The organism is Enterobacter sp. KB-280D8 (genome assembly GCF_041399405.1).
GTDB lineage: Bacteria > Pseudomonadota > Gammaproteobacteria > Enterobacterales > Enterobacteriaceae > Enterobacter > Enterobacter cloacae_N.
The window spans coordinates 455429-513099 of sequence record NZ_JBGKEC010000002.1; the positions used below are offsets into that span (position 1 = coordinate 455429).

Sequence of the window (57671 nt, forward strand, 5' to 3'; positions counted from 1 at the left end):
TTAACAATATTGCCTTTCTTTTGCATGACAAAGCAAAACGCGCGGCAATTGTGTTTTATATACTAAACAAGATAGCGAATCCGGAGTGAAAAGTCACCGGGAATAGATGGGCAGAGCATTTGTTGTCGCGCAGATAGCAAAAAGGCGCCTTTAGGGCGCCTTTCTACACTGGTGGGTCGTGCAGGATTCGAACCTGCGACCAATTGATTAAAAGTCAACTGCTCTACCAACTGAGCTAACGACCCCTTGCGGGATGTACTTCAAATTTATTCAGGCTGGTGGGTCGTGCAGGATTCGAACCTGCGACCAATTGATTAAAAGTCAACTGCTCTACCAACTGAGCTAACGACCCATTTGGGTGTTGCCTGAATTATCACTCGGAACCAATAAAATTGGTGGGTCGTGCAGGATTCGAACCTGCGACCAATTGATTAAAAGTCAACTGCTCTACCAACTGAGCTAACGACCCGAGTGGTGGGTGATGACGGGCTCGAACCGCCGACCCCCTCCGTGTAAAGGAGATGCTCTACCAACTGAGCTAATCACCCACTCTGTACTGCCGGTAATGCGTTAAGTGGTGGGTCGTGCAGGATGACTCGGCTTCGCCTCGCCCTACGGGCCGTTGCTTACGCAACGTTATCCTTCACGGTTTACTACTACTTCCACCTGACTTAGTGGTGGGTCGTGCAGGATTCGAACCTGCGACCAATTGATTAAAAGTCAACTGCTCTACCAACTGAGCTAACGACCCACTTTTACGCTGTTTTCACGTTGTTTGATATCCCGTGGCAACGGCGGCATATATTACTGATTTAAGAATTCTGCGCAACAAAAATTTCGATGAAGATCACTTAACTGCTTACGAATCATGCTGCACGACCAGAAATAACGCGATTTCTGGTCATGCGATAATCATCCCATCGAATTCAGGCGTTTTTGCGCCTGCTTAGCACCTTCGGTGCCCGGGAATTTTGCGACCACCTGCTGATAAACCGCTTTGGCTTTCGCCGTGTCGCCTTTGTCCTGCATGATCACGCCAACTTTATACATCGCGTCTGGCGCTTTCGGCGATTTCGGGTAATTTTTCACCACTGAGGCAAAATAAAACGCCGCATCGTCCTTTTTACCCTTGTTGTAATTCAGCTGACCGAGCCAGTAATTGGCATTTGGCTGGTAGGTTGAATCAGGGTATTTCTTAACAAAGTTCTGAAACGCAGCAATCGCGTCGTCCTGACGAGACTGATCCTGCACCAGGGCAATGGCCGCATTGTAGTCCGTATTTGCGTCACCACTCTGTACAGGCGCCCCTGTTGAGGCTGAAGCATCAGCAGACGGTGCGGGTGCGGAGGTCGCTGCACCGCTCTGATCGCCTGTCGCTGGCTGTGCTGCTGCACCACCGCTGCTCAGGCTATCTATCTGCAACAAAATTTGCTTCTGACGTTCCACAACCTGGTTAAGCTGATACTGGCTTTCCTGAATCTGACCGCGGAGAGAGTCAATATCATTTTGGTTATCGGAAAGTTGCTGCTGGAGTTGGGTTAAAAGCTGACTGTGAGCGTTAGAAATACGCTCGAGCTGAGTGACCCGGTCTTCTACCGAGCCTGAGCCGACACTACTGATTGGTGCCTGAGCAAAAGCGGCCCAGGGGGCCGCTATTCCAACCAGTAACGACAGACTCAACAGATGATGTCTGAAGTTACTGCTCATGCAATTCTCTTAGTAAACCAGTACGGCACGACGGTTTTTGGAGTAAGCCGCTTCGTCGTGACCCAGTACTGCAGGTTTTTCTTTACCGTAAGAAACGATGGAGATCTGGTCAGCAGAAACGCCTTTACCCTGCAGGTACATCTTAACGGCGTTAGCACGACGTTCACCCAGGGAGATGTTGTACTCTGGAGTACCACGTTCGTCCGCGTGACCTTCTACGGTGACTTTGTAAGATGGGTTGCTACGCAGGAAGTTAGCGTGAGCATCCAGCATCGCAGCGAAGTCAGAACGGATGTCGTATTTATCCAGATCGAAGTAAACGATGTTGTTCTGCTGCAGCTGCTGCATCTGAAGACGCGCTTGCTCTTCAGAAGACATGTTGCCATTGCCGTTCGCGTCCATACCGGTACCGGCACCCATCATGCCTTCGCCGCTCTGGTCATTGCTGGCGTTCTTGTTAGAAGAACACGCTGCGATTGCCATTACAGGCAGAGCGATCATCAGCCCCTTCAGCACTTTGTTCAGTTGCATTTCTATGATTCCTTTAGTAATCAATTAATTATTATTTACAGATACGGCGACCAGGCAGGTGATTTTACCTGTCCATCAGTAGCCGGAATACGCGCTTTGAAACGCCCATCTGTAGAAACCAGATTCAGCACAGATCCCATCCCCTGAGAAGAGCTGTAGATTACCATAGTGCCGTTAGGTGCCAGACTTGGCGTTTCATCCAGGAACGTTGACGACAGAACTTGAACGCCACCCGCTACCAGATCTTGTTTGGCAATGTGCTGCTGCCCACCATTGGAGCTGACCATTACCATGAATTTACCGTCGCTGCTCACGTCTGCGTTCTGGTTCTGAGAACCTTCCCAGGTAATACGCTGCGGAGCGCCGCCGTTGATGTTCACTTTATAGATTTGTGGACGGCCGGCCTGGTCAGAGGTAAACGCCAGGTTTTGACTGTCCGGGAACCATGATGGTTCGGTGTTGTTGCTGCGACCATCGGTCACCTGACGGATCTGGCCGGAGCCAATGTCCATCACGTACAGGTTAAGGCTACCGGTTTTAGACAGCGCAAACGCCAGTTTAGACCCATCCGGAGAGAAGGAAGGCGCACCGTTGTGACGTGGGAACGACGCAACCTGACGAACCGCACCGTTAGCCAGCGTCTGGATAACCAGCGCAGAACGACCGCTCTCAAAGGTAACATACGCCAGTTTAGACCCGTCCGGAGACCAGGCTGGAGACATCAGCGGTTGTGAAGAGCGTTTTACCAGGAACTGGTTGTAACCGTCGTAGTCAGAGACGCGCAGCTCGTACGGGAACTGACCACCGTTGGTCTGCACCACATAAGCAATACGGGTACGGAACGCACCTTTAATGCCGGTCAGTTTTTCGAATACCGCATCGCTAGCCGCGTGTGCCGCGTAGCGCAGGTACTGTTTCGTGACCTTGTAAGAGTTCTGTGCCAGAACGGTACCCGGTGCACCGCCGGTATCCACCAGCTGCCAGGCCACGTTGTATGAGCCGTCCGGGTTAGGGGTAACCTGACCCACAACCACCGCATCAATACCCAGCGCAGACCATGCAGCAGGCTGTACTTCCTGCGCACTACCCGGCTGCTGAGGCAGACGAGAACGATCTAACGGGTTGAATTTACCGCTGTTACGCAGGTCAGCCGCCACGATGCCGCCAGCATCTTCAGGTGCAGCGCCAGGACCGGCCCACTGGAACGGAACAACACCGATTGGGCGTGCCGAGTCCACCCCCTGGGTGATCTCGATACGTACTTCTGCGTGCAGGACTGCTGCCCACAGCATTAAAAAACCAAATGCTACACGTAATGCCTGCTTCATCATATCTCCCTTATCCGGGTAACCTTACCCACGATAATTTAGCAGAATGTTAACAAACTCAAATAGACAAAACTACCAGAACCCTGTGACTAAACCTGGTCTATTTTTCCCCGTTTGCACGGGGAAAATGTAACTTAAGGTTTGAAGTCCAGCGGTGCATTTTTGAAGACTTCGTAGACTGCCTGCGAAGGCGGTTTAGGCATCTTCGCCTGACGCGCTGCAGCCAGAGCCGCAGTACATAAAGCCGGGTCGCCACCTTCAGACTTAATGTCAAGCAGCATGCCGTCCGGAGCCAGTTTTATGCGCAGCGTACACGTTTTACCGGTATAGGAAGACGCGTCATAGAACCGGCTTTCAATCGCCGATTTAATCTGCGCGGCATAGCCGTTGATTTCAGCCCCTGTCGCACCGTTACTCTTAGTGTTACCACTTCCGGTCGGCGCTGCGTTGTTTCCTTTCGCCCCGCCGCCCGTTTTCGGCGCATTCTTACCGGAGCTTAAATCCCCCAGCAGATCGTCAACCCCTGCGGCAGCAGCGGCTTTTTCAGCGGCAGCAGCCTTTTTCGCAGCCGCTTTTTCAGCAGCAGCTTTCTTATCGGCAGCGGCCTTCTCAGCTGCAGCTTTTTTATCTGCAGCGGCTTTTTCCGCGGCGGCAGCTTTTTCTGCAGCAGCCTTCTCGGCAGCAGCAGCTTTCTTCGCAGCCTCGGCAGCCGCTTTCTTCTCTGCTTCCTGAGCGGCTTTTTTCGCGGCTTCGGCTTCAGCTTTCTTCTGAGCATCAGCAGCGGCTTTCTTCGCGGCCTCCGCTTCGGCTTTTTTCTGAGCATCCGCAGCGGCTTTCTTCGCCGCTTCCGCTTCAGCTTTTTTCTGAGCATCCGCAGCCGCTTTCTTCGCCGCTTCTGCCGCTAATTTCGCCTGGGCATCAGCCTGCGCTTTGGCATCTGCTGCGGCTTTGGCAGCCGCCTCTTCCGCCTGCTTTTGCTGTTCCTGCGCTTTCTTCGCGGCCTCTTCGGCTTGCTTCTGCTGTTCCGCCTGCGCTTTCGCTGCTTCCTGCGCCTGCAAACGTTCTTTCTCAAGCTGCTTCAAACGCTCCTGCTCGGCGGCCTGCTTTTCACGCAGCTCTTCCGCCTGCTGTTGCGCCTGTTTTTCACGCTGCTCTTCAGCCCGTTTGGCACTCGCCTTCTGCTGTTGTTCGCGATTATAGTTCTGCACTACCGCACCGGGATCCACCATTACGGCGTCAATGGAAGATCCTCCACCGCCGCCTGCTGATGCATCAATATGCTCGTCGAACGAACTCCAGATCAGCGCTGCAAAAAGAATAACATGCAGCACTGCGGAGACGATTATCGCTCGCTTAAGCTTGTCGTTCTGTTCGGTTGCCTTTGACACTATCGGTTCCCAAAAACTACGCGGATGATCAAATAGGTTGAGTCATTAAGCCAACTGACTTAACACCCGCACTATGTAGCAAGTTCAGCGCTTTAATAATTTCATCGTAGGGTACGTCTTTCGCGCCACCGATTAAGAAGACCGTTTTCGGATTTGACTCGAGGCGACGCTGCGCCTCAGCAATCACCTGCTCGGGTGGAAGCTGATCCATGCGATCTTTTTCTACCACCACGCTGTACTGCCCTACGCCGGAAACTTCAATGATGACCGGAGGATCGTCATTGGTGCTCACCGCCTGTGATTCTGTCGCATCCGGAAGATCCACCTCCACGCTCTGGGTAATGATTGGCGCTGTTGCCATGAAGATCAGCAGCAGTACCAACAGGACGTCCAGCAGTGGAACGATATTGATTTCGGACTTGAGCTCGCGACGACCTCGTCCACGCGATCTGGCCATGGTTTACCCCTTGTTGCTCTCGGTGCTGGTAAACGCCTGACGGTGCAGAATCGCGGTGAACTCTTCCATAAAGTTGTCGTAGTTCAGTTCCAGTTTGTTCACGCGCTGGTTCAGACGGTTGTAAGCCATAACCGCCGGGATAGCCGCAAACAGACCGATAGCGGTCGCAATCAGTGCTTCAGCGATACCCGGTGCAACCATCTGCAACGTCGCCTGCTTCACCGCACCAAGTGCGATAAAGGCGTGCATGATCCCCCACACGGTACCAAACAGACCGATATACGGGCTGATGGAGCCGACAGTGCCGAGGAAAGGAATGTGCGTTTCAAGGTTTTCCAGCTCACGGTTCATAGAGATACGCATCGCACGCGAGGCGCCTTCCACGACCGCTTCCGGCGCATGATTGTTTGCACGATGCAGACGAGCAAACTCTTTGAATCCGCTATAGAAAATTTGTTCGGAGCCGGTCAGGTTTTCACGGCGTCCCTGGCTCTCCTGATACAGACGAGAAAGCTCAATACCCGACCAGAACTTATCTTCAAACGCTTCCGCTTCACGGCCAGCAGCATTGAGGATACGCGTTCTCTGGATGATGATGGCCCAGGATGCGATTGAAAAACCAATCAAAATCAACATGATAAGTTTAACCAGAAGGCTTGCCTTCAGGAACAAATCAAGGATATTCATGTCAGTCACTGCTTAAACTCCGCGACAATAGACTTAGGAAGCGCACGAGGCTTCATTATGGTTGGATCAACACAAACAATCAGTACTTCAGCTGAGTTCAGTACGGTGTTCTCTGCGTTGACTATCCGCTGCGTGAATACCAGTGAGGTCCCGCGCATTGATGTAATTTCAGTTTGGACTTCGAGCATATCGTCGAGTCTGGCAGGCGCAAAATACTCAAGCGTCATCTTGCGTACCACGAAGGCAACTCGCTCAGCCAACAGCACCTGTTGACTAAAGTGATGATGGCGCAGCATCTCTGTGCGTGCCCGTTCATAAAAAGCAACGTAGCTGGCGTGGTAAACCACACCACCGGCATCGGTATCTTCGTAATAGACACGAACCGGCCATCGAAACAGCGTTGTATTCACTTTACATCCTGGTAATGCAATAAAAGTTAATGCTTTTAAACTTCGCTACTATACGCGCGGGAAAGATGGTTTGGAATGGGAGAAAGTAAACGGAGAGTAAATTTTTATGGGCTCGGGTAAGCCCATAACGTTATAGGACGTTTCTTATTCAGAAGAAGAAGAAAATCAATCCGGCGAGAAGGACCAGATCGGCAATGAGCGGGCAGAAAATGCCCTGCCAGTGAACCGCTTTTGGACGAAAGCCCACGCCGTGGATCACCCCGGCACACACCGCCCACATGATGAGGAAGCCGTGCCAGATCTCAAGCTCGCTGGTCTTTGCCGCAAAGCGCGACGGGTCCCAGAAGATACAGCCTGCCAGCAGTAATGCCATCACTAAAGAAAGCGCCCGTAACGGGCGCTTATCCATTACCGCGTAAAGTTTCGCGATAATATTCATCAGTGTTTTTCTTCACCCGCTTTGGTCGCTTCTACGTGCTCAAGCGCCAGGGCAGTAATGACACCAAAGGCACAGGCAAGAAGCGTCCCTAAAATCCATGCGAAATACCACATATTCAGCTCCTTACTTAGTACATAGAGTGGGTGTTGCTTTCGATATGTTCTTTAGTGATACGACCGAACATTTTCCAGTAACACCAGATGGTGTAAGCCAGAACAATCGGAACGAACACGCAAGCAACGTAAGTCATTAAGTTCAGCGTCATATGGCTGGAGGTTGCATCCCACATGGTCAGGCTAGCATTCAGCATGGTGCTGGACGGCATGACGAATGGGAACATGGCAATACCCGCCGTCAGGATGATGCACGCCAGCGTCAGTGAAGAGAACACGAACGCCAGAGCACCTTTCTCCAGACGAGACGTCAGCACGGTCAGCAGCGGCAGCAGTACACCCAGAGCCGGGATCGCCCACAGCGCAGGGGTATTGTTGAAGTTCACCAGCCAGGCACCAGCCTGACGCGCCACTTCTTTGGTCAGCGGGTTAGACGGTGCCGAGTGGTTAATCGCGGACGTCACCACGTAACCATCAATGCCGTAGACCACCCACACGCCTGCCAGAGCAAAGCAGACCAGCGTCACCAGTGCCGCAACCTGAGCAGTAGCACGAGAGCGCAGGTGCAGTTCTCCGACAGTACGCATCTGCAGGTAGGTTGCGCCCTGAGTGATGATCATCGCCACGCTCACCACACCGGCCAGCAGACCAAACGGATTCAGCAGCTGGAAGAAGTTACCGGTGTAGTAAAGACGCATGTATTCGTCGAGGTGGAACGGTACGCCCTGCAGCAGGTTACCGAACGCCACGCCAATCACCAACGGTGGAACGAAGCTACCGATGAAGATGCCCCAGTCCCACATGTTGCGCCAGCGGGTGTCTTCAATCTTGGAACGGTAGTCGAAACCGACCGGACGGAAGAATAAAGAGGCCAGCACCAGAATCATCGCCACGTAGAAGCCGGAGAACGCAGCCGCGTAGACCATCGGCCAGGCAGCGAACAGCGCGCCGCCTGCGGTGATCAGCCACACCTGGTTACCGTCCCAGTGAGGGGCGATGGAGTTAATCATGATTCGACGCTCGGTGTCATTGCGACCGAGGAAACGGGTGAGCATCCCCACCCCCATGTCGAAACCATCCGTGACGGCGAAACCGATCAGCAGAACGCCAACCAGCAGCCACCAGATAAAACGCAATACTTCATAATCGATCATTTGATGACTCCTGTCTTAGCGTGCCGGCTGAGTAGTCACAGTGGACTGCTCGTAGTGATAGCGACCGGTTTTCAGGCTGCTTGGGCCAAGGCGCGCGAACTTGAACATCAGGAACAGTTCAGCCACCAGGAACAGGGTGTACAGACCACAAATCAGCAGCATGGAGAAGATCAGGTCGCCTGCGGTCAGGGACGAGTTCGCTACCGCCGTTGGCAGCACCTCACCGATCGCCCATGGCTGACGGCCATATTCCGCCACAAACCAGCCGGACTCAATCGCGATCCACGGCAGTGGAATACCGTACAGCGCGGTGCGCAGCAGCCATTTTTTCTCGCCGATGCGGTTGCGAATCACGGACCAGAAGGACGCCGCAATGATCAGCAGCATGATGATGCCGCAGCCCACCATGATACGGAATGCGAAGTACAGTGGCGCAACGCGTGGAATTGAGTCTTTGGTTGCCATCTGGATCTGCGCTTCCGTCGCATCAGAAACGTTCGGGGTATAACGCTTCAGCAGCAGACCGTAACCCAGATCTTTCTTCACGTCGTTAAACTGATCGCGAACGGCCTGGTCGGTAGAACCGGCACGCAGCTGTTCCAGCAGCGAGTAGGCTTTCATACCGTTACGGATACGCTCTTCGTGCTGCACCATCAGCTCTTTCAGACCCGTCACCTGCTTATCAACAGAACGGGTGGCGATGATACCCAGCGCGTAAGGGATTTGAATAGCGAAGCGGTTTTCCTGCGCGTCCTGATCGGGAATACCGAACAGCGTAAAGGCAGCAGGTGCCGGCTGGGTTTCCCATTCGGCTTCGATAGCGGCCAGTTTGGTTTTCTGCACGTCACCCATTTCGTAACCGGATTCATCACCCAGAACAATAACGGAGAGAATCGCAGCCATACCGAAGCTTGCAGCGATAGCAAAGGAGCGTTTAGCAAACGCGAAGTCACGACCGCGCAGCATGTAGTAAGAACTGATACCCAGTACAAACATCGCGCCGCACACATAGCCAGAGGCGACGGTGTGAACGAATTTAACCTGAGCAACCGGGTTCAGGACCAGCTCGGCAAAGCTGACCATCTCCATACGCATGGTTTCGAAGTTGAAATCAGACGCGATAGGGTTCTGCATCCAGCCGTTCGCGACCAGGATCCACAGCGCGGACAGGTTCGAACCTAATGCCACCAGCCAGGTCACCGCCATATGCTGGACTTTACCCAGACGGTCCCAACCGAAGAAGAACAGACCTACAAAGGTGGATTCAAGGAAGAATGCCATCAGACCTTCAATGGCCAGCGGCGCACCGAAGATATCCCCTACATAGTGGGAATAGTAAGACCAGTTAGTCCCGAACTGGAACTCCATGGTCAGACCGGTTGCCACGCCCAGTGCGAAGTTGATACCAAACAACTTGCCCCAGAACTTGGTCATATCTTTATAAATCTGTTTGCCGGAGAGAACGTATACCGTTTCCATAATGGCCAGCAGGAACGCCATACCGAGCGTCAGTGGCACAAACAGGAAGTGGTACATCGCGGTCAAGGCAAACTGTAAGCGCGACAGTTCGACTATATCTAACATCATGACTCCTTGCTCATCGCATGAAGACTCCGAGAGTGAACCCCGTCAGAAAGAGATCCACACGCATGCCCCAATACAAATTATTCGCATCCTTGTCGTCGTTATTACCCTGAATGAGGATAAAAACGATGACGTGAGGTTACAAATACGTTAATAAAAAACTCAAATTGATACCGCAAATATAATACGCTGCAAAACCCTTACAATAAACAGGTTTTTATTGAATCACATTTACGTTTTTCGACGGTGATCAATTTATAGCAAAATTACCACTTTTCGGCCATTTTGATCGGGAACAATTTAGCGCTTTTCAGCACCTTTTTCCAAGGATTAAACTTTGATTTAAATCAAAAACAAACCTTGATGTTAACTATGTTTAATCGTGGTGAGAATGGTAAAAACCATGTTAATGATATGTGCATGTAAAGATGTGATTGGTTATCGAAGACGAAAAAAAATATAAACAGAAGTGATTTTAATTAACGCGAAACAAAAGCCTCATTTCGATGCGCGGCAAACAATAAAGCATAGTCGGGCCGGGTTATTTTTCCATGGTATTTATGCAACCCTTCGTAATTACATTTATTTTACTTTTGTCACCCCATAACTTAACACCACGGAGTGACTATTTAATGAAAAAGGCCGCAAACAGTGCAGCCTTTTAATGATATCAGCGATTCTCAGGCAAGAAGAAGGCTAAAGGTTCGCGACTGTCCCGGTCTGAACGCCCCGACAATGCCTTCGTCTTCACCGTGGTCCATCAGCCGTTCATTCATGTCCGTTTCGCAGCACCGCTTCACCGCCGGATTGACGGATAGCGTCGCGTCACATGCGCTGGACTGTGAAGGGTTGAACAGACGAAGAATGAGCTCGTCTCGATCTTCAGCCTTTTTGAGCGTACTGAGCACGCATCCCGTTGGCGAAAGCGCCAGCAGACTGTAACTTTCCGGCGTGGTAAACGACGAGCAATTGAGCTTCATCGCGTCCCAGGGAATTTTGTTATAGCACTGCACCGGTGTTAACCACGATTTAGCCTGCTGCGCGACGCCCGCGTTTTCCGGCGTTCCACTGAAGCTGAAGAGGCTAAAGCGACAGCTTAACGAACCGCGCACCTGGGAGTCAGGAACAGGCATTTTGATTCCTGAAGGTCTACCGGGGCGCAACAGCAAATCTTCTTTGCCGAGTAACCCCACGCCGCGCAGCAGGGTCAGGGCAAAGGCTTTTTTATCCTCGCCTACTACTTCAAACTCGCGTAGTCCTTCGGTGAACAGCGCAAGCCCGTTTCGTTTTTCCTGCAGGACGGCATAGTTGAGTAAGTTCCAGACCGGAACCGGCGCTTCTTTCCACCCCTCCTCCTGCCAGTTTTCCATCGCCGCGTCCTGCACCGGGCGAGTGAGAGTGCCAAACTGCGTATCCGCTAACACTTCCTCTGTCATAAACGGCGTTGGGATCAGCACGCGAACGCGGTGGTCGTCAGCCTGATTGTCCAGACGCACTGCCACATCAATACGTCTGCTGTGGTGGCTAAGCGTGATTTCAAACTCAGCGCCGAGAGACCCGTTTCGCTGACCGGCCGCGCGTTCGGCCAGATTAGATGGTACCGCGATCTGATGGCGAATCACCGCCCTGCTCTGCCAGCCTTCGTGTATAACCTCGACCTGATGCTCGCCCTGTGCAGAAGTGAGTCTCCACTCTTCCCGCGAAGGAGAGTAGTCGTACTCATCGCCATCATCCGAACTCTCTTCGATTTCCAGCACGCGGTCATAAATCAGCCCGGTTTCTTTGTCGCGCAGGCGCAGCGTACCGTCGTTATTTATATCAATCTGCCAGAAGGCGTTTTCGAGCAAGGATTCGGTGTTTTTCACCGGCGAGAGCACCTTCCCGGCCACGTTTGGTTCGATAAACAGCGTACGGTAGCCCATCGACGGCAGTATCTGGCTGAGCTGAATATCAAACTCCATAAACGGTTCGTAATTGCCGTAATGGACAATCTGCCGGTCAATGAGACCAGGGTCGAGCTCGCGCGCGCTGCGAATGAAATACGGGATCTCGTTGCCTTTACCATCCCGCAGACGGAACTGGCTGGCGCGCAGTCGAATCGTGGTGTTCATCACCTCTTCACGCGGCCAGGGCATCAGGTTGAACATCACCAGCTTATCGGCGTCGCTTTGCGGCATGTTGTCGACAATCTTGCGCATATAGAAACGCACCAGGTTGTCCGCCATGTCCTCAGCCAGCGCAAAGCGGGAGACAATCTCGCGGTGCACCTTGTCGCTGCAGCAGCAGCCGATGCTGTCGTGAGCGTGGTTTTTGAGGATCTCTTTCCACATCTTCTCCAGCAGGCCGTGGTGGTAATCGAAGCCCAGCGTCCAGGCAAGCGTCGCCAGCGGTTCGAGAATATTGACAATTTTATTCTCGATACGCGCATGGGCGATTTTAATATCCATGCGCGTGGAGCCGATTGTCCGGTGAACGCGCATATATTTCCCGTCGATAAACTCCCCTTTCAGGGTCGCCAGCTCATCGCGGCGCGCCTCGATATGGTCAAACACCTCCTCAAAACGGCTCATCACAAATTGACGCTGGGGATAGATTTCACGCAGCTTATCCATCACCGCAAAAATGTTCTGCTGCAGCGGCATTTGATCGTGGCCGTTGGGCAGCAAAATCTCTTTGGTGACGGAGGCCTTTTCCAGAACGTCGAAATAGCTATCGAGCCGTTTTCGCAGCCTGGCTTCGTCCTCCGGTAAGTACTTACCAATCGCGTAGCCCAGCGGCAGCACCTGAGCCGTAACTTCGCTGCCGTCCTGGCTCTGCCAGAGAAACTCGGTTTTATCGGTCCCGTGTCGTTCAGAACAACCGCGCCAGAACATGGTGCGGGTAATGCCAAATCCGTTATAGATATGCGGAAGCTGGCCGGACATACCAAACGAATCCGGCAGATAACCTATCTTCATCGGCTCGCCGAACGCCATACAGTCTCGGATACCGTACATCAGGTTGCGGACAATCGACTCGCCGCTGACAATAGTGGTATCGGTCTGGGTATACCAGGGGCCAATAATGAGCTTTCCGCGCTCGACTAGCGCCTTCACGCGTGCCCGGTTTTCGGGCACGACGGCAAAATAATCCTCCAGCACCGCCGTCTGACCATCGAGGACGTAATATTTATATTCATCGTCCTGCTCCAGACGGGTCAGGATCTCTTCCATATTATTGACCAGAAGAATACGTGACTCTTCAGTGGTGAAGTACCACTCACGGTCCCAGTGCATATGCGGCGTGATATGAACGCGAGATACAGCTTTCATCTTCGTTTCCTGTTTTGTGAGTTTTTACGGTATGGCGTCTTCAATGACGTATTTGCCCTTTTTAACCGCCTGACGTCGCCAGAGCAGCAGAATAAAGGTGGAGATAGCGGTACCCACCAGCGCCGCGCCAAACCAGCCCGCCGCCGCAACCACACCGCTCAACCCGGCATCGTGAAGTAAAAAAAGAGAGAAAATACCGGCCCCCGGCGTGGACAGCCCGATCCCCATCGCGCCGACAATCGCGCCTGTTACCATGGAGCCGAGCACAAATGAGCCAATGACGCGAAGCGGATCTTCAATCGCCATCGGAATCGCCCCTTCGGTGATGCCCGCGAGGCCAAGCAGCCATGTGGATTTACCGGTTTCAATTTCAAACGGTTTGAATAGTTTCGGTGCCAGCAACGTTGACGCCGTGACGGTGAAGGCCGACACCATTTTGACGGAGGCAAAGATCGCATAGGGACCGTATACCCCGTTAGCCATCGCTCCCAGACAGAACGCGTAAGAGGCTTTGTTGACCGGGCCACCCAAATCGAATGAGCACATAAAGCCGAGGATCGCCCCCAGAAGCAGCGCATTCGCGCCGGATAAACCGTTAAGCCAGGCGGTGAGCGTAGTATTAAGCCAGGCCACCGGCTCACCGATCACAAACAGCATCAGGCTGCCCGCACCCAGTACGCCAATAACCGGATAGAGATAAAAGGTTAAAAAACCGTTGAAGCGGCTACTCAGGCGAATGTGATTTTTCACCCAGCGCATCAGGTAACCCGCGATCAGCCCGCCGACGATAGCGCCCAGAAAACCGGAACCGATCATATTGGCTGCAAGCCCGGCCGCAAAGCCCGGCGTCAGCGCGGGTTTATCCGCCAGCGAGTAAGCTGTATAGGCCGCCAGAACGGGTACCATCAGAATGCCGAGCATGCCGCCGCCAAGCTTGCGGTACATCCACAGCCACGAGTTTTCCTGGTCGAACAGGTGCTGCAGGCCCAGAATTTGTGCCAGCAGTACCGACACGGCCAGCACCGTCCCGCCGGCGACGATCAGCGGCACCGCAAAGGAGATACCGCTAAGAAGCGCCTGCTTGAGTTCAGTTTTAACGCTCTTTTTCGTTTCGGGATCGCCATGCACTTGACGCGCATCGGTTGAGGGCTGGAGTGCCAGCGCGCGTTCAATGAGTGCTTCAGCATGGCGCAGAGGTTCCGCAACGGGCACTGAAATGGCGGGGATCCCCTGAAAACGTTCGCTCTCCTTGATCGCCACCTCCGCCGCAAAGATGCAGGCTTTGGCCTCCTGCAGCTGCTGCGCGGTGATGCGTCCCTCAATGCCGTTCGCCCCCTGCTTTTCGACCACCACGTTGACGCCCAGTTTGCGTCCCGCTTTTTCCAGATACTCCGCAGCCATGTAGGTATGGGCGATTCCAGCCGGACAGGCGGTAACGCAGACGATTGTCGGGGCATTTACCGCGACATCGGCCTCTTCCGCATCAGGAGCAGCTTCCAGCGCAGCAAGAACTTCTTCCGCCGTGGAGGCCGCCATCACCCGTGCCCTGAGATCGTCATCCGCCAGGCGAGACGTTAGCTCCGTTAGCACCTGAATATGCGTCGAACCGGCTTGTGCAGGCGGAATAGCGAGCAGAAAAATCAGCTCAACCTTTTCCGGCCCGTCAACGCCTTCCCACTCCAGCGGTTCGTTCAGGGTTGCCACGGCAAAAGCCGCTTCCTTCACGGCTGCTGATTTACCATGAGGCACGGCCAGTCCTTCTCCCAGCGCCGTCGGGCCAAACGATTCACGCTGGAAAACTTCCGCCAGAAAGGCATCGGCGTCCGCTATTTTGCCCAGCGTCACCAGCCGCGCTGCAAGCTGACGGATTGCCTCATCACGGCCAGTAAACTGCGCCTGAACGCAGACAGCACGCGGATCGGTCAGAGTCGTCAGATTCATAAAGATCCTCACCTATAAAAAGTTATTGTCTGGGAAGGATTCTGGCAGACTCAATAATACATTTATGTGATCATTTTCACTAACCGTCAAATTTGTATTTGAGTTGTATTATTTACAAATTATCAGTTGAATGCATAATTCCCTAAAAAGGTATTAAGCAGGCGCGATGAAATGGGCAATAAACCAATGTACCGGCAGATAGCCGATGCGTTCCGCGAGAAAATTAATGCCGGGGAATTAAAACCCGGGGACGCACTCCCGACGGAGTCCAGCCTTCAGGAGGCTTTTAGCGTCAGCCGTGTCACCGTACGGCAGGCTCTGAAGCTGCTCGCCGATGAGCAGATCGTCGAAAGCATTCAGGGCAGCGGCTCGTATGTAAAAGAGGAGCGGGTTAACTACGATATTTACCAGCTCACCGGATTTTACGAAAAGCTGGCGGACCGAAACGTCGATACGCACAGCGACGTCAGGGTCTTCGAAGTGGTGAAAGCCGATGATATGCTCGCGGCACGGCTGGCGATCAACCCGGACGATAAAGTCTGGCACGTCAAACGAGTCCGCTTTATCAAACAAAAACCGGTGAATCTGGAAGAAACGTGGATGCCGCTGGCGATGTTCCCCGACCTCACCTGGGAAGTGATGGAGAATTCGAAATACCACTACGTTGAGCAGATCAAGAAGCTGGTTATCGATCGCAGCGAGCAGGAGCTGGTGCCGATCATGCCGTCAGAAGAGGCGATTGCCGCGCTGGCGCTCGATCCGGCGAAGCCGATCCTGGAAAAAGTCTCCCGCGGGTTTCTGAAGGACGGACGGGTATTTGAATACAGCCGCAACGTGTTCAATACCGACGATTACAAGTTCACGCTTGTCGCCAAACGCAGGCAATAAAAAAGGCCGCTTTACAGCGGCCAACCATGTCGAAACGGACATTTTTATACTTCAACGCCCTCCTTTCGGGGAGCAGAGAGGACTTACTTAATGATGGATTTCAGTGCTTCGCCGATATCCGCCAGGCTGCGAACGGTCTTCACGCCTGCGGCTTCCAGCGCTGCGAATTTCTCATCAGCCGTACCTTTACCACCGGCGATGATCGCGCCTGCGTGACCCATACGCTTGCCTTTCGGCGCGGTCACACCCGCGATGTAGCCCACAACTGGCTTGGTCACGTGTTCTTTGATGTAAGCAGCCGCTTCTTCTTCCGCGCTTCCGCCGATCTCACCGATCATCACGATCGCTTCGGTCTGCGGATCTTCCTGGAACAGCTTCAGGATATCGATGAAGTTAGAGCCCGGGATCGGGTCACCGCCGATGCCCACGCAGGTGGACTGGCCGAAGCCGTAATCGGTGGTCTGCTTAACCGCTTCATAGGTCAGGGTACCGGAACGGGACACGATGCCCACTTTACCCGGCTTGTGAATGTGGCCCGGCATGATGCCGATTTTGCATTCGCCCGGGGTGATAACGCCAGGGCAGTTCGGGCCGATCATGCGCACGCCTGCTTCGTCCAGCTTCACCTTCACGGTCAGCATATCCAGCGTCGGGATGCCTTCGGTGATGGTGATGATCAGTTTAATGCCTGCGTCGATCGCTTCCAGAATGGAGTCTTTGCAGAACGGAGCCGGAACGTAGATCACGGTCGCGGTTGCGCCCGTCGCTTCTACCGCTTCACGCACGGTGTTGAACACAGGCAGGCCCAGGTGGGTGGTACCGCCTTTACCTGGCGTTACGCCGCCAACCATCTGCGTACCATAGGCAATCGCCTGTTCGGAGTGGAAAGTCCCCTGGCTACCGGTGAAGCCCTGGCAGATAACCTTGGTATCTTTATTAATTAAAACGGACATTATTTCCCCTCCACTGCGGCAACAACCTGCTGAGCTGCATCCGTCAGACTTTTCGCTGCAATAATATTCAGGCCGCTGTCAGCCAGTTTTTTCGCGCCGAGTTCAGCGTTGTTACCTTCCAGACGCACAACAACCGGAACATTAACACCCACTTCTTCTACCGCACCGATGATACCGTCTGCGATCAGGTCGCAACGGACGATACCGCCGAAGATGTTCACCAGAACAGCCTTCACGTTGTCGTCGGAGAGAATGATTTTAAACGCTTCGGTTACGCGCTCTTTGGTTGCGCCACCGCCCACGTCGAGGAAGTTTGCTGGCTCACCGCCGTGCAGCTTAACGATGTCCATGGTGCCCATTGCCAGGCCCGCACCGTTAACCATGCAGCCGATGTTACCATCCAGCGCTACGTAGTTCAGTTCCCACTGTGCCGCCTGTGCTTCACGTGGATCTTCCTGAGACTGATCGCGCATTTCGCGCAGATCCGGCTGGCGGAACAGCGCGTTGCCGTCAGCGCCCAGCTTGCCGTCGAGGCAGATCAGATCGCCCTGGGTGGTGATCACCAGCGGATTGATCTCGATCAGCGCCAGGTCGCGCTCCAGGAAGATGGTCGCCAGACCCATGAAGATCTTGGTGAACTGCTGAACCAGCTTGCCTTCCAGGCCCAGTTTGAACGCCAGCTCGCGCCCCTGGTAAGGCATTGGGCCCGCCAGTGGATCGATTGCCACTTTGTGGATCAGATGCGGCGTTTCTTCCGCCACTTTTTCGATTTCCACGCCGCCTTCGGTAGACGCCATGAACACCACGCGACGGGAGCTACGGTCAACAACCGCGCCCAGGTACAGTTCTTTCGCGATATCGGTCGCCGCTTCCACCAGGATCTGGTTGACCGGCTGGCCGTTCGCATCTGTCTGGTAGGTCACCAGACGCTTGCCGAGCCAATGTTCAGCAAACGCACGAATCTCTTCTTTGCTCTTAACAACCTTCACACCGCCCGCTTTACCACGGCCACCAGCGTGAACCTGACATTTAACTACCCACGGGCCGGAACCGATTTTAGATGCGGCTTCTTCTGCTTCACGCGGGGTAGTACAGGCATAACCCACCGGAGCCGGTAAGCCATACCGGGCAAACAGCTGTTTGGCCTGATATTCATGTAAGTTCATGTGTTCTATCCATCCTTCAGGTAATCGTTAGGTCGTGCTTTTATTGGCCCGGCAGCCATACGCCGCCGGGCAAGACTGCAAAACTAGACGTCCAGCAGCAGGCGCGTTGGATCTTCCAGCAGCTCTTTAATCGCCACCAGGAAGCCTACGGACTCGCGGCCGTCGATCAGGCGGTGATCGTAAGAGAGCGCCAGGTACATCATCGGCAGGATCTCAACCTTACCGTCTACCGCCATAGGACGATCTTTAATAGCGTGCATACCCAGGATCGCGCTCTGCGGCGGGTTAATGATCGGGGTAGACATCAGCGAGCCGAATACGCCGCCGTTGGTAATGGTGAAGTTACCGCCGGTCAGGTCGTCTACGGTCAGCTTGCCGTCGCGGCCTTTAACAGCCAGCTCTTTAATGTTTTTCTCGATATCAGCCATACCCAGGGTATCCACATCACGCAGAACCGGGGTGACCAGGCCACGTGGAGTAGAAACCGCCATGCTGACGTCGAAATAGTTGTGGTAAACCACGTCATCGCCATCGATAGACGCGTTCACTTCCGGGTAGCGTTTCAGCGCTTCAACTACCGCCTTCACGTAGAAGGACATAAAGCCCAGACGGATACCGTGACGTTTTTCAAAGGCGTCACCGTACTGCTTACGCAGGTCCATGATTGGCTTCATGTTCACTTCGTTGAAGGTGGTCAGCATCGCGGTGGAGTTTTTCGCCTCCAGCAGACGCTCGGCCACGCGCTTGCGCAGGCGGGTCATTGGCACGCGTTTTTCGCTGCGTGCGCCCAGAGCAGGCTGAGCTGCTGGTGCTGCCGCAGGGGCTTTCGCTTCTGCCTGAGCTGGCGCTTTCGCCAGGTGCTTGTCGATATCTTCGCGCGTCAGACGACCGCCCACACCGGTGCCTTTAATGGCTGCCGGGTCAAGGCTGTGTTCCGCCAGCAGGCGACGGATCGCCGGGCTGAGGGCATCGTTAGACTGTTCTTCCAGAGAAGCCTGCTGGCGCTGAGCCGGCGTAGAGGCTTTCTCTTCAGACTTGGCGCTGGACTCTTTGCCCGCGCTGTTGCCTTCACGCAGGCGACCCAGGATCTGACGAGAGGTGACGGTGGTACCTTCATCTTCCAGCACCGCGTCCAGAACGCCATCCGCCGAAGCCGGTACTTCCAGTACCACTTTGTCAGTTTCGATTTCTACCAGCACTTCATCGCGCTTAACGGCATCGCCTGGTTTTTTGTGCCAGGTAGCGACGGTCGCATCTGCTACGGATTCAGGCAGGTCGGGAACAAGAATATCTACGCTACTCATTATGTATCCTTTAATTAATCGACGTTCAGCGCGTCATTGACCAGATCTTGTTGCTGCTTCTGGTGAACGGACATATACCCTACCGCCGGAGAGGCGGAGGCCGGGCGACCTGCATAGCGCAGGGCTGACCCAAATGGAATCACTTCACGGAAATGATGCTGGCTGCAATACCATGCGCCCTGGTTGAGCGGCTCTTCCTGGCACCAGACAAAATCATGTACGTGAGCGTACTGTTTCAGCACTTCCTGCATCGCCTGATGCGGGAACGGATAAAGCTGTTCGATACGCACGATGGCGACATCTTTCTGATCGTTCTTACGGCGCTGTTCCAGCAGGTCGTAATAAACCTTACCAGAACACATCACCACGCGCTTCACGGCCTGCGGATCCAGCTCGTCAATTTCACCGATGGCCGGCAGGAAGGTGCCGTTCGCCAGCTCATCCAGGCTGGACACCGCCAGCGGATGACGCAGCAGGGATTTCGGCGACATCACCACCAGTGGACGACGCATACCGCGCAGCGCCTGACGACGCAGCATGTGGTAGACCTGAGCCGGGGTGGACGGCACGCAGACCTGCATGTTCTGCTCGGCGCAAAGCTGCAGATAACGTTCCAGACGCGCGGAGGAGTGCTCCGGACCCTGACCTTCATAACCGTGCGGCAGCAGCATCACCAGGCCACACATACGCCCCCATTTCTGCTCGCCGGAGGAGATGAACTGGTCGATAACCACCTGCGCACCGTTGGCGAAGTCACCGAACTGCGCTTCCCAGATGGTCAGGGTGCGCGGTTCTGCCGTGGCGTAACCGTACTCGAAAGCCAGTACCGCTTCTTCAGACAGCACGGAGTCCCAGACCTTGAACTGGCCCTGACCGTTGTGCACGTGCTGCAGCGGGGTGTAGGTTGAACCGTTAGACTGGTTGTGAACCACCGCATGACGGTGGAAGAAGGTGCCGCGACCCGCATCTTCACCGGACAGACGAACAGGAATGCCTTCGTCAACCAGCGTCGCGTAAGCCAGCGTTTCCGCGCCGCCCCAGTCAAACAGCTTCTCGCCTGCCGCCATGGACTGACGGTCAGCGTAAATTTTCGCTACGCGAGACTGCATCTCGATAGCGTCCGGCACGGTGCTGATGCGTTTAGCCAGCTCCTGCAGGCGCTTCATCTCCACCTTGTTCGGGTAGCTCTCATCCCACTCGTGGTTGAGGTACGGAGACCAGGTAAAGGAGTGCATGTTCATCGGGCGCAGCTCTTTCACTACGCATTCACCCGCGTCCAGCGCGTCGCGGTAGAGGTTAACCATTTCGGTCGCATCTTCCAGCGTCGCCACTTTGTCGCTTTCCAGCTTGTCAGCATAGATTTTGCGCGGGGTCGGGTGTTTTTTGATTTTCTGGTACATCAGCGGCTGGGTTGCACTTGGCTCATCCGCTTCGTTGTGGCCGTGACGGCGGTAGCAGAAGAGGTCAATGAACACATCGCGTTTGAAGGTATTACGGAAGTCCAGCGCCAGGCGAGTAACGAAAGCAACGGCTTCCGGGTCATCCGCGTTAACGTGGAAGATGGGTGCCTGTACCATCTTACCGATGTCGGTGCAGTATGGGGTAGAACGCGCATCCAGCGGGTTAGAGGTAGTAAAGCCCACCTGGTTGTTGATCACGATGCGAACGGTACCGCCCACTTCGTAGCCACGCGCTTTCGACATGTTCAGGGTTTCCTGAACCACGCCCTGCCCTGTTACCGCCGCATCGCCGTGGATGGTGATTGGCAGCACTTTATTGCTGCTCGGCTCGTCCAGACGATCCAGACGCGCACGTACGGAACCGATAACCACCGGGCTGACGATTTCCAGGTGCGACGGGTTAAACGCCAGCGCCAGGTGAACCAGACCGCCTTCGGTTTCGATATCCGACGAGAAGCCCATGTGATACTTCACGTCGCCGGTGCCGAGGTGTTCTTTATGTTTGCCCGCGAATTCGTCGAACAGGTCCTGCGGTTTTTTACCCAGCACGTTGACCAGCACGTTCAGACGACCGCGGTGCGCCATGCCGAGCACCACTTCACGGGTGCCGCTCTTGCCTGCGTGGCGAATCAGCTCTTTCAGCATCGGCACCAGCGCGTCGCCGCCTTCCAGCGAGAAGCGTTTTGCGCCCGGGAACTTCGCGCCCAGATAGCGCTCAAGCCCTTCCGCTGCGGTCAGTTCACTCAGGAAGCGTTTTTTCTCGTCAGCCGAGAAGGTCGCGTGGCCCGCTACGGATTCGATGCGCTGCTGGATCCAGCGTTTCTCTTCGGTAGAGGTAATGTGCATATATTCCGCGCCGATGGAGCCGCAGTAGGTTTGCTTGAGCGCGTCAATCAGATCGCCCAGCTTCATCGTGTCTTTGCCGATGGCAAAGGAACCTACGTTAAAGCTTTCCTGGAAATCGGCCTCGGTCAGATCGTGATACGCCGGATCGAGATCGGCCACACGGTCTTGTTTCCACAGTCCCAGCGGATCGAGATTCGCATGCTGGTGACCGCGGAAGCGATAAGCGTTGATAAGCTGCAGGACTTTAACCTGCTTCGCATTGGTGTCAGGGTCGGAAATCGCAGAAGAGTAACGTGAGGCATCCTTCGCCAGACGACGGAAATAATCACGTGTTTTGGAATGGAATTGATCCGGTTTGACCCCTGTACCAGGCAACTGCTGGAACATGGAACGCCAGTTTGCGTCCACTGAGTCAGGATCGGTTAAGAAGTCTTCATAGAGCTGTTCTATCCAGCTCTGGTTTGCACCAGAGAGGTAAGAAGAGTCCAGCCAGGCTTTCATTGCGCCGTTCTGCATCGTGATCCCTTAAGCATTTTTATGCTTACTTTCGCCGTAGAAACTACCACGCACACCACGTGTACGTGCCGGGGTTCACCTGCGAGCTCTTATTGGCCCGCGAAGGAACCTTTAGAAACTGTCTAAATAATCTTCGTCGTTCCGGCTGCGACTGCGTTGCGGCTTTCACTCACCCCAGTCACATAGTTAACTATGCTCCAGGGGATTCGTTCAGCCGCGCCTTGTCTCGCGCTGAACGTCTCGATTATTTACTTAACTGGCAGTTTTTAAAGGTTTCTGCAATCTGTTCCCTCTCCCTTAGGGAGAGGGTTAGGGTGAGGGGAACAGCGCTCCCCTCTCACTACTTACGCACTGCGCTGCAGCAGCATCGACTTAATATGGCCGATGGCGCGCGTCGGGTTCAGCCCCTTCGGACACACACTGACGCAGTTCATGATGCTATGGCAGCGGAATACGCTGAAAGCGTCACTCAGTCCTTCCAGACGGCTATCGGTTTCGGTGTCGCGGCTATCGATCAGGAAGCGATAGGCAGCCAGCAGACCGGCCGGGCCGATAAACTTGTCCGGGTTCCACCAGAACGACGGGCAGGACGTTGAACAACATGCACAAAGAATACACTCGTACAACCCATCGAGTTTTTCACGCTGCTCAGGAGACTGTAAGTGCTCGCGAGCGGGTGGATTTTGCCCATTATTCAATAAGTAAGGCTTAATCTTCTCATATTGTGCATAGAATTGCCCCATGTCTACCACCAAATCACGCACGACCGGCAGGCCTGGCAGAGGACGGATAACAATTTTCTGACCAGGACGCTGCAACGCTGAAATTGGCGTGATGCAGGCCAGGCCATTTTTGCCGTTCATGTTCACCCCGTCAGAGCCACAAACCCCTTCACGGCAGGAGCGGCGGAACGACAGCGTAGGATCTTTTTCTTTCAGCTGGATTAACGCATCCAGCAGCATCATGTCACGGCCTTCTTCCGCTTCCAGGGTGTAATCCTGCATGCGCGGAGCATCATCAACATCCGGGTTATAACGATAAACTGAGAATTCGAGTTTCATTATCCTGTCTCCGCATTAGTAAGTACGAATCTTCGGCGGGAACGCCGGACGCAGTTTCGGTTCCATATTGACGCTACGACGCGTCATGGTTTCCGACTCTGGCAGATACAGGGAATGGCACAGCCAGTTTTCGTCATCACGATCTGGGAAGTCGAAGCGGCTATGCGCGCCACGACTTTCGGTACGGAAGTTTGCCGACATCGCCGTCGCGAACGCGGTTTCCATCAGGTTATCCAGCTCCAGGCACTCAACGCGCTGGGTGTTGAACTCGCTGGAGGTGTCGTCCAGACGGGCATTTTTCAGACGCTCGCGGATCGCTTTCAGCTGCTCAAGACCTTTGGCCATCGCGTCGCCTTCGCGGAATACCGAGAAGTTGTGCTGCATGCACTCCTGCAGCGCTTTACGGATTTCAACCGGATCTTCGCCGTTACGGTTACCGTTCCAGCGGTTGAGGCGCTCAAGAGAGGCATCAATTTCGTCGTCAGTTGCGTCACGCAGCGCGCCCTGCTCGGCAATGGATTCCTGCAGATGCAGACCCACCGCACGACCAAACACTACCAGGTCCAGCAGCGAGTTGCCGCCCAGACGGTTTGCGCCGTGTACGGACACGCAGGCAATTTCGCCTACGGCGAACAGACCAGGGATAACCACGTCTTCGCCCTGCTCATTCACGGTAAGCGCCTGACCGGTCACTTTGGTCGGAATACCGCCCATCATGTAGTGGCAGGTTGGGATAACCGGAATCGGCTCTTTCACCGGGTCGACGTGGGCGAAGGTGCGGGACAGTTCCAGGATGCCCGGCAGACGGGATTCCAGCACCTCTTTACCCAGATGGTCGAGCTTCAGCTTCGCGTGTGGACCCCATGGGCCGTCACAACCGCGGCCTTCACGGATTTCGATCATGATGGAACGTGCCACCACGTCACGACCCGCCAGGTCTTTCGCATTCGGGGCATAACGCTCCATGAAGCGCTCGCCGTGTTTGTTCAGCAGGTAGCCACCTTCACCACGGCAGCCTTCTGTTACCAGCACGCCCGCACCGGCGATACCGGTTGGGTGGAACTGCCACATCTCCATATCCTGCACCGGCACGCCCGCGCGGATAGCCATACCGACACCGTCACCGGTGTTGATGTGGGCGTTGGTGGTGGACTGGTAAATACGGCCTGCGCCGCCGGTCGCCAGCACGGTAGCGCGGGCTTTGAAGTAAACCACTTCACCGGTTTCGATGCACAGCGCGGTACAGCCCACGATCGCGCCATCGGCGTTTTTCACCAGATCCAGCGCGTACCACTCGGAGAAGATGGTGGTGTGGTTTTTCAGGTTCTGCTGATACAGGGTGTGCAGCAGCGCGTGGCCGGTACGGTCAGCCGCCGCCGCGGTACGTGCCGCCTGCTCGCCGCCGAAGTTTTTCGACTGGCCGCCAAACGGACGCTGATAGATGGTGCCATTTTCCAGACGGGAGAACGGCAGCCCCATGTGATCCAGCTCCAGAATCGCTTCCGGGCCGGTTTTACACATATATTCGATGGCATCCTGGTCGCCGATATAGTCGGAACCTTTAACCGTGTCGTACATGTGCCATTCCCAGTTATCTTCGTGGGAGTTACCCAGCGCAACGGTGATACCGCCCTGCGCAGACACAGTGTGGGAACGGGTCGGGAACACTTTAGAGAGCAGCGCACAGGTCTGGCCGCTCTGGGAAATTTGTAGTGCGGCACGCATACCTGCGCCACCGGCACCAATTACAACAGCATCAAATTCTCTGACTGGCAGTTTCATTACACACCCCACACCACAACGAATCCATAAATAACGTAAACCACCAGTGCAACAACAATGGCCAGCTGCAGCGGGAGGCGAATCGCCAGCGGTTTAACGTAATCGGTCAACACCTGCCACATGCCAATCCAGGCATGAATAAGGATGGAGAACAGGGCCAGCAGGGTGAACACTTTGGTGAAGGCGGATCCGAAGAACCCACTCCAGATTTCCCACGTCAGCGTGCCGCTGGTCGCGAAGAAACCGATCATATAGATGATGTAAAGGGTGAGAACGATAGCGGTAGCACGGACCAGAATGAAGTCATGTACGCCGTTGCGTCCTAATGCGGAGGCGTTGCTTACCATACGAGAACTCCTGCGAGAAGTGAAAGCACGACAGTAATCACAAATGAAATGTTTGCGGAGCGTTTCCCGGCTTCGAAGGTCTCTTCGAGATAGCCAAAGTCCATCAGCATATGGCGAACACCCACGACGACGTGGTATGCCAGCGCGGTCAGAATGCCCCACATGATGAATTTCACGAAGAAGCTGTTCATGATGGCCGAAGCCTGGAGGAATCCTTCAGGGGAAGAGAGGCTGGTGCCCAGTAACCACAGCAAAATACCGACCGCCACAAACGTAATCACACCAGAAACACGGTGCAGAATGGACGCTATTGCTGTTACGGGGAACCGGATCGTTTTCAGATCCAGATTGACAGGTCTTTGTTTTTTCACATTTCTTATCATGAATAACGCCCACATGCTGTTCTTATTGTTTCCTTCCTCCGGACTGCGATGCGGGTCAAGCAGCGTTCCTTTTCTATAACTGCGCGTCATGCAAAACATTGCTTCCAGATGCTAAAACGACACGTTACAACGCTGGGTGGCTCGGGATTGCAGGGTGTTCCGGAGACCTGGCGGCAGTATAGGCCGTTCACAAAATCATTACAATTAACCTACATACAGTTTGTTGGGTTTTCTCTGGAACAGTGATCAGGGTCACGATAACAACATCTTTTTAATTTTTAATCATCTGATTTGACAAATGTTAAACAATATTGTTACAAACGTCATCAGAAAAGGCATATAATGCGCAAAAGTTATGAGGTCTCTCTTTCACCTGACAAATAGTTATGTAACAGTGTGATGGTATTGACCGAAGTTATCAGGACAGTTATTAGTGATATACAGGTTTGAATAATTCGGACTGCAAAAACGCTGATTTGCTGTTGTTTCACTGATATTTCATTCGTTTACCTGCAAGGCGCCATAGCTCTGTACCCTGGTTACTCCTCGTGAGCTGAGCGGTAAGCCAAATAACAATCTGGTAACGGTGATTAACAGCTGAATGCAAATCCGGTAAAAGCAGTCTTAAGCATAAGGCGCTAAGGAGACCGTAAATGGCTGATACAAAGGCAAAACTCACCCTAAATGGTGATGATGCTATTGAACTGGATGTGCTAAAAGGCACGCTCGGTCAGGATGTTATTGATATCCGTACGCTGGGTTCCAAAGGAGTATTTACCTTTGACCCTGGATTTACCTCTACCGCATCTTGCGAATCCAAAATCACCTACATTGACGGTGACGAAGGTATCCTGCTCCATCGCGGCTTCCCCATCGATCAGTTAGCCACCGAATCCAACTACCTGGAAGTGTGCTACATCCTGCTGAACGGCGAAAAGCCGACGCAGGCGCAATACGATGAATTCAAAACCACCGTAACCCGTCACACCATGATCCATGAGCAGATTACCCGTCTGTTCCATGCGTTCCGTCGTGACTCTCACCCGATGGCGGTGATGTGCGGTATTACCGGTGCGCTGGCGGCGTTCTACCACGATTCTCTTGACGTGAATAACCCGCGTCACCGTGATATCGCGGCGTTCCGTCTGCTGTCCAAAATGCCTACCATGGCGGCGATGTGTTACAAATACTCCATCGGCCAGCCGTTTGTGTACCCACGTAACGACCTCTCCTACGCCGGTAACTTCCTGCGCATGATGTTCTCCACGCCGTGCGAAGAGTACGAAGTGAACCCGGTGCTGGAACGCGCAATGGACCGTATTCTGATCCTGCACGCTGACCACGAACAGAACGCCTCTACCTCTACCGTCCGTACCGCCGGCTCTTCAGGCGCGAACCCGTTCGCCTGTATCGCTGCGGGCATCGCCTCCCTGTGGGGACCGGCGCACGGCGGCGCCAACGAAGCGGCGCTGAAGATGCTGGAAGAGATCAGCACCGTTGAGCATATTCCTGAGTTCGTGCGTCGTGCGAAAGACAAGAATGACTCCTTCCGCCTGATGGGCTTCGGTCACCGTGTTTACAAAAACTACGACCCGCGCGCCACCGTCATGCGTGAGACCTGCCACGAAGTGCTGAAAGAGCTGGGTACCAAAGATGATCTGCTGGAAGTGGCGATGGAGCTGGAACACATCGCGCTGAACGACCCGTACTTCATCGAGAAGAAACTCTACCCGAACGTCGATTTCTACTCTGGCATTATTCTGAAAGCGATGGGCATTCCGTCTTCCATGTTCACCGTGATCTTCGCCATGGCGCGTACCGTGGGCTGGATTGCGCACTGGAACGAAATGCACAGCGAAGGCATGAAAATTGCTCGTCCTCGTCAGCTGTATACCGGCTACGAGCAGCGTGATTTTAAGTCTGATATTAAGCGCTAATAAACACGCCCGGCGGCGCTTCGCTTGCCGGGCCTATAAGTGCGAAATGTAGGCCGGGTAAGGCGTAGCCGCCACCCGGCTTTTTTACGTCTGGCACCGAGGACACCAGTAAAACGGTCGTGAAGAGAGCGTGGTCTTCTCAATTATCCCGCCACACCGCTCGCACTTCTTACCCGCCCGATGAAACACCTTGAACCGGAACAGCGCCCCGTGATGTTTGTTCTCATCCACCACGCCGCGCGTGTTGTAAGACAGCCGCGGAATATCCAGCAGCGCCTCCGACAGCGCCTCCAGCTGTTCATCGCTCAGCTGCGAGGCTTTGTGCTGCGGCGCCAGCCCCACTTCCCAGAGGATCTCCACCCGCAGGTAGTTACCTAATCCGGCCAGGAACGCCTGATCGAGCAACAGCCCGGAAAACTGACGGTTGCGGAATTTTAGTGATAACAGACGTGCCTTCACGTCGCTCGCCGTCAGGCGCATGTCCAGCACGTCCGGCCCGACACGCTGAAGAAATGGATGCGTGAGCAGTTGCTCCGGCGTTAACATTTCGATATCTGACGCGCTGTACAGCAGGATCGCTTTATCCGCCGTTTGCAGCCTGACGCGCAGCACGCGGGTGGTTTGCGGCTGTTCACCCGACTCCACCACGCGCCAGACGCCGTAAAGCTGGTTATGGCTATATAACGTCAGGTTATGGGAAAAATGCGTGAGCAACGCTTTGCCGCGCGTTTCAATGTGGGTCACCGTCTGCCCCACCAGCTCTGATTCAAACGGTTTTAGCTGAGGAAAAGCAAACCAGACATCGGTCAGGGGTTTGCCCTTTATCGCCGCCTCCAGGCTATCCGCCGCGCGGCGGATCTCCGGACCTTCTGGCATTTTTGTATCCTTATCGTCATTATTCGGCGCTGACGAGGATGCCCTCTTCAGAGAACGCTGCCCGCAGGCGGCGCGCGAACTGGAGTGCATGCTCACCGTCGCCGTGTAAACACACCGTATCGGCCTGAACAATTGCCGAAGTTCCATCCACGGCGGTAACCCGCCCGGCGCGCACCATCTCCAGCGTCTGCGCCAGCGCTTTGCCTTCATCAGTAATCAGCGCACCGGCCTGCGTGCGCGGAACCAGGCTGCCGTCCGGCATGTATCCCCGATCGGCAAAGACTTCCTGCCGCGTCGTCAGCCCCAGGCGCTGTCCGGCGCGAATAAGCTCGCTGCCCGCCAGGCCCACCAAAATCAGCTGCGGATTGCAGTCCCGCACCGCGCGGGCAATGGCGTCCGCCAGAGCAGCATCTTTCGCCGCCTGATTGTAGAGCATACCGTGCGGCTTCACGTGGCGCAGCACGCCGTGCTCAGCGCGCACCATCGCCTCCAGCGCACCGATCTGGTAGAGCATTTGCGCGTAGATCGTCTCAGGGGGCAGATCCATCGCCGTGCGGCCAAAGTTCTCCCGGTCAGGGAAGCTCGGGTGAGCGCCAATCGCCACGCCGTTTTTAATGGCATTACGCACGCTCTCCAGCATGGTTTGCGCATCCCCCGCATGAAAGCCGCAGGCGATATTGACCGAGGAGACCAGGGTCATCAGTTCCGCATCGGCGCTGCTGCCCTCCCCCAGATCGGCGTTTAAATCAATCTTTACCATCAAGCCTCCACGCCAGCTGTTCGAGATAACGCTGCTGATCCTGCCGCGCTTTCAGCGCCTCCTCCAGCGAACACTGCACGAAATGAATCGGCTGGCCGAGAGGAATTTGCGCCAGATGGTAGCGATCCGCGTCGATAATACAGGCAATGCGCGGGTAACCGCCGGTGGTTTGCGCATCGTTCATCAGCACGATGGGCTGCCCGTTGCCTGGCACCTGAATCACGCCCGGCAGCAAGCCGTGGGAAAGCAGCTCCCGGTCCGTCGTGCGGGTCAGCGGCTGCCCCTGCAGACGGTAGCCCATGCGGTTACTCTGCGGGCTGATCTTCCACGGCGCGCGCCAGAACGACTCTTTCGAGGCCTCATCAAACTCCTGATATTCCGGTCCCGGCAAGGCGCGGATCACGTTCCCCCACAGCAGCTGTTTTACGCCCTGCGTGGTGGAAAAATGGCGCGCTGACGGCTTAATCGCCAGGCGATCCCCGTCGCGCAGCAGGCGCCCTTCATGTCCGCCGATGCCCGCTTTTTGATCGGTACTGGATGACCCCAATACCTCCGGCACGTCAATGCCCCCCGCCACCGCAAGATAGCTACGCACACCGTGGAGCGGACGTTTGAGCGTCAAGCGCTGCCCGGCCTTCGCCCGCAGACGCCAGCCGGTCCACACCGCTTTGCCGTCCAGCGTCGCGTCGCAGCCCGCGCCGGTTAAGGCGAACCAGGTCTCCTGACCAAACTCAATCACACACTGACCCAGAGTAATTTCTAGCGCCGCCGTACTGCCCGGGTTGCCGACCAGCAAGTTGGCAATCTCCAGAGATGGGCGGTCAAGCGCGCCGCAGTAGCTCACGCCGGACTGGCGCATGCCAAAGCGCCCGGCATCCTGAACGGAGGTGTAAAGCCCCGCGCGAATAAGCGTTAACATACCCCCTCCTTCTGCGGGATAAAGCGCAGGGTATCACCCGGTTGCAGGAGGATCGGCGCATCCTGCCCCGGTTCAAATAGCGGCATGGAGGTGTGCCCGATAAGCTGCCAGCCACCCGGTGAGGTAAGCGGATAAATTCCGGTTTGTTCACCGCCAATCGCCACCGTTCCCGCGGGAACGCTCAGGCGCGGTTCGGCCCGACGCGGGGTATGCAGCCGGGGAGATAGTCCGCCCAGATACGGAAAGCCCGGCTGAAAACCCAGAAACCAGACGACGTACTCCACCGAGCTGTGCAGTTCAACAACCTGCTTTTCCGTGAGCCCACAGTGTTCAGCTACTACGCGCAGATCGGGGCCACCCTTACCGCCATAAACAACCGGGATCTCAATCGTCCTCGATTCAGGCTCCAGCGCTTCGCTCTCCTCCCACCAGCGCTGCAGGCGCTCAATCGCATCCAGCGCCCCCGTGTGCGGGTTACGCAACACCACCGTGATATTATTCATACCCGGAATGGCCTCAACGACGCCCGGCATGTCGGGCAGACGCTGTGCCAGCCGCCAGATACGCTTCTGCGTGGCGAGCGTAACCGGCGGTTCAAGCTCCAGAACGACTGCGGTTTCACCCAGAAGATAACAACGCGCTCGCTGCACTTAACTACCTCTCATCAGGCCGGATTAGGAATATCAATAAAAGTCACATCAAGATCGGTATTTTCCGTCAGCCACTCGCTGAGGGCGCGAATACCGCCGCGCTCGGTAGCGTGGTGGCCTGCCGCGTAAAAATGCAGCCCCTGCTCGCGCGCAGAGTGAACCGTCTGCTCGGAGACTTCGCCGGTAATAAACGCATCGACACCAAAGCGCGCGGCGCTGTCGATAAAGCCCTGACCGCCGCCGGTACACCAGGCCACACGCTTCACCTTATCCGGCCCCGTGTCGCCACACCACAGCGGACGACGCCCCAGGCGCGCTTCGATCCATGACGCCAGCTCCAGACCCGGCACCGGCATCGACAGTTCACCCCACGGCACCAGCGGTTCGATTTCCCCCATCACGGTAATACCCAGCAGTTGCGCTAGCTGCACGTTGTTCCCCAGTTCCGGGTGAGCATCCAGCGGCAGGTGGTAACCGTACAGGTTGATGTCATTTGCCAGCAGCGTTTTCAGGCGGTTGCGCTTCATGCCGCGAATAATCGGCGATTCGTTTTTCCAGAAGTAGCCGTGATGGACAATCACCGCATCGGCGTCCTGACGCACCGCCTCATCCAGCAGCGCCTGGCTTGCCGTCACGCCGGTGATGATTTTCTGCACCGTTTCGCGCCCTTCCACCTGCAGGCCATTCGGGCCGTAGTCGCTGAAGGAGGCGGTATTAAGCTTTTCGTTAATCAGGCGTTCCAGTTCACTGTTTTTCATCATCATTCTCTCAAACTTTTCGTGCGGCCTCGTACGCCGCCAGCGTGGCGACGCGCGCCTGTTTATGGTCAACGATCGGGCGGGGATAATCGAGCTTTACGCCCTGTTTATCCGCCCATGCCCACGGGTCGTGGATCGCTTTTGCAGGAACGTTCCTGAGCGCGGGCAACCAGCGGCGAATAAAGTCGCCGTTAGCATCAAATTTTTGCCCCTGGGTAGTCGGATTAAAAATCCTGAAATAGGGAGCCGCATCGGTGCCGGTAGAGGCCGCCCACTGCCAGCCGCCGTTATTTGCCGCCAGGTCACCGTCAATCAGCTGAGAAATAAAATAGCGCTCCCCAACGCGCCAGTCGATAAGCAGATCTTTCACAAGGAAGCTGGCGGTAATCATTCGCAGACGGTTGTGCATCCACCCGGTTTCATTTAGCTGGCGCATGGCGGCATCAACAATCGGAAAGCCTGTCTCCCCTTTTTGCCAGGCCTGTAAAAGCGCCTCATCGTGCTGCCATTTGACGTTATCGGTCCAGGGAATGAACGGACGATGCTTACAGAGATCGGGATGATACGTCATCAGATGGCGATAGAATTCGCGCCAGATAAGTTCGTTCAGCCACACCGAACCCGCTCCACCCTCCAGCGCCTGCGGCTGCTCGGCCAGAAGACGATGTAAACACTGGCGAGGAGAGAGCGCGCCCAGCGCCAGGCTTGCCGATAAACGGCTTGTTCCTTCAATTGCCGGGAAATCCCTGCGCGCGTCGTACTCTCCCGCACCCTGTTTGCAAAACTGGCGCAGCTTCGCAATAGCGGCCTTCTCATTGGCAGGAAACAGTAGTTCATCAAATGCCTGTTGGGGATAGTTAAACGTTAATTCAGGCTGATTGGTTATAGCCTCCCCTCTGGCGGCGGGCGCAGGTACGCACTCCGGCAGCGCCTCTTTCAGGCGTTTAACAAAAGCATTTTTAAATGGCGTAAACACTTTATACATTTCGTGACCGCCGGTCATCACGCTGCCCGGTGCCAGCATCACGCTGTCATCAAATCCCTCACAAACCACCTCTCCGAGCATTTTCTCCAGCTGGCGGTCCCGCTGCTGTTCGTTCAGTTCGTACTGGTAGTTATAAAAAAGATGCGTAACGCCGTTCTGCTGACATATCTCCTGCAGCATATGAAGCTGCGCGGTAAAATCGCTGACCTCTTTGTAGATCAGCGGAATGCCTTTTTCGGCAAGCGCGCGTTGCAGTTCGTTCAGATGGGATTTGAGGTAAGCCGCCTGCCGCGGAGCCATATCGTGCTGCCGCCACTGCTCGGGCGTAGCCATAAACAGAGCCAATACGTTAGCGTCTTTGGCGCGACAGGCCGCCGCGAGTGCGATGTTGTCATGTACGCGCAAATCCGCGCGAAACCAAACCAGATGGGTGGGCATAAAACTCCAGGCGAATATCCATTATGTCCATAAGGGCATGCCGTAAAAGGAAAAAGCATGCATTGAACTACTTTGCCATGAAGTGTAGACGGGATGAAATAAAAAAGGCCGCTCAAGGCGGCCTTAACGCTACTTGTCCTGCGCTATCGTGGTTAAAGCGACAAACACATTCGGTTCATCGCTCTTTACAACGAGTACGCTGGCGGCAATGAACGCGATGCAAAAATAGCGTTTCATTATGCGGTCCCTGCAGCTAACCACTCCACCGTTCACCACCGGTGATAAGTCGGTGGACACAAGCCCGGGTAGGCGGGCTGCTTTACGGCTGTAAATACACCTTTCCCAGGACCGATGCCCATTTGCGAGATGGCGGAAAGGGACGCAGCATCATAATTAACATCCGCTATAAAGGTAAGATACTCGAATAAAATTAGGAATTTATAAAGGCTTCGAGGGATTGCCATCTGATTACAGGAGGGTATGATAAAAATCCCGGGTAGGGGCTGCAAGACCACCCAACGGACCGCGAATCCCGAGGGACAAAAAAACCGCCATATTGCTATTGGCGGTTTTTTTATAGCTACGCGTCAGCGTCGTTTCAGTAGAAATCGCAGGTCGCTTTCTCGGCCTGATCCATCCACACCGGCTTTTCGCTGGTTTTCGCCCAGACGCGGTGCAGATAACTGTAAAAACGCGCACGATCTTTCCAGAACAGCATCACCGGCAGGGCCAGCACGCCAGCCACTACGGCGAAAGTGCGACGCATGAACACGATATGAGCCGGATACTCTTTATAAAGATCCATATTTTTCTCCCCTGTAGTTGGCCGGAAACCTTCTCCGGAAAATGTGAAATCTGTGACCTGGCTAAAATAATATCGCTTTGCGTGTAATTTTACTACTCATCCGACCACTTATTTTTATCCATTTAGTGAATATTTACACTTCCTCCGTAATTAAGTTACAAAAAAGTTAACAGTTTACTTATCAATAGTTAATTTGTGGCCTTTGGCATTTTTATACTTTTTTTACATCCGCCCTGCGCATTTTTGCGAAATCTTTGCGCCGTAAATCCTAACGTTAGCACAACAACAAAAGTCACCCGGAGGTGGATTGTGAGTGCAGGTCTTATTGCCGGCATCGTGCTGGTGTTCCTGTTATTGGGTTATCTGGTCTATGCCCTGATTAACGCGGAGGCATTCTGATGACTGCTCAGGCGTTTTTGCTTATTGCCAGTTTCTTAGTGGTATTGTTCGTTCTGGCAAGGCCGCTGGGAACGGGACTGGCACGGCTTATCAACAACGTCCCCCTGCCCGGTACGGGAAGCGTTGAAAAAGGGATCTGGCGCGTACTGGGAATCGACGATCGGGAGATGAGCTGGCGTGAATATCTGATCGCCATTCTGCTGCTGAATATTGTCGGGCTGATTGCACTTTTTGCCATGCTGATGCTTCAGGGCATCCTGCCGCTGAATCCGCAACAGTTGCCGGGCCTGTCCTGGCACCTGGCGCTGAATACGGCAGTCAGTTTCGTTACCAACACCAACTGGCAGTCCTATGCCGGTGAAACCACGCTCAGCTATTTCAGCCAGATGGCTGGGTTAACCGTGCAGAACTTCCTCTCTGCCGCCAGCGGTATCGCGGTAATTTTCGCGCTGACGCGTGCGTTTGCGCGTCAAAAAATCAGTACTCTGGGTAACGCCTGGGTGGATTTAACGCGCATTACGCTGTGGATCCTGCTGCCGATTGCACTGCTTATCGCGCTGTTCTTTATTCAGCAGGGCAGCCTGCAAAACCTGCTGCCTTACACGCCTTATACCTCGCTTGAAGGCGCAAAACAGCTCCTGCCGATGGGGCCAGTGGCGTCACAGGAAGCCATCAAGATGCTCGGGACGAACGGGGGCGGCTTCTTCAACGCCAACTCGTCGCATCCGTTTGAAAACCCTACATCCCTGACCAATTTTGTGCAGATGCTGGCGATCTTCCTGATCCCCGCTGCGCTCTGCTTTGCCTTTGGTGACGTGGTCAACGATCGCCGTCAGGGCCGCACCCTGCTCTGGACCATGTCGCTGATCTTCGTGGTCTGCGTGGCGCTGGTGATGTGGGCGGAATGGAACGGTAACAGCCATTTCATGCAGCTTGGGGCGAATAGCAATATCAATATGGAAGGGAAAGAGAGCCGCTTCGGCATTCTCGCCAGCAGCCTGTATGCGGTGGTCACCACGGCGGCCTCGTGCGGGGCGGTGAACGCCATGCACGACTCTTTCACCGCACTTGGCGGCATGATTCCGATGTGGCTGATGCAGATTGGCGAGGTGGTGTTTGGCGGCGTGGGTTCGGGTCTTTACGGCATGCTGCTGTTCGTACTGCTGGCGGTATTTATTGCCGGTCTGATGATTGGCCGCACCCCGGAATACCTCGGTAAAAAAATCGACGTTCGCGAGATGAAGTTAACCGCGCTGGCGATTCTGGTCACCCCGGCGCTTGTGCTGCTCGGCACCGCGCTGGCGCTGATGACCGAGGCCGGACGCAGCGGCATTTTTAACCCCGGCATTCACGGCTTTAGTGAAGTGCTTTATGCGGTCTCCTCTGCCGCCAACAACAACGGCAGCGCCTTTGCGGGCTTAAGCGCCAACTCACCGTTCTGGAACTGCCTGCTGGCGTTCTGCATGTTCGTGGGTCGCTTCGGGGTCATTGTGCCGGTCATGGCGATTGCCGGATCGCTGGTGAATAAGAAAATTCAACCGACCACCACCGGGACATTACCGACCCACGGCGCGCTGTTTATCGGCCTGCTGACGGGCACCGTGTTGCTGGTCGGCGCCCTGACCTTTATCCCCGCCCTCGCGTTAGGCCCGGTCGCGGAAACTCTCTCTTTACGCTGATTTTGCGGAGTATTTGTCATGAGTCGTAAACAACTGGCCCTGCTCGAACCGATGTTAGTTCGTCAGGCGCTTATGGATGCGGTCAAAAAGCTGAGCCCGCGCGTGCAGTGGCACAACCCGGTGATGTTTATTGTCTGGGCGGGAAGCGTCCTGACCACCGCCCTGGCGATTGCCATGGGGACGGGCCACATGCCGGGAAACGCGATGTTTACCGGCGCCATCAGCCTGTGGCTGTGGTTTACCGTGCTGTTCGCCAACTTTGCGGAAGCGCTGGCGGAAGGCCGGAGTAAAGCGCAGGCCAACAGCCTGAAAGGGGTGAAAAAAACGGCGTTTGCGCGCAAGCTGCGTGAGCCGAAATACGGCGCGCAGATGGACCACGTTCCGGCGGATGAACTCCGCAAAGGCGATGTGGTGCTGGTGGAAGCCGGAGACATCATCCCCTGCGACGGTGAAGTCATTGAGGGTGGCGCATCGGTAGACGAAAGCGCCATTACCGGAGAGTCCGCGCCGGTGATCCGTGAATCCGGCGGCGATTTTGCCTCCGTGACGGGCGGGACGCGCATTCTTTCCGACTGGCTGGTGATCCAGTGCAGCGTCAACCCGGGCGAAACTTTCCTCGACAGGATGATCGCCATGGTGGAAGGCGCCCAGCGCCGTAAAACACCTAACGAAATCGCCCTGACCATCCTGCTGGTGGCCCTGACAATCGTCTTCCTGCTGGCAACCGCGACGCTGTGGCCGTTCTCCGCTTACGGCGGCACCGCGGTCACCATCACGGTGCTGGTGGCGCTGCTGGTCTGCCTGATCCCCACCACCATCGGCGGCCTGCTATCGGCCATCGGCGTGGCCGGCATGAGCCGCATGCTCGGTGCAAACGTCATCGCCACCAGCGGGCGTGCGGTTGAAGCAGCCGGTGACGTGGATGTCTTGCTGCTGGATAAAACCGGGACCATTACCCTCGGTAACCGCCAGGCGTCCGAATTCTTACCCGCTCCGGGCGTGGATGAAAAAACGCTGGCGGACGCCGCGCAGCTCTCCTCGCTTGCCGATGAAACCCCTGAAGGTCGCAGTATCGTGATCCTCGCCAAGCAGCGTTTTAACCTTCGCCAGCGCGACGTTCAGAGCCTGCATGCTACCTTCGTGCCCTTCACGGCGCAAACCCGCATGAGCGGTATTAACATTCAGGACCGGATGATCCGTAAAGGCTCCGTTGACGCCATTCGTCGCCACATTGAGGCAAACAATGGCCACTTCCCGCCAGAAGTGGACAACCTGGTCGAAAGCGTGGCCCGTCAGGGGGCCACGCCGCTGGTGGTGGCAGAAGGCTCGAACGTGCTGGGGGTGATTGCCCTGAAGGATATCGTCAAAGGCGGCATCAAGGAGCGCTTTGCCCAGCTGCGTAAAATGGGCATCAAAACGGTGATGATCACCGGGGATAACCGTCTTACCGCCGCGGCGATTGCCGCCGAAGCGGGCGTGGATGATTTCCTTTCCGAGGCCACGCCGGAAGCGAAGCTCGCGCTGATCCGTCAGTATCAGGCGGAAGGCCGTCTGGTCGCCATGACCGGTGACGGTACCAACGACGCCCCTGCCCTGGCGCAGGCCGACGTGGCGGTGGCGATGAACTCTGGTACCCAGGCGGCAAAAGAGGCGGGGAATATGGTCGACCTCGACTCAAACCCGACCAAGCTGATTGAGGTGGTGCACATTGGCAAGCAGATGCTGATGACGCGCGGTTCGCTGACCACGTTCAGTATCGCTAACGATGTGGCAAAGTACTTCGCCATCATTCCGGCCGCGTTTGCCGCGACCTATCCGCAATTAAACGCGCTGAACGTGATGCACCTGCACTCCCCGGCATCGGCCATTCTGAGCGCCGTGATCTTTAACGCCCTGATTATTGTCTTCCTGATCCCGCTGGCGCTGAAGGGCGTGAGCTATAAGCCACTTACGGCGGCCGCCATGCTGCGCCGCAACCTGTGGATTTACGGCCTGGGCGGGCTGGTGGTGCCTTTCATCGGTATCAAGGCTATCGACCTGCTGTTGACCCTGTTCGGGCTGGTTTAAAAGGTGAATCAAATGACAATGTTACGCCCCGCTATACTTCTGTTTATTCTGCTGTCTCTCATTACCGGCGGGCTGTACCCGCTGGTAACTACCGCGCTGGGCCAGTGGTGGTTTAAGGATCAGGCCAACGGCTCGCTGATTATGCAAAACGGTGAAAATCGCGGTTCGCTCCTGATTGGTCAGAACTTTACGGATGCTCGTTACTTCCAGGGTCGCCCTTCCGCCACTGCCGAAAGCCCGTATAATCCGATGGCATCCGGCGGCAGTAACCTGGCGGGCAGCAACCCTGAGCTGGATAAAGCCGTTGCTGAGCGCGTGGCAGCCCTGCGCGCTGCCAATCCGCTGGCCACCCGTGAGGTGCCCGTCGAGCTGGTAACCGCCTCGGCCAGCGGGCTGGACTACAGCCTGACCCCGGCAGCAGTGGCCTGGCAAATCCCGCGCGTCGCCGCCGCCCGTCAGTTGACCATCGAACAGGTGAGCAAGCTGGTTGCTGAACACACGCAAAAACCGCTGGTCAGCTTCATCGGCATGCCCGTGGTGAATATTGTTGAGCTGAATCTGGCGCTGGACGCGCTAAGGAAAAACTAAATGACCGACGAGCCCATGCGCCCGGATCCGGACAGGCTGCTTGAACAGACGGCTGAAGCCCATCGCGGCAAACTGAAAATTTTCTTTGGCGCCTGCGCGGGCGTCGGGAAAACCTTCGCCATGCTGACGGAAGCCCAGCGGCTTCGGGCGCAGGGGCTCGATATTCTGATCGGCGTGGTTGAAACCCACGGACGTAAAGAGACGGCGTCGCTGCTGAAGGGGCTGGCTACCCAGCCGCCCCGCCGCATCAGCCATCGTGGTCGGTTAGTCACTGAGTTTGATATTGATGCAGCCCTCGCCCGCCGTCCCGCCCTTATCCTGATGGACGAACTGGCGCACAGCAATGCGCCAGGCTCACGCCATCCAAAACGCTGGCAGGATGTTGAAGAGCTACTTGAAGCCGGCATCGATGTTTTCACGACGGTTAACGTTCAGCATCTGGAAAGCCTGAACGACGTGGTCAGCGGCGTGACCGGCATTCAGGTGCGAGAGACGGTGCCGGATCCCTTCTTTGATTCCGCGGACGAGGTGGTGCTGGTCGACCTGCCCCCCGATGATTTACGCCAGCGCCTGCATGAAGGCAAAGTCTACATCGCCGGCCAGGCCGAGCGCGCCATCGAACATTTTTTCCGAAAAGGTAACCTGATTGCCCTGCGCGAGCTGGCTCTGCGTCGTACTGCCGATCGCGTCGACGATCAGATGCGCGCCTGGCGCGACCTGCAGGGCCAGGAGCGCGTCTGGCATACGCGGGATGCCATCCTGCTGTGCGTGGGGCACGGCAGCGGCAATGAAAAGCTTGTCCGCACCGCTGCGCGCCTGGCGGCCAAATTTGGCAGCGTCTGGCATGCGGTGTATGTCGAAACGCCGCAGTTGCACGCTCTGCCCGAAAACCAGCGCCGCGCGATCCTGAGTTCGCTGCGCCTGGCGCAGGAGCTGGGCGCTGAAACCGCAACGCTCTCCGATCCACAGGAAGATAAAGCCATACTGCGCTACGCGCGGGAGCATAACCTGGGGAAAATTGTCATTGGCCGCCGCCAGCATCGCCGCTGGTTTAGCCGCGAATCCTTTGCCGACAAGCTGGCCCGCCGCGCGCCGGATCTGGACCTGGTGATCGTGGCGCTGGATGACAAGCCCACGCCGTTACCCAGCCGCGCCCCGGACAGCCGTGCCTTCAGCGATAAATGGCGTATTCAGCTTCGCGGCTGTTTTGTCGCCGTTGTGCTCTGCGCCCTGATCACTATTATTGCCAGCAAATGGCTGATTGCCTTCGACGCGGCCAACCTGGTGATGATCTACCTGCTTGGCGTAGTGGTGGTGGCGCTCTTTTACGGACGCTGGCCGTCGGTACTGGCGACGGTGATCAACGTCATCAGCTTCGATCTATTCTTTATTGATCCTCGCGGGACGCTCGCGGTTTCAGACGTGCAATACATCCTCACCTTCGGCGTGATGCTCACCGTCGGGCTGGTGATCGGGAACCTGACGGCCGGCGTGCGCTACCAGGCGCGTATCGCCCGCTATCGCGAACAGCGCACGCGCCATCTGTATGAGATGTCTAAATCGCTGGCGGTGGGCCGTACGCCGCTGGATATTGTGCAGACCAGCGAGCAGTTTATTCGCTCGACGTTTCATGCCAGCAACCTGATTTTACTCCCTGACGAACACGGTAAGCTGCGCCCGCTGACGTCGGCCTCAGGCATGACGCCCTGGGATGAAGCCATCGCGCGCTGGAGCTTTGATAAAGGGCTACCCGCGGGCGCAGGGACTGACACCCTGCCCGGCGTACCCTATCAAATTCTGCCGCTGCGCAGTGCCGATAAAAATCAGGGGCTGGTGATTGTTGAGCCCTCCAACCTGCGCCAGCTGATGATCCCCGAACAGCAGCGACTGCTGGAGACCTTTACCCTGCTGGTTGCCAGCGCGCTGGAACGGCTGGCGCTCACTGCCAGTGAAGAACAGGCCCGGCTGGCGAGCGAGCGGGAAAGCATTCGTAACTCGCTGCTGGCGGCGCTGTCTCACGACCTGCGTACACCACTTACCGTCCTGTTTGGCCAGTCAGAAATTCTGACGCTGGACCTGGCAGCGGAAGGCTCTAAGCACGCCCTTCAGGCCAGCGAAATCCGCCAGCATGTGCTGAATACCACGCGCCTGGTGAATAACCTGCTCGATATGGCGCGTATCCAGTCAGGCGGTTTTAACCTCAAAAAAGAGTGGCTCACGCTCGAAGAAGTGGTGGGCAGCGCGCTGAAAATGCTCGAACCTGGCTTAGGCGGGCGGCATATTGCGCTGAACATGCCCGAGCCACTGACGTTAATTCACGTTGATGGCCCGCTCTTTGAGCGGGTGCTGATCAACCTGCTGGAAAATGCTGGCAAATATGCGGGTGCCAGCGCCCGGATTGGTGTGGATGCGACAGTGGACGATGGCACGCTTCATCTTGACGTCTGGGATACCGGACCGGGCATTCCTGCCGGGCAGGAGATGGCTATTTTCGAAAAATTCGCGCGCGGCAATAAGGAGTCGGCCATTCCGGGCGTGGGGCTGGGGCTGGCGATTTGCCAGGCAATTATTGACGTCCATGGCGGGACCATCTCCGCGGAGAATCGTCCGGAAGGCGGCGCGCGTTTTTGTGTTACACTTCCTCTGGAAACCCCGCCAGAACTTAATGAATTACCAGAGGATTTGTGATCAACGTTCTGATTGTTGAAGATGAGATCGCCATTAGCCGTTTTCTGCGCGCTGCGCTGGAAGGTGACGGTCTGCGCGTTCATGATGCGGGTACGCTTCAGCGGGGTTTAATTGAAGCCGCCACCCGCAAGCCGGACCTGGTGATCCTCGATCTTGGCCTGCCGGACGGTGACGGCATTGATTTTATCCGGGAAGTGCGTCAGTGGAGCCAGATGCCGATCCTCGTGCTCTCGGCCCGTACTGAAGAGACGGATAAAATCGCGGCGCTGGATGCCGGGGCGGACGATTATCTGATTAAACCTTTTGGTATCGGCGAGCTACAGGCTCGCCTGCGCGTGGCGCTGCGCCGCCACAGCGCAACCACGCCCGCTGACCCAACCTACACGTTTGGGGATATCCGGGTTGACCTGGCCGCGCGACGCATTATGCGCGGCGATGAGGAAATTCACCTCACGCCAATAGAATTTCGCCTGCTCGCCGTACTGCTCAACAACCACGGCAAGGTACTCACCCAACGCCAGCTGTTAAGTCAGGTATGGGGACCCAATGCTGTGGAACATAGTCATTATTTACGCATATATATGGGACATCTTCGTCAGAAACTCGAAGTCGACCCCGCTCGCCCTCGCCATTTATTAACTGAAACCGGTATCGGTTATCGGTTTATGCTTTGAATAACTATTCACTTTATTTTTAAATAAAAACGAAATCCCTCAGAAAATATTTCACAAATAACCCATGCGTTATTTTTTCGGGTTATTTTCGCTCATTTAAAACATTAACAGAACAACCCGTTAACGCATCATCAACAAATCAGAATTTTGATCTGCGATATTCATTTGAAACGAATATTTATTTCTGATTTGATCGGTTAACGGTGATCTACCTCACGGTTAATCGGCTTTTCCTGGATAAAATGACCATGCTTTCAATTACTGAAAGGAAAATGAAACATGGAAAACAACAATCGCTTAATGCCCCATATAAGGCGGACAACACATATCATGATGTTTGCCCACCGAAACTGCTTTGACTTTCATCTCTTTAATGCCCGGTAGTCCTTCGACTTCTGGCGCACTCGCTTACAGGCTATCCTTAAACACCTTATTTTACAGGCTATTGCCTGTGATCTCGTGCGCTCATTCATCCTGATTCAGACTCATCCGCACCGGGCGGACTGAATTTCAATCATCAAAAAAGCAATTCACTGATTTTAATCAGCGGCCACCCTTTGCTTTTTTTTCCGGAAAATTATCGATTTCTTTCTTGCAAGAAATCGAGGGACGCTTATTACCTAAAATAAAGAGAGAAAGATGAAAAGTTTAAAAATCGCAGCCAGCCGTGCATGTCCGGATTGCTTTACTACCCAGCGTGAACTGGTGGATGTCCGCGCCTCTGATTATATTGATGTTGCCGCCATTGTTCTGACGGTTACGGATATTGCCAGCGGTATTCTGGACGAAATAGAAGCCACCGGTTTTGGCATTCCCGTATTTGTCGCAACGCACAAAGAAGAGTTCATCCCGGCAGACTATTTATCGCGCATTCATGGCGTATTTGAGTTCTCAGACACCAGCAACGACTTTTATGGACGCCAGCTGGAAGCGGCCGCCCAGAAGTATGAAACCCAGCTGCGCCCGCCGTTTTTCCGCGCCCTTGTCGACTATGTAAAACAGGGCAACAGCGCGTTTGACTGCCCGGGGCATCAGGGTGGCCAGTTCTTTCGCCGCCATCCTGCCGGCAATCAATTTGTCGATTTCTTTGGTGAGACGCTTTTCCGCGCCGATCTGTGCAACGCCGACGTGGCGATGGGCGATCTGCTGATCCACGAAGGCGCGCCGCGCATCGCCCAGCAGCATGCGGCAAAAGTCTTTAATGCCGATAAGACCTACTTCGTGCTGAACGGCACCTCGTCATCCAACAAAGTGGTGCTTAACGCTCTGCTCACCCCGGGGGACCTGGTGCTGTTCGACCGTAATAACCACAAATCTAACCATCACGGTGCCCTCCTCCAGGCCGGTGCAACGCCGGTCTATCTGGAAACGGCGCGCAACCCGTACGGCTTCATTGGCGGCATTGACGCCCACTGCTTCGAAGAAAGCTATTTGCGCGAGCTGGTAGCAGAGGTGGCGCCGGGCCGCGCGCGCGACGAACGTCCGTTCCGTCTGGCGGTGATCCAGCTGGGTACCTACGACGGCACCATCTATAACGCCCGTCAGGTGGTGGATAAGATTGGGCACCTGTGTGATTACATCCTGTTTGACTCGGCCTGGGTGGGTTACGAGCAGTTTATTCCGATGATGGCCGACTGCTCGCCGCTGCTGCTGGAGCTGAACCAAAACGATCCGGGGATCCTGGTCACCCAGTCCGTGCATAAACAGCAGGCTGGCTTCTCGCAGACCTCGCAAATCCATAAGAAAGACAGCCATATCAAAGGTCAACAGCGCTATGTCCCACATAAGCGGCTGAATAATGCCTTCATGATGCATGCCTCCACAAGCCCGTTTTATCCGCTGTTCGCTGCGCTGGACATCAACGCCCGCATGCATGAAGGCCAGAGCGGCCGCAACATGTGGATGGACTGCGTGGTTAATGGTATCGAAGCGCGCAAGCTGATCCTGGAGAACTGCCGGTATCTGCGCCCGTTCGTGCCGGAGACGGTGGATGGCCGTCCGTGGGAAAGCTGGGACACGGCGGAGATTGCAACCGATCTACGCTTCTTCCACTTCGTGCCGGGTGAAAACTGGCACGCTTTTGAAGGCTACGCTGAGCACCAGTATTTTATCGACCCGTGCAAGCTCCTGCTGACCACGCCGGGCATTAACGCCCGCACCGGGGAGTATGACGACTTCGGCGTGCCCGCCACTATCCTTGCCAACTTCCTTCGCGAAAACGGCATCGTGCCGGAAAAATGCGATCTCAACTCGATCCTGTTCCTGCTCACGCCGGCGGAAGATATGGGCAAGCTGCAGCAGCTTGTGGCACAGCTGGTGCGCTTCGAAAAACTGCTCGAGAGCGATGTTCCGCTGAAAGAGGTCTTGCCTTCTCTCTACAAACAACATCCGGAACGTTACGCAGATTACACCCTGCGCCAGATCTGCCAGGAAATGCATGACCTGTACGCCCGCCACAACGTGAAGCAGCTGCAAAAAGAGATGTTCCGCAAGTCTCACTTCCCACGTGTGATGATGAATCCGCAGGACGCGAACTACGCCTACCTGCGCGGCGAGGTCGAGCTGGTCTCCCTGCGCGACGCGGAAGGCCGCATCGCCGCTGAAGGTGCGCTTCCTTACCCACCGGGGGTGCTGTGCGTGGTTCCAGGGGAAGTCTGGGGCGGTTCCGTGCTGCGCTACTTTGCCGCACTGGAAGAAGGCATCAACCTGCTGCCGGGCTTCGCGCCGGAGTTGCAGGGCGTGTATGTCGAGGAGTGTGACGGTCGCAAACAGGTTCGCTGCTACGTCATCAAACAATCCGCCGCTCAGCCCGCGCTGCTGAAAGGAGAGAAATTATGAGTAAGTCCAATAAGATGGGCGTGGTGCAGCTGACTATCCTTACCATGGTCAACATGATGGGTTCCGGGATTATTATGCTGCCCACCAAGCTCGCCGAAGTGGGGACGATTTCGATTATCTCCTGGCTTGTTACCGCCGTAGGATCGATGGCACTGGCGTGGGCGTTCGCCAAGTGTGGGATGTTCAGCCGCAAGTCAGGTGGCATGGGCGGCTATGCTGAGTACGCCTTTGGTAAGTCCGGCAACTTTATGGCGAACTACACCTACGGCGTATCGCTGCTGATCGCCAACGTGGCGATTGCCATTTCCGCCGTCGGCTACGGCACGGAGTTGTTTGGCGTGACGCTCAGCCCGGTACAAATTGGGCTGGCGACCATCGGGGTTCTGTGGATCTGCACCGTGGCCAACTTTGGTGGCGCGCGCATTACCGGTCAGCTCTCCAGCATCACCGTCTGGGGCGTGATTATCCCGGTTGTCGGCCTGTGCATCATCGGCTGGTTCTGGTTCAGCCCAACGCTCTACGCCAACTCCTGGAATCCGCACCACGTGCCGTTCTTTACGGCAGTGGGCTCGTCTATCGCCATGACGCTCTGGGCCTTCCTGGGTCTGGAATCCGCCTGTGCGAACGCAGAAGTGGTAGAGAACCCGGAGAAGAACGTGCCGATTGCGGTCCTCGGCGGAACGCTGGGCGCGGCGGTGATCTATATCGTCTCGACTAACGTCATTGCCGGGATTGTGCCAAACATGGATCTGGCTAACTCCACGGCGCCGTTCGGGCTGGCCTTTGCCCAGATGTTCACCCCGGAAGTCGGGAAAGTGATCATGGGTCTGATGGTGATGTCCTGCTGCGGCTCGCTGCTCGGCTGGCAGTTCACCATCGCACAGGTGTTTAAATCCTCGGCTGATGAAGGTTACTTCCCAAAAATCTTCTCCCGCGTGACCAAAGCGGATGCGCCGGTGCAGGGGATGCTGGCGATTGTCATCTTCCAGAGTGGATTGTCGCTGATGACCATTAGCCCGTCCCTGAACAGCCAGTTTAACGTGCTGGTCAACCTGGCGGTGGTGACGAATATCATTCCGTATATTCTGTCGATGGCGGCGCTGGCGATCATTCAGAAGGTGGCGAAAGTTGTTCCACGCAAAGCGCGTGCGGCGAATATTGTGGCGCTGATTGGGGCAATCTACAGCTTCTATGCGCTCTACTCATCCGGCCAGGAGGCGATGCTGTATGGCGCGATGGTGACCTTTATGGGCTGGACGCTATACGGTCTGGTGTCACCGCGGTTTGAATTGAAGAACAAACATAGCTAAAAAAAGCCCGGTGGCGCTAACGCTTACCGGGCCTTTTTCTCCCTCTCCCTGTGGGAGAGGGCCGGGGTGAGGGCATCAGCCCGCACCAGAACACTACTTACGCGTTTTTCAGCACTTCGCTGACAATCTCTACCGCCTCTTTCTCAATCTGCTGGCGGTGCTCAGCGCCGAGGAAGCTTTCGCAATAGATTTTGTACGCATCTTCCGTACCGGACGGACGCGCGGCGAACCAGCCGTTTTCGGTCATCACTTTCAGTCCGCCGATAGACGCACCGTTACCCGGTGCCGCCGTCAGACGCGCGGTGATCGGATCGCCTGCCAGGGTGCTTGCGCTGACCATCTCTGGGGAGAGTTTGGACAAGGCAGCTTTCTGCGCAGAGGTCGCGCCAGCCTGGATACGGTTATAGCTTGGCGCACCAAAGCGTGCCGCCAGCTCGTTGTAGTGTTCCTGCGGGTTCTTGCCGGTAACCGCAGTAATTTCCGCCGCCAGCAGGCACATGATGATGCCGTCTTTATCGGTTGACCACGGGGTGCCGTCGAAGCGCAGGAAGGACGCGCCCGCGCTCTCTTCGCCGCCGAAGCCAAAGCTGCCGTCGTGCAGACCGTCAACGAACCACTTGAAGCCCACCGGCACTTCCACCAGCTTGCGGCCCAGCGCGTCCACCACGCGGTCGATCATCGCAGAAGAGACCAGTGTTTTACCGACAGCCACCTCTTTGCCCCACTGCGGGCGGTGCTGGAACAAGTAGTTGATCGCAACAGCCAGGTAGTGGTTCGGGTTCATCAGCCCGGCAGGGGTGACGATGCCGTGACGGTCATAATCCGGGTCGTTAGCAAATGCCAGATCGAACTTGTCGCGCAGCGCCAGCAGGCCCGCCATCGCGCACTCGGAGGAGCAGTCCATACGGATCGCACCGTCTTTGTCCAGGTGCATGAAGCGGAAGGTCTGATCGACGTGATCGTTCACGATGGTCAGATCCAGCTTGTAGTGCTCGGCGATGCGCTTCCAGTACTCAATACCGGAGCCGCCCAGCGGATCCACGCCCAGCTTCAGGCCGGCTTTCTGAATCGCCGCCATATCGACGATATCCGCCAGCCCTTCCACGAACGGCTGAACCAGATCCTGCTCTTTCACGTGGCCGGAGGCCATCGCTTCATCAAGAGAAATACGTTTAACGCCTTTCAGGCCGTCAGCCAGCAGCGCGTTTGCACGATCTTCCACCACTTTGGTGACGTTGGTGTCAGCCGGGCCGCCGTTAGGTGGGTTGTATTTAATACCACCGTCTTCCGGCGGGTTGTGGGATGGCGTGATAACGATCCCGTCTGCCAGTGCGCCACCTTTTTTGTTGTGCACAAGGATTGCGTTTGATACCGCCGGCGTTGGGGTGAAGCCGTTGTTCTCCTGCACAATCACGTCAACGCCGTTTGCCGCCAGCACTTCCAGCACGGAAATGAACGCCGGTTCAGACAGCGCATGGGTATCTTTGCCCACGTAGCACGGACCGGTAACGCCGTTTTTGGCGCGCTCTTCCGCAATGGCCTGAGCAATGGCCAGAATATGCGGTTCGTTAAAGCTGTGGCGCGCCGCGCTGCCGCGGTGACCAGATGTACCAAACTTCACTGCGTGTTCTGCGTTGCCCACGACCGGTTTCAGCACGTAATACTGCGCGGTCAGCTGAGCGACGTTAATCAAATCGCTTTGTTGTGCAGGTTGGCCTGCACGGCTGTGATTTGCCATTACCGGGTCCTTATGATGCAAGGGTTAAATTGTACCGCAAACCTTTTCAATCAATTCCGCCGGGAACTGCATGGACTGCATGATGTGTTCAATCATGCTGCACTTGCGGCCCGTATTGGTATTGGTGATCACCCAGTACGGGGTGCCAGGGACATGTTTAGGTTTGGTTTGATTGCCATTTTGCAGCAGCGTCTGCTCGTCGCCCGCGAAATAGACGCGGGTACGGCCGTGCAGCGACTCGGTCGCTTCAGCAAACGCTTTGTTATCCAGGGCGTAAAGTGTAGACAGCACCAGCATAAAACGGTTGACCGCCTTTTTCTGCTCCGCATATTCGTCGGAGAGCAGCAGCTCACGCATCGCGCGCACTTTATCTTTTACCGGCGTCACGGCAGGTTTTGCCTGTGCAGCAACGCTCGGCTGAGACACGACATCTTTGGTAACTGGGGTGGCAGGCTGTGAAGCGGCGGAAATTTTAAGCATGCGCCGTAAAATGTCGGACGCGCTCTCCCCGATATGCCGCGTCTGGCTGGCAATATACTGATAGAGTTCGTCATCAACTTCGATTGTTTTCATCTTAATCCAGTGCGATATCTTATCTGAATACAAGTCATTGGGATTATAAGGTCAAATCCCAACAGCGGATAGCGTCAAACCAGGTTGGCGGCAAAAGTCAGATTAAACTGGAACCTTGCAGCCGGGCGGCAGAATGGTCAACATGATACCCTAACCTGACATACGTAAAAAAAGAACTTTGCCATGAAATTGAATACCCGAGCGCAAACTGCACAATCGCCGAACAATAATTCCCCCATCGTGCTGGTTCATGGACTTTTTGGCAGCCTGGATAACCTGGGCGTGCTGGCCCGCGATTTGGTCACCGATCACGATATTCTACAGGTTGATATGCGCAATCACGGGCTTTCCGGCCGCTCAGACGAAATGACCTATGCGGCAATGGCGCAGGATCTGCTGGATACGCTTGATGCGCACAATCTGCAGAAGGTGACCCTCATCGGGCATTCAATGGGCGGTAAAGCGGTTATGGCGCTCACCGCGCTGGCGCCAGAACGCATTTCCGGGCTTGTGGTCATTGATGTTGCCCCTGTGGACTACGACGTTCGACGTCATGATGAGATTTTCGCAGCAATTAATGCTGTAACTGCAGCTGGCGTTTCCACACGTCAGCAGGCGGCAACGGTTATGCGTGAACATCTTGATGAAGAAGGCGTGGTGCAGTTCCTTTTGAAGTCGTTTGTTGACGGGCAATGGCGTTTTAACGTGCCGGTGCTGTGGGACCAGTACAACAACATCGTGGGCTGGGAAACCGTCCCCGCCTGGCCGCACCCTGCTCTCTTTATTCGCGGCGGCCACTCTCCTTATATTACCGACGCTTATCGCGACACGCTGCTGGCACAGTTCCCGCAGGCGCGCGCCCACGTGATTGCCGGGGCCGGGCACTGGGTTCACGCCGAAAAACCTGACGCTGTACTGCGCGCTACCCGCCGCTATCTCGCTGATACTGCAAATTGATTAAAAAGAGAGCGACTGGAAGATGACAGGCTTCCAGTCGTTGGCGTGCCGTTTTTGCTGATGTATGATGGCGCGCTTATCGCCCGGGCTTTAGCAGGGCGGCGTGTTTCCCCCGAAGTCTCAGAATCATGGCCAAAGAACAAACGGACCGTACGACACTAGATCTGTTCGCGAATGAGCGTCGACCGGGACGACCGAAAACGAATCCGCTTTCGCGCGATGAACAGCTGCGTATCAATAAACGCAATCAGCTTAAACGCGATAAAAATCGTGGGCTTAAGCGTGTCGAACTGAAGCTCAACGCTGACGCTGTCGATGCGCTTAACGAGCTGGCCGAGGCGCGTAATATCAGCCGCAGCGAGCTTATTGAAGAGATGCTCATCGCTCAGCTTGAGACGCTTCGCAGCCAGGCATAAGTCTGAAAAACCCCTTTATCGCCCTTTTCATGTAGCACAGAGTGCAGTCCTGCGCGATAGCGGTTTCCGCAGGGTTGCCAGTTCTGCTATTATTGCCCTTATCCGTGGCCGAATTGCGCCACCATACCATTAAGTTTCAAGAGGTTATTTTACTCATGGCAATCATCGGCATTTTCTTCGGCAGTGATACCGGCAATACCGAAAATATCGCAAAAAACATTCAGAAACAGCTCGGTAAAGACGTTGCTGATGTGCATGACATCGCCAAGAGCAGCAAAGAAGATCTCGAGGGCTATGACATTCTGCTGCTGGGTATTCCAACCTGGTACTACGGTGAAGCCCAGTGCGACTGGGACGATTTCTTCCCGACGCTGGAAGAGGTGGACTTCAACGGGAAGCTGGTCGCACTGTTTGGCTGTGGCGATCAGGAAGACTATGCCGAGTACTTCTGTGACGCGCTGGGGACGATTCGCGACATCATTGAGCCGAATGGCGCGGTTATTGTTGGTCACTGGCCGACTGCCGGTTACCACTTCGAAGCCTCTAAAGGCCTGGCCGATGACGATCATTTTGTCGGTCTGGCCATTGACGAAGACCGTCAGCCTGAGCTTACGGCAGAGCGTGTAGAGAAGTGGGTTAAGCAGATCCGTGAAGAACTCCACCTGGACGATATTCTCAACGCCTGATTTTTTCTACGGCGCAACGCAGGTTGCGCCCGTTTTCCAGGTAAAACCGATTAAATTAATTGCTACAAACTTTTAACTTTTTCGCCCAGACCTGTACAATGTCTCCCTGGCAAAATGTGGTTTCCATTGAGCAAGTTTGTTGGTGATACCACGTTTTTATAAGCATACTTTGCCTGAGACTTGCAGTTTTCATTTAGGCATGGCAGTTCTATAATGAGACGCATTAACCCAGGTGCATTTTCTGTCACTTCCTTCAGAAGTGAATCGTTTAGCAACAGGACAGATTCCGCATGACTGACAACAATACCGCATTAAAGAAGGCTGGCCTGAAAGTAACGCTTCCTCGATTAAAAATCCTCGAAGTGCTTCAGGGTCCAGACAATCACCATGTCAGTGCGGAAGACCTTTATAAACGTCTTATCGACATGGGTGAAGAGATTGGGCTGGCCACCGTTTATCGCGTGCTGAACCAGTTTGATGACGCGGGCATTGTTACCCGTCATAATTTCGAAGGCGGTAAATCTGTATTCGAACTGACCCAGCAGCATCACCACGATCACCTGATCTGCCTCGATTGCGGCAAGGTCATTGAATTTAGCGATGATTCCATCGAAGCGCGTCAGCGTGAAATCGCAGCTCGTCACGGCATTCGCCTGACCAACCACAGCCTGTACCTTTACGGTCACTGCGCTGAAGGGGATTGCCGCGAGAATGAACACGCTCACGACACAAAATAAGTTAGCGTTCATACTCTGAGCCAGCCGCAAGGTTGGCTTTTTTTGCGTCAAAAAAGCCCGGTAAGCAAAGTGCCACCGGGCGTAAAGCAACTTATTTATTGTTATTGCGTATCTCGTTCCAGATCTTATCGCAACGCTTCGCCACTTCCTGATCGTTACCGGTTTTACGCGCCTGAATACAGGCCTGATAATCCATCACCCGAACGTTCTCCTGCGTCGCGAACTGCTCATGCGCTTTCTCTTTCTTCAACACATTCAGCACGCTCTGACAGGCTTCGATTTTCTCCGGCGAGCCTTCCGCAGTATTAATACAGGCGCTATACGCCTCCTTCAGACGGGAATCCTCTTTCGGCGCCTGAGTCTGAACGCACGCCACCAGCCCTGATGCCAGCAACGCGACGATTACAATTTTTTTCATCATGTGCAGTCTCCAGACCGGCGGGATTCAGCCCGCCGGTGTGCTTATCAGAAGATGGTGAATGGGGCGATAACCATGAATTTGACGTCACGTTCATCCTGGAAGATGTTGCCGTAACCGCCCGCATAGCTTGGAATATCGGAGTGGTTGTCATACTGGGTGAAGTGCAGCTTGAACATCGTGCCTTTCGCGCGGCCATCCTGCAGGGTATAGATAGCATCCAGGCTGTAGGAGGACTCTTTCAGGCGATAGTTTGGATCGTAGTAGGCATCCGGCGTCGCCATGTCTGCTGGTTTTGCGTCCCAGGCGTATGCGTAAGAAGCACCCACCGCCCAGCCAGGCAGGTTCCAGTTTTTCAGGTCATACATGGCGCCGAAGAAGACCGCTTTCTCGCCGTCGGCGTTGAAGTCGGAGCGGTTATCCCACCAGATATCCAGACGACCGTTGGATGATGCATAGGTCGGGGTCATACGCTGCAGGAAGTAGCCCTGCTGCCCTTCCGCCTTCACCCATGTCCCTTCCAGACGCAAATCAACCTGACCGACTTTGTAGCCGAAGGTCAGCGCCTGAAGCCACGCGGTGCCGTTATAAATGTCATTTACGCTGCCATCGCTGACCTTATCGCGCGTACCGTAGAACTGGTAGCTGGTGCTCAGCGGGCTACCGGCGATATCAAATTTGTAGCTGGCTTTAGCAAAATACTGATCGATATAGCCTTCCGCCTGACCAAATGCGGCTTCCAGAACCAGATCGTTTTTAAAGTCGTACTTCGCGCCCAGCGAGTGGAGGTAATCGACTTTGGTTTTCTTATCGTTCTGGTAGAACTTATCCATTTCGATGTGCCACGGTGCTTTGTACTCGTTGGTCCACATATAGGAGAAGCTCAACGCACCTGCGTCACCGTAGTCAAAGTTAGCCCCGGCTTCTGCACCCTGATAGGTACCAGGCATAAAGCTCCAGTGCGGCGCTAACAGCGTCTGGCCGGTTGGCTGAATATACCCCCCGCGCGCCCAGACCGGGCCGTATTTAAATTTCGCTGCAGCCTTATAAAGGCTGATACCGCTTTTATCTCCGGACCAGTCTTCGTCATAGGCTTTATTGCTGGAGGAGAAGGCAATTTCGTTCGGGTGGCCGCTGTCGCCGTTTTCCGCCATTTCGATTGCGGTAAATGCGGCAATATCCAGACCGAACATATCAGCGGCATAGCCTGACTGGAAGTCCAGGTTGGCGTTCCAGGTGGAGTGAGAGAGGTTGGTTTTGTATTTATCTTCTGTGACATCTTTACGGTCACGTTCACGCTGCCAGTAATAAATACCGCCAGTGAGGGTAGAATCTTCGATGAAACCTGCTGCTTTCGCCTCTGGTGCCACCACCAGGCCCGACATTGCTGTCACACCGGCAATAGCCAGCGCCAGCGCACTACGTTTGCCACTGAACGTACGCATAGATTATTCCTCTTTGACGAATTAAAACGCCTTAAACGGCGAAAATATAAAAGACCAAATGGTCAGGGGTAGTTATAAATACCCTCGAATTAACTACCGTCTTTAGGTTATTTTTCGCGACGCGAATTATCAATGCTTTTCAGTGGGCAAAAGTCAGGATTATGACGAAGTGCACATAATTGGTAGTGCTTTGTAACATTTAGCCGGATGCGAGGTGTGGCGGGGATAAAGCAGGTAATTTCAACGTATTAGATCGTAAAAAAACACGTATTTGTCTTTATTCACTTTTTTATCAGAAAGACAAACTTTTTTTTAGAAAAATAAGTAGCACCACGTTGACCAAAAATTTTAGTTGGCCTAATTACGGGTCTACTTTAACGATATGATCATTAAATAAAAAAACGCCGCTATAAGCGGCGTTTGTTTCTCATTGACCAGTGCAGCGTTATTATTCGCCGATCTTCGTCCAGGTATCACGCAAACCTACGGTACGGTTAAATACCGGCTTTTCTGCCGTACTGTAACGGCTGTCCAGGCAGAAGTAACCTTCACGTTCAAACTGGAACGCTTTGCCCGCTTCAGCCGCTTTCAGCGACGGCTCCGCGTAACCCTGTTTAATCACCAAAGATTCCGGGTTGATAGTCGCCAGGAAGTCTTCAGCTGCACCCGGGTTAGGCACGCTAAACAGACGATCGTACAGACGAATTTCTACCGGCAGCGCGTGGGAAGCGCTCACCCAGTGGATCACGCCTTTCACCTTGCGGCCATCTGCCGGATCTTTGCTCAGCGTCTCTGCATCGTACGAACAGAAGATGGTGGTGATGTTGCCTTCTGCATCTTTCTCTACGCGCTCGGCTTTGATGACGTAGGCATTACGCAGACGCACTTCTTTACCCAGCACCAGACGTTTGTACTGCTTATTGGCTTCTTCACGGAAGTCAGCACGATCGATCCAGATTTCACTGCTGAACGGCACGTCGCGGCTTCCCATTTCCGGTTTGTTCGGATGGTTAGGCATGGAGACCAGCTCGCTTCCACCCTGCGGGTAGTTTTCGATAACCAGTTTCACCGGATCGATAACGGCCATCGCGCGCGGGGCGTTTTCGTTGAGATCTTCACGAATGCAGGATTCCAGAGACGCCATTTCGATGGTGTTGTCCTGCTTGGTCACGCCAATACGTTTGCAGAACTCACGAATAGAGGCGGCAGTGTAACCACGACGGCGCAGACCAGAGATGGTTGGCATACGCGGATCGTCCCAACCCTCAACGTGCTTGTCTGTTACCAGCAGGTTCAGCTTACGCTTGGACATCACGGTGTATTCCAGATTCAGACGAGAGAACTCGTACTGACGCGGATGCACAGGAATGGTGATGTTATCCAGCACCCAGTCGTACAGACGACGGTTGTCCTGGAACTCCAGCGTACACAGGGAGTGCGTAATGCCTTCCAGCGCATCGCTAATGCAGTGGGTGAAGTCGTACATCGGGTAGATGCACCACTTGTTGCCGGTCTGGTGGTGTTCCGCAAATTTAATGCGGTACAGCACCGGGTCGCGCATCACGATGAACGGAGACGCCATGTCGATTTTGGCGCGCAGGCACGCTTTGCCTTCTTCGAAGCCACCGGCACGCATTTTTTCAAACAGCGCCAGGTTCTCTTCCACGCTGCGATCGCGGAACGGGCTGTTTTTACCTGGCGCAGTCAGCGTACCGCGATACTCGCGGATTTCGTCAGCAGACAGTTCGTCGACGTATGCCAGACCTTTATTGATCAGCTCCACCGCGTAGGCATACAGCTGATCAAAATAGTCAGAGGAGTAGCAGATATCGCCAGACCAGTTGAAGCCCAGCCATTGCACGTCGTTTTTAATGGACTCAACGTATTCGATGTCTTCTTTTACTGGGTTGGTGTCATCGAAACGCAGGTTGCACTGCCCCTGGTAATCTTGCGCAATGCCAAAGTTCAGGCAGATCGATTTCGCGTGACCAATGTGCAGGTAGCCGTTCGGCTCCGGCGGAAAACGCGTATGTACCGTGGTGTGCTTACCACTGGCCAGATCTTCATCGATGATCTGACGAATAAAGTTACTCGGGCGGGCTTCTGCCTCACTCATCGTGGATTCCTCAAAGCGTAAACAACGTATAACGGCGTATGATCTTATAAGCCGGACGTAGTGACAACCCTTAGTTACGGAAAATACGTATCAGATGAAAATAATGGGGGCATTTGCTGCAAAAAAAAGCGGCGGAGGATATCCCCCGCCGCTTAAGGCATGACTCTACTCAGGAGCGATTACTTGCCTTTAATCTCATACAGCGGTGTTTGGCCTGCAACAACCTGACCTTTCGCCTGAATGACCAGGCCGCTGAAGTCATCAATGTTGCTGCAAACGACCGGGCTAATCATGGAGCGCGCGTTGGCGTTCAGGAAGTCCAGATCCATTTCCAGAATCGGCTGACCCGCCACCACTTCAGCGCCCTCTTCTACCAGGCGAGTAAAGCCCTGACCGTTCAGCGCAACGGTATCGATACCCATATGGACAACGATCTCCGCGCCTTTTTCGGTTTCGAGGCAGAACGCGTGGTTGGTGTTGAAGATTTTCACGATGGTACCGGCCGCCGGAGACACAACGGTTTTGTCCGTTGGTTTCACCGCCACGCCGTCACCAACCGCTTTGCTGGCGAACGCTTCGTCAGGCACCTGCTCAAGCGCAACCACGTCACCGGTGACCGGGGACACCAGCGCAGCGATAGTCACCGCATTTGGCACGGCCTGCGGTTTTGCAACCGGCGCTTCAGATACTGGAGCGCTATCCGTTGAGGCGGCAGCAACCGGCCCACGGGCAACCACTTTTTTCATTTCATCGCCGATAGATTCAGCTTTCGCACCCACGATAACCTGGATGGTTTGCTTATTCAGTTTCACCACACCAGACGCGCCCAGGCGTTTACACATCGCATCGCTCACGCGCGCGGAATCACCCACGGTCAGACGCAGACGAGTAATACAAGCGTCAATCGCTTTCAGGTTGTCGGTACCGCCGACTGCGGCAATGTAGCTGGTCGCCAGCTGGGTTAAACCTTCTTCGGTATTGCTGTTTGCTTCACTGGTAACAACATCTTCTTTCGTATCTTCGCGGCCCGGCGTTTTCAGGTTAAACATACGAATCACCGCGCTGAACAGAACGAAGTAGATAACGAAGAAGATCAGGCCCATCACCACCAGCATCCAGACGTTGCTGCTTGCCGCCGGCAGGTTGTACATCAACACGTAGTCAATGGCGCCTGCGGAGAAGGAGAAGCCCGCATGGATACCCAGAAGGGTGGCAACGAACAGGCTGATACCGGTCAGGATTGCGTGCATGAGGTACAGCAGCGGAGCCAGGAACATGAACAGGAATTCCAGTGGCTCGGTAACACCGGTCAGGAAAGCGGTAATCGCAACAGACAGCAGCATGCCGCCAACCATCGGACGACGCGCTTTTGGCGCGGCCAGGTACATAGCAAGCGCAGCACCAGGCAAACCAAACATCATAATTGGGAAGAAACCGGACATAAACATGCCCGCGGTGCCGTCACCCGCGTAGAAGCGGTTGATGTCGCCGTGGAAAACGGTGCCCGCCGCATTGGTAAACTCACCAATCTGGAACCATGCGATGGTATTCAGCACCTGATGCAGGCCTGTAGGGATCAGCAGACGGTTAATGAAACCGAAGATACCTGCGCCCATCGCACCCGCAGAAACGATCCACTCGCCGCCCGCATGAATGGCATGCTGCACCGGCGGCCAAACGTAGCCAAAGATCGCTGCCAGAACCAGACAGAAGAAGCCCGTCGCGATCGGAACGAAACGTTTTCCACCGAAGAAACTCAGGAAATCAGGAAGCTTAATATTTGCCCAGCGGTTATACACGGCGCCGCCAACCAGACCGGTAATGATACCCGCCAGCACGCCCATATTGATTTCAGGGTTAATGGTTACCATCGCTTTCGTCAGGATGAAATAACCGACTGCGCCTGCCAGAGCCGCAGCCCCTGCACTGTCTTTTGACCAACTGGACGCGACGCCGATGGCGAATATCAGCGCCAGGTTATCAAAAATAGCGCCGCCTGCCTGAGCAATGAACGGCACATTAAGAAGATCGGGTTGCCCGAATCGCAACAGTAATGCTGCAACCGGTAGCACGGCGATAGGGAGCTGCAAAGCCCTACCGAGGCGCTGGAAAAAACCTAAAATATTCATCCTATTCCCCCTACGAGGCCCGTTATCGGGCTCGTGCAGTAACTATGTTTTTATTGTGTCGACAACGATTAATACAGTTGATGATTCACTGGCATTGTGAGTGTGTGAAAAATTAATTCGTATCGCAAATTAAACACCCATTTTTTGTGATTTTTGTCACCAAATATCGTAATCCCCCCTCCCTTTCACTGGCTAACAGCCAAAACTTATTTTATCATTCAAAAAATCAAGACGGATTGATCCGGCCTGAAAGGTTCCAGGTTACGCTTAAGCATCAGGTTCCGATTACCATCCGCCCACTCTTCTACTTTAACTCTTGAGGTGAACAA

Annotated in this window: 50 protein-coding genes and 5 tRNA genes (1 of these 55 cut by a window edge); 16 read left to right on the forward strand and 39 right to left on the reverse strand. The window is 55.0% G+C overall.

Annotated elements, in window-relative coordinates; all coding sequences use genetic code 11:
* Positions 1-169 precede the first annotated feature (169 nt).
* From AB8818_RS07640 to mngA, 18 genes are all read right to left on the reverse strand, one after another.
* Positions 170-245 (reverse strand) — tRNA-Lys (locus AB8818_RS07640).
* Positions 246-276: 31 nt separating this feature from the next.
* Positions 277-352 (reverse strand) — tRNA-Lys (locus AB8818_RS07645).
* A gap of 41 nt (positions 353-393) precedes the next feature.
* Positions 394-469: transfer RNA gene (locus AB8818_RS07650), tRNA-Lys, on the reverse strand.
* A gap of 3 nt (positions 470-472) precedes the next feature.
* Positions 473-548, reverse strand: a tRNA-Val gene (locus AB8818_RS07655).
* Positions 549-675: 127 nt separating this feature from the next.
* Positions 676-751 (reverse strand) — tRNA-Lys (locus tag AB8818_RS07660).
* Positions 752-912: 161 nt separating this feature from the next.
* Positions 913-1707, reverse strand: a complete 795-nt coding sequence (gene cpoB, locus AB8818_RS07665) for a cell division protein CpoB (protein ID WP_166710467.1) — start codon at positions 1705-1707, stop codon at positions 913-915.
* Between the two features lie 9 nt (positions 1708-1716).
* Entirely contained in the window at positions 1717-2238 is a 522-nt protein-coding gene (gene pal / locus AB8818_RS07670; protein WP_003858578.1) for a peptidoglycan-associated lipoprotein Pal, read from the reverse strand.
* A 35-nt stretch (positions 2239-2273) separates the two neighbouring features.
* Entirely contained in the window at positions 2274-3566 is a 1293-nt protein-coding gene (gene tolB, locus AB8818_RS07675) for a Tol-Pal system beta propeller repeat protein TolB (RefSeq protein ID WP_116343916.1), read from the reverse strand.
* Positions 3567-3700: 134 nt separating this feature from the next.
* On the reverse strand, positions 3701-4954 hold the full coding sequence (tolA, locus tag AB8818_RS07680; RefSeq protein WP_116343915.1) for a cell envelope integrity protein TolA: 1254 nt from the start codon (positions 4952-4954) through the stop codon (positions 3701-3703).
* Positions 4955-4982: 28 nt separating this feature from the next.
* Complete coding sequence (gene tolR / locus AB8818_RS07685; RefSeq protein ID WP_003858589.1) at positions 4983-5411, reverse strand: colicin uptake protein TolR; 429 nt, start codon at positions 5409-5411, stop codon at positions 4983-4985.
* 3 nt (positions 5412-5414) lie between these two features.
* The gene (gene tolQ / locus AB8818_RS07690; protein ID WP_008501101.1) at positions 5415-6107 is read right to left on the reverse strand and encodes a Tol-Pal system protein TolQ; all 693 of its coding nucleotides are present in this window, start codon (positions 6105-6107) and stop codon (positions 5415-5417) included.
* On the reverse strand, positions 6104-6508 hold the full coding sequence (gene ybgC, locus AB8818_RS07695) for a tol-pal system-associated acyl-CoA thioesterase (protein WP_003858593.1): 405 nt from the start codon (positions 6506-6508) through the stop codon (positions 6104-6106). Before ybgC ends, tolQ begins: the two co-directional genes overlap by 4 nt.
* Positions 6509-6656: 148 nt before the next feature.
* Positions 6657-6947: a cyd operon protein YbgE gene (gene ybgE / locus AB8818_RS07700; RefSeq protein ID WP_008501100.1), complete on the reverse strand. Its 291-nt coding sequence runs from the start codon at positions 6945-6947 to the stop codon at positions 6657-6659.
* Positions 6947-7060, reverse strand: a complete 114-nt coding sequence (gene cydX, locus AB8818_RS07705; protein ID WP_003858598.1) for a cytochrome bd-I oxidase subunit CydX — start codon at positions 7058-7060, stop codon at positions 6947-6949. The genes ybgE and cydX overlap by 1 nt, the downstream gene beginning before the upstream one ends.
* 14 nt (positions 7061-7074) lie before the next feature.
* Positions 7075-8214 (reverse strand): cytochrome d ubiquinol oxidase subunit II, encoded by a 1140-nt coding sequence (gene cydB / locus AB8818_RS07710; protein ID WP_028012386.1) that lies wholly within the window; start codon positions 8212-8214, stop codon positions 7075-7077.
* 15 nt (positions 8215-8229) lie between these two features.
* Positions 8230-9798, reverse strand: coding sequence for a cytochrome ubiquinol oxidase subunit I (gene cydA, locus AB8818_RS07715; RefSeq protein WP_047073901.1), 1569 nt, complete (start codon positions 9796-9798; stop codon positions 8230-8232).
* A 680-nt stretch (positions 9799-10478) separates the two neighbouring features.
* Entirely contained in the window at positions 10479-13109 is a 2631-nt protein-coding gene (mngB, locus tag AB8818_RS07720; RefSeq protein WP_192983933.1) for a mannosylglycerate hydrolase, read from the reverse strand.
* 24 nt (positions 13110-13133) lie between these two features.
* The gene (mngA, locus tag AB8818_RS07725) at positions 13134-15050 is read right to left on the reverse strand and encodes a PTS 2-O-a-mannosyl-D-glycerate transporter subunit IIABC (protein WP_192983935.1); all 1917 of its coding nucleotides are present in this window, start codon (positions 15048-15050) and stop codon (positions 13134-13136) included.
* A gap of 171 nt (positions 15051-15221) precedes the next feature.
* Here mngA and AB8818_RS07730 point away from each other — a divergent pair, with 171 nt between their 5' ends.
* On the forward strand, positions 15222-15938 hold the full coding sequence (locus tag AB8818_RS07730) for a GntR family transcriptional regulator (protein ID WP_166710459.1): 717 nt from the start codon (positions 15222-15224) through the stop codon (positions 15936-15938).
* Between the two features lie 83 nt (positions 15939-16021).
* On the opposite strand, the gene sucD is transcribed toward AB8818_RS07730, so the two are convergent.
* From sucD to sdhC, 8 genes are all read right to left on the reverse strand, one after another.
* Positions 16022-16891, reverse strand: a complete 870-nt coding sequence (gene sucD / locus AB8818_RS07735; protein ID WP_008501094.1) for a succinate--CoA ligase subunit alpha — start codon at positions 16889-16891, stop codon at positions 16022-16024.
* Complete coding sequence (gene sucC, locus AB8818_RS07740) at positions 16891-18057, reverse strand: ADP-forming succinate--CoA ligase subunit beta (RefSeq protein ID WP_006809579.1); 1167 nt, start codon at positions 18055-18057, stop codon at positions 16891-16893. Before sucC ends, sucD begins: the two co-directional genes overlap by 1 nt.
* Positions 18058-18140: 83 nt before the next feature.
* Positions 18141-19361, reverse strand: a complete 1221-nt coding sequence (odhB, locus tag AB8818_RS07745) for a 2-oxoglutarate dehydrogenase complex dihydrolipoyllysine-residue succinyltransferase (protein WP_008501093.1) — start codon at positions 19359-19361, stop codon at positions 18141-18143.
* Between the two features lie 14 nt (positions 19362-19375).
* Positions 19376-22183 (reverse strand): 2-oxoglutarate dehydrogenase E1 component, encoded by a 2808-nt coding sequence (sucA, locus tag AB8818_RS07750; RefSeq protein ID WP_116343910.1) that lies wholly within the window; start codon positions 22181-22183, stop codon positions 19376-19378.
* 344 nt (positions 22184-22527) lie between these two features.
* Positions 22528-23244 (reverse strand): succinate dehydrogenase iron-sulfur subunit SdhB, encoded by a 717-nt coding sequence (sdhB, locus tag AB8818_RS07755; protein ID WP_008501090.1) that lies wholly within the window; start codon positions 23242-23244, stop codon positions 22528-22530.
* A gap of 15 nt (positions 23245-23259) precedes the next feature.
* The gene (sdhA, locus tag AB8818_RS07760; RefSeq protein WP_032638917.1) at positions 23260-25026 is read right to left on the reverse strand and encodes a succinate dehydrogenase flavoprotein subunit; all 1767 of its coding nucleotides are present in this window, start codon (positions 25024-25026) and stop codon (positions 23260-23262) included.
* Complete coding sequence (sdhD, locus tag AB8818_RS07765) at positions 25026-25373, reverse strand: succinate dehydrogenase membrane anchor subunit (protein ID WP_008501088.1); 348 nt, start codon at positions 25371-25373, stop codon at positions 25026-25028. Before sdhD ends, sdhA begins: the two co-directional genes overlap by 1 nt.
* Positions 25367-25771 carry a succinate dehydrogenase cytochrome b556 subunit gene (gene sdhC / locus AB8818_RS07770; protein WP_020684965.1) on the reverse strand — a complete coding sequence of 135 codons (405 nt, stop codon included), beginning with the start codon at positions 25769-25771 and terminating at the stop codon, positions 25367-25369. Before sdhC ends, sdhD begins: the two co-directional genes overlap by 7 nt.
* 638 nt (positions 25772-26409) lie before the next feature.
* Between sdhC and AB8818_RS07775 the strand changes: the two genes are divergently transcribed.
* On the forward strand, positions 26410-27693 hold the full coding sequence (locus tag AB8818_RS07775; RefSeq protein WP_047347070.1) for a citrate synthase: 1284 nt from the start codon (positions 26410-26412) through the stop codon (positions 27691-27693).
* 84 nt (positions 27694-27777) lie between these two features.
* Here the strand turns inward: AB8818_RS07775 and nei are convergent, their stop codons facing one another.
* From nei to AB8818_RS07810, 7 genes are all read right to left on the reverse strand, one after another.
* Complete coding sequence (gene nei / locus AB8818_RS07780) at positions 27778-28569, reverse strand: endonuclease VIII (protein WP_192983937.1); 792 nt, start codon at positions 28567-28569, stop codon at positions 27778-27780.
* A 19-nt stretch (positions 28570-28588) separates the two neighbouring features.
* A complete protein-coding gene (pxpA, locus tag AB8818_RS07785; protein ID WP_192983939.1) occupies positions 28589-29329 on the reverse strand; it encodes a 5-oxoprolinase subunit PxpA in 741 nt (246 codons plus the stop codon).
* Positions 29316-30248 carry a 5-oxoprolinase subunit PxpC gene (gene pxpC / locus AB8818_RS07790; RefSeq protein ID WP_116343907.1) on the reverse strand — a complete coding sequence of 311 codons (933 nt, stop codon included), beginning with the start codon at positions 30246-30248 and terminating at the stop codon, positions 29316-29318. The genes pxpA and pxpC overlap by 14 nt, the downstream gene beginning before the upstream one ends.
* Positions 30242-30898: a 5-oxoprolinase subunit PxpB gene (gene pxpB, locus AB8818_RS07795; protein ID WP_166710450.1), complete on the reverse strand. Its 657-nt coding sequence runs from the start codon at positions 30896-30898 to the stop codon at positions 30242-30244. Before pxpB ends, pxpC begins: the two co-directional genes overlap by 7 nt.
* Before the next feature lie 14 nt (positions 30899-30912).
* Positions 30913-31656, reverse strand: coding sequence for a type 2 GTP cyclohydrolase I (locus AB8818_RS07800; protein ID WP_116343919.1), 744 nt, complete (start codon positions 31654-31656; stop codon positions 30913-30915).
* A gap of 10 nt (positions 31657-31666) precedes the next feature.
* Positions 31667-33079: a deoxyribodipyrimidine photo-lyase gene (gene phrB / locus AB8818_RS07805; protein WP_192983941.1), complete on the reverse strand. Its 1413-nt coding sequence runs from the start codon at positions 33077-33079 to the stop codon at positions 31667-31669.
* A gap of 598 nt (positions 33080-33677) precedes the next feature.
* Entirely contained in the window at positions 33678-33884 is a 207-nt protein-coding gene (locus AB8818_RS07810; RefSeq protein ID WP_014069366.1) for a YbfA family protein, read from the reverse strand.
* 309 nt (positions 33885-34193) lie between these two features.
* Here AB8818_RS07810 and kdpF point away from each other — a divergent pair, with 309 nt between their 5' ends.
* From kdpF to potE, 9 genes are all read left to right on the forward strand, one after another.
* Positions 34194-34283 carry a K(+)-transporting ATPase subunit F gene (gene kdpF, locus AB8818_RS07815; protein ID WP_014069365.1) on the forward strand — a complete coding sequence of 30 codons (90 nt, stop codon included), beginning with the start codon at positions 34194-34196 and terminating at the stop codon, positions 34281-34283.
* Positions 34283-35962, forward strand: a complete 1680-nt coding sequence (gene kdpA, locus AB8818_RS07820; RefSeq protein ID WP_192983943.1) for a potassium-transporting ATPase subunit KdpA — start codon at positions 34283-34285, stop codon at positions 35960-35962. The genes kdpF and kdpA overlap by 1 nt, the downstream gene beginning before the upstream one ends.
* 18 nt (positions 35963-35980) lie before the next feature.
* Positions 35981-38029, forward strand: a complete 2049-nt coding sequence (gene kdpB, locus AB8818_RS07825; protein WP_192983945.1) for a potassium-transporting ATPase subunit KdpB — start codon at positions 35981-35983, stop codon at positions 38027-38029.
* 12 nt (positions 38030-38041) lie between these two features.
* The gene (gene kdpC / locus AB8818_RS07830) at positions 38042-38617 is read left to right on the forward strand and encodes a potassium-transporting ATPase subunit KdpC (RefSeq protein ID WP_116343902.1); all 576 of its coding nucleotides are present in this window, start codon (positions 38042-38044) and stop codon (positions 38615-38617) included.
* Positions 38618-41305 (forward strand): two-component system sensor histidine kinase KdpD, encoded by a 2688-nt coding sequence (kdpD, locus tag AB8818_RS07835; protein ID WP_116343901.1) that lies wholly within the window; start codon positions 38618-38620, stop codon positions 41303-41305.
* Positions 41302-41979, forward strand: a complete 678-nt coding sequence (gene kdpE, locus AB8818_RS07840) for a two-component system response regulator KdpE (protein WP_116343900.1) — start codon at positions 41302-41304, stop codon at positions 41977-41979. Before kdpD ends, kdpE begins: the two co-directional genes overlap by 4 nt.
* Before the next feature lie 279 nt (positions 41980-42258).
* Positions 42259-42363, forward strand: coding sequence for a leader peptide SpeFL (gene speFL / locus AB8818_RS07845; protein WP_003858645.1), 105 nt, complete (start codon positions 42259-42261; stop codon positions 42361-42363).
* Positions 42364-42618: 255 nt separating this feature from the next.
* Positions 42619-44817, forward strand: a complete 2199-nt coding sequence (gene speF, locus AB8818_RS07850; protein WP_371199861.1) for an ornithine decarboxylase SpeF — start codon at positions 42619-42621, stop codon at positions 44815-44817.
* Positions 44814-46127 (forward strand): putrescine-ornithine antiporter, encoded by a 1314-nt coding sequence (potE, locus tag AB8818_RS07855; RefSeq protein ID WP_316387305.1) that lies wholly within the window; start codon positions 44814-44816, stop codon positions 46125-46127. The genes speF and potE overlap by 4 nt, the downstream gene beginning before the upstream one ends.
* Before the next feature lie 97 nt (positions 46128-46224).
* On the opposite strand, the gene pgm is transcribed toward potE, so the two are convergent.
* The gene (pgm, locus tag AB8818_RS07860; RefSeq protein WP_116343897.1) at positions 46225-47865 is read right to left on the reverse strand and encodes a phosphoglucomutase (alpha-D-glucose-1,6-bisphosphate-dependent); all 1641 of its coding nucleotides are present in this window, start codon (positions 47863-47865) and stop codon (positions 46225-46227) included.
* Positions 47866-47889: 24 nt separating this feature from the next.
* Complete coding sequence (gene seqA, locus AB8818_RS07865) at positions 47890-48438, reverse strand: replication initiation negative regulator SeqA (protein WP_163330461.1); 549 nt, start codon at positions 48436-48438, stop codon at positions 47890-47892.
* Between the two features lie 183 nt (positions 48439-48621).
* Here seqA and ybfF point away from each other — a divergent pair, with 183 nt between their 5' ends.
* The 4 genes from ybfF to fur all read left to right on the forward strand — a co-directional run bounded on the left by ybfF (position 48622) and on the right by fur (position 51234).
* Positions 48622-49395 (forward strand): esterase, encoded by a 774-nt coding sequence (gene ybfF / locus AB8818_RS07870; protein ID WP_192983953.1) that lies wholly within the window; start codon positions 48622-48624, stop codon positions 49393-49395.
* 128 nt (positions 49396-49523) lie between these two features.
* Complete coding sequence (ybfE, locus tag AB8818_RS07875; RefSeq protein ID WP_014883017.1) at positions 49524-49811, forward strand: LexA regulated protein; 288 nt, start codon at positions 49524-49526, stop codon at positions 49809-49811.
* Between the two features lie 155 nt (positions 49812-49966).
* Positions 49967-50497, forward strand: coding sequence for a flavodoxin FldA (gene fldA, locus AB8818_RS07880; RefSeq protein ID WP_008501067.1), 531 nt, complete (start codon positions 49967-49969; stop codon positions 50495-50497).
* Positions 50498-50787: 290 nt separating this feature from the next.
* On the forward strand, positions 50788-51234 hold the full coding sequence (gene fur / locus AB8818_RS07885) for a ferric iron uptake transcriptional regulator (protein ID WP_028012361.1): 447 nt from the start codon (positions 50788-50790) through the stop codon (positions 51232-51234).
* Positions 51235-51325: 91 nt separating this feature from the next.
* Here fur and chiQ read toward each other — a convergent pair whose 3' ends face one another.
* The 4 genes from chiQ to nagE all read right to left on the reverse strand — a co-directional run bounded on the left by chiQ (position 51326) and on the right by nagE (position 57342).
* A complete protein-coding gene (gene chiQ / locus AB8818_RS07890; protein ID WP_163330536.1) occupies positions 51326-51652 on the reverse strand; it encodes a ChiQ/YbfN family lipoprotein in 327 nt (108 codons plus the stop codon).
* Between the two features lie 47 nt (positions 51653-51699).
* Positions 51700-53097 (reverse strand): chitoporin, encoded by a 1398-nt coding sequence (chiP, locus tag AB8818_RS07895; protein WP_116343894.1) that lies wholly within the window; start codon positions 53095-53097, stop codon positions 51700-51702.
* Positions 53098-53545: 448 nt separating this feature from the next.
* Positions 53546-55213 (reverse strand): glutamine--tRNA ligase, encoded by a 1668-nt coding sequence (gene glnS / locus AB8818_RS07900; protein ID WP_192983955.1) that lies wholly within the window; start codon positions 55211-55213, stop codon positions 53546-53548.
* 179 nt (positions 55214-55392) lie between these two features.
* Positions 55393-57342 carry a PTS N-acetyl glucosamine transporter subunit IIABC gene (gene nagE / locus AB8818_RS07905; protein WP_192983957.1) on the reverse strand — a complete coding sequence of 650 codons (1950 nt, stop codon included), beginning with the start codon at positions 57340-57342 and terminating at the stop codon, positions 55393-55395.
* Positions 57343-57670: 328 nt separating this feature from the next.
* On the opposite strand from nagE, the gene nagB reads away from it, so the two are divergent.
* On the forward strand, position 57671 holds a 1-nt sliver of the coding sequence (gene nagB, locus AB8818_RS07910; RefSeq protein WP_028012356.1) for a glucosamine-6-phosphate deaminase. Its footprint extends 800 nt past the window's final position; only 1 of the gene's 801 nt is visible here; its start codon straddles the right edge of the window (only 1 of its three bases is visible, at position 57671); its stop codon lies beyond the right edge, outside the window.

Coding starts and splice junctions, on each gene's coding strand:
- cpoB (WP_166710467.1), bottom strand. CDS start 1,707: ATGAGCAGTAACTTCAGACATCATCTGTTGAGTCTGTCGTTACTGGTT.
- pal (WP_003858578.1), bottom strand. CDS start 2,238: ATGCAACTGAACAAAGTGCTGAAGGGGCTGATGATCGCTCTGCCTGTA.
- tolB (WP_116343916.1), bottom strand. CDS start 3,566: ATGAAGCAGGCATTACGTGTAGCATTTGGTTTTTTAATGCTGTGGGCA.
- tolR (WP_003858589.1), bottom strand. CDS start 5,411: ATGGCCAGATCGCGTGGACGAGGTCGTCGCGAGCTCAAGTCCGAAATC.
- ybgE (WP_008501100.1), bottom strand. CDS start 6,947: ATGAATATTATCGCGAAACTTTACGCGGTAATGGATAAGCGCCCGTTA.
- cydX (WP_003858598.1), bottom strand. CDS start 7,060: ATGTGGTATTTCGCATGGATTTTAGGGACGCTTCTTGCCTGTGCCTTT.
- cydB (WP_028012386.1), bottom strand. CDS start 8,214: ATGATCGATTATGAAGTATTGCGTTTTATCTGGTGGCTGCTGGTTGGC.
- cydA (WP_047073901.1), bottom strand. CDS start 9,798: ATGTTAGATATAGTCGAACTGTCGCGCTTACAGTTTGCCTTGACCGCG.
- mngB (WP_192983933.1), bottom strand. CDS start 13,109: ATGAAAGCTGTATCTCGCGTTCATATCACGCCGCATATGCACTGGGAC.
- mngA (WP_192983935.1), bottom strand. CDS start 15,050: ATGAATCTGACGACTCTGACCGATCCGCGTGCTGTCTGCGTTCAGGCG.
- AB8818_RS07730 (WP_166710459.1), top strand. CDS start 15,222: ATGGGCAATAAACCAATGTACCGGCAGATAGCCGATGCGTTCCGCGAG.
- sucD (WP_008501094.1), bottom strand. CDS start 16,891: ATGTCCGTTTTAATTAATAAAGATACCAAGGTTATCTGCCAGGGCTTC.
- sucC (WP_006809579.1), bottom strand. CDS start 18,057: ATGAACTTACATGAATATCAGGCCAAACAGCTGTTTGCCCGGTATGGC.
- odhB (WP_008501093.1), bottom strand. CDS start 19,361: ATGAGTAGCGTAGATATTCTTGTTCCCGACCTGCCTGAATCCGTAGCA.
- sucA (WP_116343910.1), bottom strand. CDS start 22,183: ATGCAGAACGGCGCAATGAAAGCCTGGCTGGACTCTTCTTACCTCTCT.
- sdhB (WP_008501090.1), bottom strand. CDS start 23,244: ATGAAACTCGAATTCTCAGTTTATCGTTATAACCCGGATGTTGATGAT.
- sdhA (WP_032638917.1), bottom strand. CDS start 25,026: ATGAAACTGCCAGTCAGAGAATTTGATGCTGTTGTAATTGGTGCCGGT.
- sdhD (WP_008501088.1), bottom strand. CDS start 25,373: ATGGTAAGCAACGCCTCCGCATTAGGACGCAACGGCGTACATGACTTC.
- sdhC (WP_020684965.1), bottom strand. CDS start 25,771: ATGTGGGCGTTATTCATGATAAGAAATGTGAAAAAACAAAGACCTGTC.
- AB8818_RS07775 (WP_047347070.1), top strand. CDS start 26,410: ATGGCTGATACAAAGGCAAAACTCACCCTAAATGGTGATGATGCTATT.
- nei (WP_192983937.1), bottom strand. CDS start 28,569: ATGCCAGAAGGTCCGGAGATCCGCCGCGCGGCGGATAGCCTGGAGGCG.
- pxpA (WP_192983939.1), bottom strand. CDS start 29,329: ATGGTAAAGATTGATTTAAACGCCGATCTGGGGGAGGGCAGCAGCGCC.
- pxpC (WP_116343907.1), bottom strand. CDS start 30,248: ATGTTAACGCTTATTCGCGCGGGGCTTTACACCTCCGTTCAGGATGCC.
- AB8818_RS07800 (WP_116343919.1), bottom strand. CDS start 31,656: ATGAAAAACAGTGAACTGGAACGCCTGATTAACGAAAAGCTTAATACC.
- phrB (WP_192983941.1), bottom strand. CDS start 33,079: ATGCCCACCCATCTGGTTTGGTTTCGCGCGGATTTGCGCGTACATGAC.
- AB8818_RS07810 (WP_014069366.1), bottom strand. CDS start 33,884: ATGGATCTTTATAAAGAGTATCCGGCTCATATCGTGTTCATGCGTCGC.
- kdpA (WP_192983943.1), top strand. CDS start 34,283: ATGACTGCTCAGGCGTTTTTGCTTATTGCCAGTTTCTTAGTGGTATTG.
- kdpB (WP_192983945.1), top strand. CDS start 35,981: ATGAGTCGTAAACAACTGGCCCTGCTCGAACCGATGTTAGTTCGTCAG.
- kdpC (WP_116343902.1), top strand. CDS start 38,042: ATGACAATGTTACGCCCCGCTATACTTCTGTTTATTCTGCTGTCTCTC.
- kdpD (WP_116343901.1), top strand. CDS start 38,618: ATGACCGACGAGCCCATGCGCCCGGATCCGGACAGGCTGCTTGAACAG.
- speFL (WP_003858645.1), top strand. CDS start 42,259: ATGGAAAACAACAATCGCTTAATGCCCCATATAAGGCGGACAACACAT.
- speF (WP_371199861.1), top strand. CDS start 42,619: ATGAAAAGTTTAAAAATCGCAGCCAGCCGTGCATGTCCGGATTGCTTT.
- potE (WP_316387305.1), top strand. CDS start 44,814: ATGAGTAAGTCCAATAAGATGGGCGTGGTGCAGCTGACTATCCTTACC.
- pgm (WP_116343897.1), bottom strand. CDS start 47,865: ATGGCAAATCACAGCCGTGCAGGCCAACCTGCACAACAAAGCGATTTG.
- seqA (WP_163330461.1), bottom strand. CDS start 48,438: ATGAAAACAATCGAAGTTGATGACGAACTCTATCAGTATATTGCCAGC.
- ybfF (WP_192983953.1), top strand. CDS start 48,622: ATGAAATTGAATACCCGAGCGCAAACTGCACAATCGCCGAACAATAAT.
- ybfE (WP_014883017.1), top strand. CDS start 49,524: ATGGCCAAAGAACAAACGGACCGTACGACACTAGATCTGTTCGCGAAT.
- fldA (WP_008501067.1), top strand. CDS start 49,967: ATGGCAATCATCGGCATTTTCTTCGGCAGTGATACCGGCAATACCGAA.
- fur (WP_028012361.1), top strand. CDS start 50,788: ATGACTGACAACAATACCGCATTAAAGAAGGCTGGCCTGAAAGTAACG.
- chiQ (WP_163330536.1), bottom strand. CDS start 51,652: ATGAAAAAAATTGTAATCGTCGCGTTGCTGGCATCAGGGCTGGTGGCG.
- chiP (WP_116343894.1), bottom strand. CDS start 53,097: ATGCGTACGTTCAGTGGCAAACGTAGTGCGCTGGCGCTGGCTATTGCC.
- glnS (WP_192983955.1), bottom strand. CDS start 55,213: ATGAGTGAGGCAGAAGCCCGCCCGAGTAACTTTATTCGTCAGATCATC.
- nagE (WP_192983957.1), bottom strand. CDS start 57,342: ATGAATATTTTAGGTTTTTTCCAGCGCCTCGGTAGGGCTTTGCAGCTC.